Raw genomic sequence first — 47,462 nt, 5'->3', positions numbered from 1 at the left:
GGGGAAACCCTCAACTCGCTTTCGGCTGGTATTCGCTCTGCCCCTTCAGTAGTGCGAATACGACCCGAGCAAGTTTACGGGCCAGAATCACCAGTGCCTGAGTGGTGCTGAACCCTTTAGCTCGTTGCTCTTCATAAAAACCTTTCCAGGTTGCTGTTCGGCTGGCCGACATGGCTGCATTGTGCAAAAGTCGGCGCGCCTCCGGATCACCTCGTTTTGTCAGACTGCGGCGACCGTCCTTCTGTCCCGACTGTGAAACCCGTAAATCCATCCCCAAAAAAGCGATGAATGCGTCAGCGTTTTTAAACTCGCCCCGTTGAAACGCCGCGATCAGGCGAGCTCCAGTCAAAAAGCCTATGCCTTCAACTTTCATGCAGCGCCTTAGATGGGCAAGTAAACCGGCCTCTTTAAGGAGGTCGTTGATCATCTTCTCGACCAGCACTTCAAGCCTCTGCATTGAGGCTATTTGCTCGGCAAAAGCGGTTTTGAGCAGCGGCTCATTTGCCCAGCTCTGTACCAGGCCAACTCGTGCCTGAACCAGCGCGGCGCGCCGGCGGAAAAGGCTCAAGAGCTGACGATACAGCGGCGATGGTGGAGTCCATGGGTGAAGCTCTTCATATTCGTTTTTCAGATAACGGGCGAGCAGCTTTGCATCCAGCGCGTCGGTTTTGGCGCGAACCTTCACACCTTTGCGGTAGTGGCTTAGTTCATAGCCACCGACCATGTAAATCGTGCAGCCGGCATCATGGGCCAGATCGGCGAATTCCAAGTGATAGATATTGGTCGACTCAATTGCTACGTCGACCGGTGCCGGCAAGGCTTTCAGCCATTTCTTGATGGCTGGCTTGTTATTGGGAAGCGTCTCCAGCAGATCCAGTTCGGTCTGGTAGATCACCAGTTCATCTTTGGCGACATCCACGCCCACGATTGGCTTGGAAACAGAAACCGACATTGCCATTGAACACCCCCCGAGATATGGTTTTGAGCACTTGAAGGGCTCACCCAGAGGCGCAGGCTTGTTCCTATCGTCGGTCTAGCCAGATGCATTCTTTATCGGCGCTTGGGTGAAAGGAGGAGGGGCGAAATCTCCCACGGATCTGTACTGCGCCAACAGTCAGAATCGAGCCTTGTCCCTCCTCCTCCCTTCAAGTACCAGCATACAAGCGTGGCTTGCCCGCGATGCAGGTGCCTCGGTCTAACCTGTGAACACTTCTGTGTCTCACTGTATCTCCCCCACGATTTCACCCCTTCGCTTACAAACTCCCTCCTTGCGCGACACAGTAGCGATACACCGCGCCCGCTAAATGGCCACACCCGAGCAAGGCATCGCCTGCTTCGGACATCGCCGCACTTGCGTGGCGTCCTTTATCGAACGGTTGTGTCGTGCAACCCAGGAGATTTGTAATGTCCCGTACCACTACTCTCAGCAAAAACACCGTTGGCCTGCTCGGCGCTGTCCTGGCCGGCGGCCTGATGTTGTCCGGTTCCGTATTTGCCGCACAGCCACTGACCCAGGGCTACATGGTCGCCTCCGCCGAAACTTCGGTAAAAACCCCAGAAGGCAAATGTGGCGAAGGCAAGTGCGGCGATGCCTCGATGGCCAAGACCGACACTGATGGCGATGGTCAGGTGTCCCGTGCGGAGTTCCTGACAGTGGCGCCCAAGGCAGACTTCGACAAGATCGACACCAACCACGATGGTCAAATCTCGGAGCAAGAGGCTTTCGATAACGTGAAAGCCAACTACGAAGCCAATGGCAAACAAATGCCAAAAGGCTTGTTCGAGCACCTGAAAGACAACAGCTGAGTCTGCGAAGACTTAGCCCTGAAGAGCCAAGCCCTGCTTTTCCACCGATGAGCAGGGCTTTTTTTGTCTGGCGGATTTACCGAAAGCACCGGCCCTGCCCTGCGCTTCGGTTGCACTGGAAGCAATCTGCATTTGTTCGAGGCAAAAAAAATCCCCGTATCTTTCGATACGAGGATTTTTAATATGGTCGGGGTAAGGGGATTCGAACTCCTGACATCCTGCTCCCAAAGCAGGCGCGCTACCGGACTGCGCTATACCCCGGTAAAAAAAAGGCACCTTTGAAAGGCGCCTTCTGCGAACAGAGCTTTTGGCGTCTGATCTTAAGATTCGATCCCAGCGTTAACTGGTTTCAAAAATGGTGGGTCGTGTGGGATTCGAACCTACGACCAATTGGTTAAAAGCCAACTGCTCTACCAACTGAGCTAACGACCCAAAAATGGTCGGGGTAAGGGGATTCGAACTCCTGACATCCTGCTCCCAAAGCAGGCGCGCTACCGGACTGCGCTATACCCCGGTTTGAAATTGGCTCCGTGACCAGGACTCGAACCTGGGACCCAATGATTAACAGTCATTTGCTCTACCGACTGAGCTATCACGGAACTACATATTTCAATTTACAACTGTGAAGCTTGCTTCACCTCTTCGACCCGTTCGCATCGCTGCGTTCGTGTGTCTGAGGCGCGCTATTCTACAATCTTAAGCACCTCTGTCAACCCCCTAAATTGCTTTCAAGTTAATGATTTGCAACTTATTTCAGATTCCTGCTTGGGGAGCAGAAACCCTTTCGGGGTGACTTACTGCGGGGCGCACTTTACAAGCATTTTCCTTTGAGTTCAACAGCCTATCGAAAAAAAGGCCTCGCAATGCGAGGCCTCTTTCATTTTGTTGCCACCGAGGATCAGGCAAAGACGATTTCGTCGTGCTCCACCACACCTTTGGCGGTCTCTCCGGGCATGAAACGACCCGATAGAATCAGCTGTGCCAGCGGGTTCTCGATCCAGCGCTGGATCGCCCGTTTGAGCGGCCGTGCGCCATAGACCGGGTCGTAACCGACGGCGATCAGCTTATCCATCGCTTCCGGACTCAGCTCAAGCTTCAGCTCGCGCTCGGTCAGACGGCTACGCAGGCGACCCAACTGGATCTCGGTAATGCCCGCGATCTGATCCCGAGCCAGCGGCTCGAAGATCACCACTTCGTCGACCCGGTTGATGAACTCCGGCCGGAAGTGCGTGGAAATCGCATCCATCACCGCTGCACGCTGCGCTTCGCGATCGCCTATCAGTTCCTGGATCTGTACCGAGCCCAGGTTGGAGGTCATGACGATCACGGTATTTTTGAAATCCACCGTGCGGCCATGGCTGTCGGTCAAACGGCCATCTTCGAGCACTTGCAGCAAGATGTTGAACACATCCGGGTGGGCCTTCTCGACCTCATCCAGGAGGATCACCGAGTAAGGCTTGCGACGCACCGCCTCGGTCAGGTAACCGCCCTCCTCATAGCCCACGTAGCCTGGTGGCGCGCCGATCAGACGAGCCACGGAATGTTTCTCCATGAACTCAGACATGTCGATCCGTACCATCGCCTCTTCAGTATCAAAGAGGAACTCGGCTAACGCCTTGCACAACTCGGTTTTACCGACACCGGTCGGGCCGAGGAACATGAACGAACCGCTCGGGCGATTCGGATCGGACAACCCCGCACGGGAACGCCGCACTGCGTTGGAGACGGCGATCACTGCTTCGTCCTGACCGATCACACGTTGGTGCAACAGGCTTTCCATCTTCATCAGTTTTTCGCGCTCGCCCTCGAGCATTTTCGCCACTGGGATGCCGGTCCACTTCGACACGACTTCAGCGATCTCTTCTTCAGTCACCTTGCTGCGCAACAACTGGTTTTCGCTTTTGCCGTGCTGGTCGACCATTTGCAGGCTGCGCTCCAGGTCCGGGATCACCCCGTATTGCAGCTCGGCCATGCGGTTCAGGTCGCCTTTACGGCGTGCGGCTTCCAGTTCCTGACGGGACTGTTCGATTTTCTGCTGGATTTGCGCCGAACCCTGGACCTCGGCTTTTTCCGAGTTCCAGATTTCTTCGAGGTCCGAATACTCACGCTCGTGACGGGCGATTTCTTCCTGCAGCTTTTCCAGACGTTTCTTCGCCGCGTCGTCGCTTTCTTTCTTCAGCGCCTGGGACTCCACCTTCAGCTGAATCAGGCGACGTTCCAGACGGTCCAGCACTTCCGGCTTGGAGTCGATTTCCATGCGGATGCGGCTGGCGGCTTCGTCGATCAGGTCGATCGCCTTGTCCGGCAACTGGCGGTCAGTGATGTAGCGATGACTGAGCTTGGCCGCGGCGATGATTGCACCGTCAGTGATTGCCACCTTGTGGTGAACTTCGTAGCGCTCTTTCAGACCACGCAGGATGGCGATGGTGTCTTCTTCGCTCGGCTCGTCCACCAAGACCTTCTGGAAACGCCGCTCGAGGGCCGCGTCCTTCTCTATATATTGGCGATACTCGTTGAGCGTGGTCGCACCGACGCAATGCAGCTCACCGCGAGCCAATGCCGGTTTGAGCATGTTGCCCGCATCCATCGAGCCTTCGCCCTTGCCCGCGCCGACCATGGTGTGCAATTCGTCGATGAACAGAATGATCTGCCCTTCCTGCTTCGACAGTTCGTTGAGCAGGGACTTGAGGCGTTCTTCGAACTCGCCGCGGTATTTGGCACCGGCAATCAATGCCCCCATGTCCAGGGACAAAAGGCGCCTACCTTTGAGACCGTCCGGCACCTCACCGTTGATGATGCGCTGAGCCAGGCCTTCGGCGATGGCGGTTTTACCCACGCCAGGTTCACCGATCAGCACCGGGTTGTTCTTGGTGCGGCGTTGCAGAACCTGAATGGTGCGGCGAATTTCATCGTCACGGCCGATCACCGGATCGAGCTTGCCCTCTTCGGCGCGCTTGGTCAGGTCGATGGTGTATTTATCCAGCGCCTGGCGTGATTCTTCCTGGTTGGCGTCATTGACCGCCTCACCGCCGCGCAGATTGTTGATCGCGTTTTCCAGCGCCTTTTTGCTCACTCCCTGGCCGAGCAGCAATTTGCCGAGCTTGCTGTTCTCGTCCATCGCGGCGAGTAGCACCAGTTCGCTGGAGATGAATTGGTCACCCTTCTGCTGGGCCAGGCGATCGGCCTGGTTGAGCAGGCGTGCCAGATCCTGCGACATGTTCACGTCGCCGGTCGGGTTCTGGATTTTCGGCAGCTGATCGAGCGCTTTGGTCAGTTCTTTACGCAGGCTGTTGACGTCGAAACCCACCTGCATCAGCAGGGGTTTGATCGAACCACCCTGCTGTTCAAGCATGGCCTGCATCAAATGCGCCGGTTCAATGGCCGGATGATCGAGGCCGACAGCCAGGGACTGGGCGTCGGACAAGGCTAACTGTAGCTTGCTGGTTAAACGGTCTATACGCATGGGTTCACCTTCCTTTTGAGCAGGCCGGACCTATAAACATCCCGAATAAAGAAACCTGCCAGATACCGCTATAGATGTGGTCGATTCTGGGAGATTCAAGCGTCGTGGAGTTGATGCAGATCAGAGAAGTCTAGCGTTCGAGCCAGATCAGAGAGGCAAACCGGCCGGTGCGAGGACTGCGGCGGTAAGAAAAGAAACGTGGATCGGTCACTGTGCAGAAACCACCGCCATAAACAGCGGTGACACCGCGAGCGGCCAGACGCAAACGCGCCAGCTCATAGATATCAGCCATGAATTTGCCAGCATTGTGGCTCGGCACAAAGGCGTTAGCGGTTTCAGGCAATTGCTGGACGAAGGTTTCGCGCACTTCCGGGCCGACTTCAAAGGCTTGAGGGCCAATGGCCGGGCCAAGCCAGACCAGTACGTCTTCGGGCGGTACAGCCAGACTGTCGAGGGTTGCTTCCAGCACACCCGCCGCCAGCCCGCGCCAACCGGCATGAGCGGCAGCGACGCGGGTGCCGGCACGGTCGCAAAACAGCGCAGGAAGGCAGTCGGCGGTCATCGCTGTGCAAGCGATACCGGGTGTTGCCGTCCAGCTGGCGTCGGCAGTGGCTACCAGGCTTGGGTCCGCTTGGGCCACGACAATGCCGTGAACCTGTTGCAACCAGGCCGGTTGAATCGAGAAACGATCGGTGAGGCGACGGCGGTTTTCGGCGACAGCTTCAGGGCTGTCGTCGACATGATCGCCCAGGTTGAGGCTGTCGAACGGCGCCAGACTGACGCCGCCCGCACGGGTGGTAACGCAGGCTTTGACGCTGGCCGGCGCGGGCCAGTCAGGCGTCAACCAGGTCATCCGATGAACGCCTCGCGGTCTTGCTTGAGCAGCGACAGCAACCAGACGAAGTCATCCGGCAGTGGCGACTCCCAGCTCATTCGTTTACCGGTGGTCGGATGATCCAGCTCCAGGAACCGCGCATGCAGCGCCTGACGCGGGAAATTCTTCAGGGATTCGACCATGGTCACGCTGGCGGCCGGTGGAATACGGAAACGACCGCCGTAGGCAGGATCTCCGACCAACGGGTAGTTGATGTGCGCCATGTGCACGCGAATCTGGTGCGTACGACCGGTTTCCAGCTTCACTCGCACATGAGTGTGGGAGCGGAAACGCTCGAGCACGCGGTAGTGACTGACGGCTTGCTTGCCACCTTCCATCACCGCCATGCGCTGGCGCTGCTGGCCGTGACGACCGATCGGTGCATTGATCTTGCCGCCGGCCGTCACCACACCGATTACGATGCACTCGTAGATCCGGCTGACGCTGCGGCTCTGCAATTGAGTGACCAGCTGTGTCTGCGCCTGAATGGTCTTGGCCACCACCATCAGACCGGTGGTGTCCTTGTCCAGGCGATGCACGATACCGGCGCGGGGCACATTGATGATGTCCGGCACGTGGTGCAGCAAGGCGTTGAGCAAGGTGCCGTCGGCGTGACCAGCGGCCGGATGCACCACCAGGCCCGCAGGCTTGTTGATCACCAGGATGTCGTCGTCTTCATAGACGATGTCCAGCTCAATGTCTTGAGCGATCCATTCGCCCTGAGCTTCCTGCTCGGCAGTCAGTTCAAGAATGGCGCCACCGTGAACGATGTCTCGCGGGCGGATAACCGCCCCATCCACAGTCAGGCGGCCGTCTTTGATCCAGGCGGAAAGGCGCGAGCGCGAGTGCTCAGCGAATAATTGTGCGGCGACTTGATCGAGGCGTTGGCCGCCCAATTCGGACGGCACCTCTGCGCGAAGTTCAATTTTATCGGACATGCTCAGACTAGGCGTCGGCACAGCCTTTGGTTTCGGCTGCGCGCTTGTGGTTAAATACGGCGTCTTTTGCCCCGAGGCTTTTCAACGGGGCACTCATCATAACAGGACGGCCCCGCCCAAGACAGCGGCCGTCATAGGGACGCAAGCCGCCATGCAAGTGAAACACCTGCTGCTGATCGCCATCCTCGCATTGACCGCTGCTTGCTCATCGAAGGAAGTCGTAGACGAAAACCTGAGCGAAGTCGAGCTGTACCAGCAGGCTCAGCACGATCTGGACAACAATAGCTACACCGCCGCCACAGCCAAGCTGAAGGCCCTGGAGTCGCGTTATCCGTTCGGTCGCTATGCCGATCAGGCTCAACTCGAGCTCATCTACGCCAACTACAAGAACTCCGAGCCTGAGGCTGCGAAGTCCGCCGCCGAGCGATTCATTCGTCTGCACCCGCAGCACCCGAACGTCGATTACGCCTACTACCTCAAGGGTCTGACCTCTTTTGACCAGGACGTCGGCCTGCTGGCGCGCTTCCTGCCACTGGACATGACCAAGCGTGACCCGGGCGCTGCCCGCGACTCCTACAACGAGTTCGCCCAGCTGACCAGCCGCTACCCGAACAGCCGCTACGCGCCGGACGCCAAGCAGCGCATGATTTACCTGCGCAACCTGCTGGCGGCCTATGAAATCCACGTTGCCGACTACTACCTGACCCGTCAGGCCTACGTTGCCGCCGCCAACCGTGGCCGTTATGTAGTGGAAAACTTCCAGGAAACCCCATCGGTCGGCGACGGCCTGGCGGTGATGACCGAAGCCTACCAGCGTCTGCACCTGGACGAACTGGCTGCGACCAGCCTCGAAACCCTGAAACTCAACTACCCGAACCACCCGAGCCTGGTGGACGGTCAGTTCGTGCCATCGGTAGCCGAAGCCGACAATCGTTCGTGGCTGAGCAAGGCCACCCTGGGCCTGATCGAATCCCGTCCGCCACTGCCGCCGGGCGAAACCCGCGCCAACCAGGACGTGCAGAAGCAGTTCCAGGATGCCAAGGACGCGATTCCGAACGAGCTCAAGCCTAAAGATGAAAACGGCGATGTGATCGAAGAACCGGAACCCGAGTCCAGCAACACCGACCGTTCCTGGTTCAGTCACATGACCTTCGGTCTGTTCGACTGACGCGGGGATGTTGTACCGGGAAGGCGCCTTTCGAGGCGCCTTTTTTATTGCCGGACTTTAGGGTGAGTGTATTGCGCTGTGCGCTTGACCCGTCCTTGGCTAAACTGCCAATTCATTAATCAAAAAGCAGCTCACCATGCTTCGTCTATTGTTCTGGATCGCCCTGATTGCCGCTGCCGTATGGTTCTGGCGCAAGTTCAAGGGCCCGACGTCGGTCGCCAATATGCCGCGCGAGCAAGATGCTCCGCCCATGGTTCGCTGTGCTCATTGCGGCGTACACCTGCCCCGCGACCGCGCGTTGAAACTCGAACAACAGTGGTATTGCAGCCAGGCTCACCTTGAGCAAGGCCCGGGCCCCAGTGATCGCTGAGACGCCCAGCCCAAGCAACAAACAGGCCCAGCGACTGCTGCGCCTCTATCACCTCTACCGCTTAAGCGTCGGCATCACCCTGGTGCTGTTGATCTCCAGCAACATGGACAACCAGTTGCTGAAGTTCGCCAATGACGACCTGCTGCGCAACGGCAGCTGGTTGTACCTGGTGCTGAATATCCTGCTGGTGGTCTTTCTGGGGAACACCCAGCGCCCCGCGCAGCTGTTCGGCCTGGCGCTGGTCGATGTCCTGCTGCTGTGCGGCTTGTTCTATGCCGCAGGCGGCATGGCCAGCGCCATCGGCAATTTGCTGATCGTCTCAGTGGCCATCAGCAATACCTTGCTGCGCGGGCGTATCGGTCTGCTGATCGCAGCGGTCGGTGCCCTTGGCATCGTGGGTTTTAGCTTCATCCTGAGCTTCAACCACCCCGCCAGCCCCAGTGATTACCTGCAAATCGGCACCCTCGGCGCCCTGTGTTTTGCCGCGGCGCTGCTGGTGCAGGGCTTGACCCGACGACTGGAGGTCAGTGAAACCCTGGCCGAACAGCGGGCCAGTGAAGTGCTCGGTCTCGAAGCCCTCAACGCACTGATCCTGCAACGCATGCGCACGGGCATTCTGGTGCTCGACAACCAGCGGCGGGTGCAACTGGCCAATCACAGCGCCTTGACCTTGCTGGGGCAGGAAAAACTGGACGGCCAGTTGATCGACGATTACTCGATGCCGTTGGTCGAGCGGCTCCAACTGTGGCTCAACAATCCAACATTGCGCCCGCAAAGCCTGCAGATCGCCAGCAACGGCCTCGAGCTGCAACCAAGCTTCATTGCCCTGGACCAAAGCCCGCACCACCAGACGCTGGTTTTTCTCGAAGACCTCGCCCAAATCGCCCAACAGGCCCAACAACTGAAACTCGCCGCCCTAGGTCGCCTGACCGCCGGGATTGCCCATGAGATCCGCAATCCACTGGGCGCCATTAGTCATGCCGCGCAGTTACTGCAGGAATCCGAGGAACTGAACGGTGCGGACCGGCGTCTGACGCAGATTATTCAAAACCACTCTCAGCGCATGAATCGGGTAATCGAAAACGTCCTGCAACTATCCCGTCGTCAGCAAACCGTGCCGCAACGGCTCGATTTGAAGCCGTGGCTGGAGCATTTCGTCGCCGAAACCCGCGAGGGCTCGAAAGAACATCAGCAGATTCACCTGCGCATCGGCTTGGGAAACTTCAAAACCCTGATGGATCCGAATCAGCTGACCCAGATTCTCGATAACCTGTTGCGCAATGCCTGGCGCCATAGCGCCCTCAAGCATGATCAGGCACAGGCCTGGCTTGAGTTGTTTATCGACCCGGACAGCCAGTTGCCGACCCTTGAAGTGCTCGATGATGGCCCCGGCGTCGAGCCGGAGCAGCGCACGCACTTGTTCGAACCGTTCTTCACCACCAGCAGCCAGGGTACTGGCCTGGGGCTTTATCTGTCCCGTGAGCTGTGCGAAAGCAATCAAGCCCGCCTAGACTTCAAATCACGCCAAGGCGGCGGCTGCTTTCGCATCACCTTTGCTCACGGACGGAAACAAAGTTGAACACGAGCCCACGGCAAAAAATCCTCATCGTCGACGACGAGCCGGATATCCGCGAACTCCTGGAAATCACCCTGGGACGGATGAAACTCGACACCTTCAGCGCACGCAACCTCGCAGAAGCGCAGGCGCTGCTGGCACAGGATACGTTCGACCTGTGCCTGACTGACATGCGCCTGCCTGACGGCACCGGACTGGCGCTGGTACAACACATCCAGCAGCGCTATGCGCAAGTGCCGGTGGCGATGATCACCGCCTACGGCAGCCTGGAGACCGCTATAAATGCCCTCAAGGCCGGCGCCTTCGACTTTCTGACCAAACCGGTCGACCTCACCCGCCTGCGTGAGCTGGTCATCAGCGCCCTGAGCTTGCCAGCGCCAGGCGGCGCCAGCAGCGCCATCGACCGTCGGCTGCTGGGCGACTCGCTGCCAATGCGCAACCTGCGCAAACAAATCGACAAACTGGCCCGCAGCCAAGCCCCGGTCTACATCAGTGGCGAGTCCGGTAGCGGCAAGGAACTGGTCGCTCGACTTATCCACGACCAAGGCCCGCGCGCCAGCCGACCGTTCGTCCCGGTGAACTGTGGGGCAATCCCGTCGGAATTGATGGAAAGCGAGTTTTTCGGCCATCGCAAAGGCAGTTTCAGCGGCGCCATCGAAGACAAGCCTGGGCTGTTCCAGGCTGCCCATGGCGGTACTTTGTTCCTCGACGAAGTGGCTGACCTACCGCTGGCAATGCAGGTCAAACTGCTGCGGGCCATACAGGAGAAAGCCGTTCGCAGCATCGGTGGCCAGCAGGAAACCGTGGTCGATGTGCGCATCCTCTGCGCCACTCACAAAGACCTCGATGCCGAAGTCGCCGCCGAACGCTTTCGCCAGGACCTGTACTACCGCCTGAACGTGATCGAGCTGCGAGTACCGTCCTTGCGCGAACGCCGCGACGACATTGAGCTTCTGGCCAACAATATGCTCAAGCGACTGGCGGCCAGCACTGGCCAGCCCCCCGCAAAACTCCACCCACAAGCCCTCGAAGCGCTGAAAAACTATCGCTTTCCTGGAAACGTGCGGGAATTGGAGAACATGCTCGAACGGGCTCACACCTTGTGCGAGAACAAACAGATCGAAGCCAGCGACCTGCGCCTGGCGGAAGGCAACTGCAATCCGGACGGCGGCGTGCCAGACCTGACACAGATCGACAATCTGGAAGCCTATCTGGAAAACGTCGAACGCAAACTCATCCTCCAGGCCCTGGAAGAAACCCGCTGGAACCGCACGGCGGCGGCCCAGCGATTGAATCTGTCATTTCGGTCGATGCGTTACAGGCTGAAGAAATTGGGGCTGGATTGAACCGTTAACAGCTCTTCTGTCAGATTCGTCCGGCTGGCACATACGGCGCAGGGTCAATAATCGGCGCCCGCCCCAGCATCACATCGGCAAACAACTGACACGACGCCGGCGCCAGCACCAGCCCGTTACGGTAATGCCCGCAGTTGAGCCAGAGCCCGTCATATCCCGGCACCCGACCGATATAAGGAATTCCTTCAGGCGACCCCGGCCGCAACCCCGCCCAATGCCCCACCACCTCGGCATCCGCCAATGCCGGAATCAACTCCACCGCCGATGCCTTCAGGCTTTCCAGCGCCGTGTCGGTTGGCGTCTTGTCGAAGCCCTCATGCTCCAGCGTACTGCCGACCAGGATGTGCCCATCGCGCCGGGGAATGGCATAACGCCCCTTGGCCAGGACCATGCTCGGAAGGAAGTCCGCTGCGCACTTGTAGAGAATCATCTGTCCCTTGACCGGTTCGACCGGCAGCTCCAGGCCCAGCTTTTTCAGCAAGTCACCGCTCCAGGCCCCCGCTGTCAAAACCACCTCATCACCCCGAATGGCCCCCATCGAGGTCTGTACCCCGACCACCACAGAACCCTCCCGGATAAATTCGCTGACCTCGCATTGTTCATGGATCGTCACGTTCGGCAACGCCAGCAAGGCGGCCTTGAGGGACTTCACCAGCCGTGGATTACGCACATTGGCCACATCGGCCATGTAGATCGCCCGCGAAAAACCGGCGCCCAATACCGGCACTGCATCGTGGGCCGCAGAGATATCCACAGCCCGCAGCGGACGGTTCTCCCGTTCGGCCCAGGCGAGTGCTTCGGCCTCGTCATCCAGGTCCAGCCAATACAACCCGGTGGTGTGCACTTCAGGATCGACACCGGTGGCAGCGAACAAACGCTGGGCCAGCTGTGGATAAAAATCCTGGGACCAATGAGCCAGTGCAGTGACCGCAGGGCTGTAGCGCCATGGGTAGAGCGGTGAAACGATCCCGCCACCGGCCCAGGAAGATTCCTGACCGACGTTCGAGCGGTCCAGCAGCACCACGCTCTGCACTTCGGACGCGAGATTGAACGCCGTCAGCAGGCCAATCACCCCGCCACCGACAATCACCACTTGCTGTTGACTGCTCATGTTCTGATCCAACCGTTCAATAGACAGAGAGCGCAAAAGGCGCCCGAAAAAGGAACTCAGCGACCCCAGCAATCCTTGGTGGCCAGGCCGGACGCGGCATTGACCATACTCCTGACACCGGTATTGGTGAGAGTGAAATCACCGCACTTGTCGCTGGCCATGGTCGAACCGGCCTTGCGTGTTGCCGTCAGCAGGAAGGTCTGATCGGTCAGGGTCGGGGTGATGGTGTAGAAATCATTGCCAGCGCTGAGGCCAGTGGCATTGGTGTAGACATTATTCTTCGAATAGAAACGCTCGAGGATCTGCGCCTGCTCGGAAAGCAACCCGGCGACTTCAGTACGGCGGCCCTTTTTTACGTACTCGGTGAGGCTCGGATAGCCAATGGTGATGACGATCCCAATGATCGCAATCACGATCATGATTTCGATCAGGGTAAAACCTCGGTTGGATCTGCGCATGCCTCACTCTCACTTACTGTATTTGTCGCCACATGATGCGACGGCCGCTGCCGCCACCGGATTTTTCCACCAGAGTGGTCACGCCACCACCGGAGTCGTTCACAATCTTGCGGGTTGCGTCATTGACGACCGCGTTCAGGGTCGGGATACCACCGGTGAAGATCACCCCGCTGGAAATCGTGTCGTTGCCGTCGACCACCCCGTCGGCATTGGTGTCGAGTACCGCGTAATTGAGCATCTTACCGCTGAACGCATCGAGTTCGACCAGTTTGCCGGTACCGAAGCTGGCACAGGGGTCCACGGTATCCACGCTGAGCGTGGTAAATACAATTCGCCCTGATACCAGACTGGCCTGATAGATCACCCGCTCCCCCGTCAGCACGTTGTTGTATACCAGGGGCAGGTACCAGCCTTTCTTGGCCGGGTAGGTCACCTCGTTCTGGCTGGTGGTGATGAATTGCCCGCTACTGCCCGAAAACACGCCGGTCACCGCCTGCGCCTGCAAACTGGAAACGGTGATTTGTCCTGCGCCCCCCTCGGCATCCCATACCGCGTAGAACGCCTGTAGATCCTTATTGGTCTTGTCGGCAACCTCATTGAATTTGCCGGTGCCGAAAAACACCTCCTTGCCGCCCAACACGTGATCCGCCAGCAACGGTTGCGCGGTAATCGGCTGGGTCGCGCCACCTGCAGTGGTGAACAACGGCTTGCCGGAAAACGCCACGCCCCAGGTGTCAGGGGTGGTGCCACTCAAATCGAACTTCCACAACCGCCCTTTCAGATCGCCCCCGTAGGCAGCCTGCACCACATTCTGCGAGTTGACCCTGAGCTTCACCGACGAAAGGCCGTTGGTGGTTTCGGTACTGTCGACCACGATTTTCTTGATCAGCGAGCCGTCGCGAATATCCACCACATACAACGCTGCCACCCCGGAGTTGCTGCCATAGCCGTTGGAGATAAACGCGGCCCAGCGACCATCGGCCAAGCGTGCCACTTCGGGGCGCGCATAGGCATAACCCAGATCATTGAAAACGTTCGCTGTATTGGCCGTGGCCGGCGCACTGACTTCCCACAGTGCTTTAGTTTCATTACCAGCCGATGCGTCGAACAATTGCAGCGCATAGAAGGTTTTGCCGCCCGCCCCCGTTCCGCCAATCGCCAGGGTTTTCCAGGCGCTGTTGAGCTGAGCATCGAACACGCCGACCTGGCCATCGACCAGAAACTTGTGGCTCACACCGTTGATGTAAGCGGGATCGGCGATGTCGTTCAGCGATGGCAGCACGCTGGAGGGCATGTAGGCATAACGCCTGACACCGTTGGCCGAGTTGATGATGTTTACAAAACCGTCGTTGGCATTCACCACCAGGCTGGCATTCATGTTGGCGGCTTTGGTGGTCAGGTAAGTGCTGTAGCTGGTGTCTGCCACCAGATCGGACGCGGTTTTGTCCGTGGGTGAGGCCAGCACGAGTGGCGAATTGATGATGTCGCCGAGCAATACACTGCGAACTTTCAGCCCGGTTTTGTTGATGCCCTTGCTCCACTCCACCAGATCGTTGCCGTTGATGCCAGTAGGCAGCCCCTGGTTGAGGGCGGTCTGCTGCGCCGCAGAGAAATTGCTGTAAGCCAGGGTGACCGCCGCGTTGGTTTGCGTGTTCCAGGACTGGTAGGTCGGCGCAGTAGCGCCTGGCACGATGGTGGTGTCGGTCGTCCACAGCACAGCGGCGGTGTTAACCGCGCCCGCCGACGTGAAACCAAAGGACTTGATCGTACCCCGCCAGTCCTTGGGATCGTAGCTGGTCTGGAAATAGCTCGAGTCGCTGGTCAGGGTCGTGCCGCTGGCCACGCCACTGCCACCTGAGCCGGCCTTGGAAGTGATGTCGCTCAGGGCGGCAGACAGTGCATTGTTAAGTCCCGCACTGTCGTTCGCCTGGTAATACTTGCCCTGCCCATAGGTCGCGGCATCCGCCAACATCTGGTTTGCAGCGGTGAAACCCACGGTATAGGTGTTCATGTTCTGCTTGGGAAAATCCAGGGCGTTCCAGCTTTTACCCGCGGCATCGGTTCCCGTGGAACGCATGTCGATATCGAAGGCGAACTTGGCAATGTCATCCAGGTACAGGGTGTCGCCCTCATCGTCGCCTGAAGGGTCAGCACCATCGTTACTGCTGATCCCGTCCCAGTTTGGTAACCGGCTGCCTCCCAGTGGGTCGTCGGTCGGAAAGGTTCGGTCGTAGGTCGGCAGACCATCGGTGATCACCACCCCGTAGTTTTTCTGGCAACGGTACTGAATCGGACTGGTATAGGTGTCGGGCGTCGAGTTGTTGTACGGCGCCATGCCACGGAAATAACGAGTGATCTCGTAATAGGCTTCCGCCAGCGGCGTATTGGCTTGCGCGCTCAGCTCGTCGATCCCGGCGATCAGTGAGGTGTAATTGGTATCGGCCTGAGCCTGGGTCACAGTGCCGCTGACCGCCGATAAATCGCTGATCGAGCGGGCGATGTAACCGCCGTCATTCTTATGGTTACCGACCGCCAGGTTGAACGTCGACAGGCCGATGCGTAGCGAACGGTTATTGGCCACCAACGTCTTGGAAACGTTGCGCGCCACGTTCATCCGGTAATCGTTGGGGATCGAGCCGTCGGTGAAGTCCCGGTCAGTGTTGTTGGCCAGGCTAATCAGGTAGGACAAATAATTCGCCGTATACCGCGTGTCCTCGCTTCCCACCGGATCGGGAAGCTTCAGGCAAAGCGAATCCAGACCGAGAAGGCTGTTTTTATAAAAACCGTACCATCCGGCCTTCGAGCATGTTCCATGATTCAAACTCGACAAGGCGATATTGTTATCGGTCATGTCCAGGTCGCGGCCTTTGTTGCACGAACCATTGGAGAGGCAAATCGTCACCGGGGTGCGTACGACCGTCGGGTCGAAGCCGGCTGCCCAGAAAATGTTGTTCATACTCCCCGAGTCATCGAGCAGCAGCATCACATTGGGAGGCACGGCGGCGGCGCTCAACAGCGGAGAATCCGAGGGCGTGAAGGCGTAGGTCGGCGCGGCCAAGTAAAGGCTCAAGGCCGCGCCGCAGAGCAGCTGCAGTAACCAACGGCGCCAGCCTGTGCGGGTCTCAGTACTTCGCATAAATACTCTCCACCACACTGCGCGAACTGCCCGCGATACCCACGGCGGTCACCCGGTAAAGTGTTGCCGATGTGTTACTCGGCACGTTCACGGCCGTCAGGGTGGTACCGATGTTCTGCACTCCGTAAAAGCCGTTGCCGACGGCGATCCAGCTCACCCCCGAGGTGGAGTTGAACCCGGCGGCGGTAATGACCGACGCCTCGGCCGGTGGTGCGCACTGGCTGGTGCCACTGCAGACCGGCAATGAGTAGGAGTTCAGTTGCACCGCGCTTTCACCAACCCGCAACGCCGCTTCCGCGCCCTGGAACGACTGGTTGCGCAGGATCACGCTGCTGGTCATTTTCTCCTGCAACGTGGCGCTCTGCATCGACGAGAGACCGATCAATGTCAGCACCAGGAGAAACACCAGGCTGACCAGCAGCGCCATGCCGCGCTGGGCGTGAGATGTCATGGGCGCACGACTCATCGGCCCTCCCCTCATTGCAACCGGTTGCGCAAGGCGGCAACTACGTTGAAGGTTTGATTGCGGACCCGGTTGTTCGGGTCGGTGAGGGTCAGCGTCAGCCGCACACTGCGGATTCGCGCCGGATCGGACGGATTACTGCTGTAACTGGAGGCGGCTGTATCCGTGGCTGAACTGGCGATGCCGAAGCTCACGCCAAAGGCACTGACGTTGTTTACCAGCACCGCCTGAGTCGGCGTGCCAGTGCCGGAGCCCATCAGCAGTTGGTTGTTGCTGAAGCTGTAGACCAGCCGCCGGATCGGAAACGCCAACTGCCCCGATGCCGGCGTGCGTAAACCGGTGTAGGCCGTCGCAGTATTTCGGCAGTCGGAAACCACCGTCCAAGTCGGCACTCCGCCACTGCCGCCGACATCTGCGGTGACCAGAGTTAATTTGAGATTGGCATTGTCCCAACTGATCGGCGTGAGCAGGCTGGCATTGAAATCCCCCGCCGAGCTGGCGTCGGTAATCGTACCCAGGCAACCGAACATGCCGACCATGCGAATTTCCTGAATCATCTTGCTCAGGACGAACCGCGCATCTTCCTGCATCCCGGCGGCGGTGTTCTGGCTGACGTAGGTGTTTTTGGCGGCGATGAAAATCTGCGCCACGCCCAGGACCACGATCAGGCTCAACGCCAGGGCGATCAGCAATTCGATCAGGCCGAAACCTCTGCTGTTTCTGTTCATGGTGTCGTCACCGGATCAACGGTGGCACGGCTGGTGAGGACGAAACTGCGGCGCGAATCGGCGACATTGGCAGCCCGGGAGTCGTCCCAGGTAATGGTGATGGTGTACACCCGCTGGTAGCGGACAATGCTGCCGGTGGCCGTGGCGCCGCCGAAATTGACGATATTGGTGGTGAAGTCGTAGAGGTCCTGATCCCGGGCCACGCTCAGGTTGCCCGAGGTCGGTGGCGTGACGGTGTAATCGGCGCCGGAGTTGGCGCGAATGCGGTCCATCATGTCGTAGGCGATAAAACTCGCCTGGCTGGTCATCCGTGAGCTGTCGGTGTACTTCAGCGCATTGAGCTGAATCGCCGCCGCGCCCAACAGACCCACAGCCAGCACCAACAACGCGACCAGTACCTCGATCAGCGTCATGCCCTCCTGTGCACGCTTGCTCCAACCCCTCATCCGCAACTTCCACCCAATAGAATTCGTCCGTTCAAACACACATTCAGCGTCCTGCTTTGCGCCCCCAGCACATAACTGATCACCACCGCCGTGGACGGCGCTGCCAAGCCGCCGAGATTGTTGAAATCAATCGCGGTCACTCCTGAGGTTAGCGTCAGAGTTGCTCCGCTGCTCATCGCTGGAACAACCCGCAATACATTGGCCGGATTGCCAGTACTGTCATAAACGCTCAGCTCACCGGTCCAGACACTGCCGCCGGCCGTCGGGCGAACCCGAGTGGTGAGGCCCCGATCAATCGCCTCAAGCCGTGCGTAATTGAGTGCCCGTTGCAAATCGCCGACCTCGGTGTCGGCCTTGTTGCTTTGCACCGAGCGGGTGAACGCCGGAACGGCCAGTGTAATCAGGATCAGAAACACCGCGAGCGTGACCAGCAGCTCGATCAGCGTGAAACCTTTTGTACGATGATCCATCAGTGCCCTCCGTTGCCGTCGGCTATACCTGCTTCTACACGCTAGAACATTCGACCGACAGATGTACGGTTGTTTTGCCATTACTCGCGCAAGGATCGCGCGGGCCGCAGCACTCCATGGAGGGAGATGACATGCATCAGCAAGGTTTCAGCCTGATCGGACTGCTCATGGGACTGACGATTGTCGGGATTGTTCTGCACTTGGTCAGTCCGGCGTTCGCTGCACTGACAGAATCGAATCATCGGGAGCAGGCGGCCGAGTCGCTGATCAGCGGGATCCGGCAGGCCAGAACCCTGGCCATAACCCGCAACCAGAGCGTGGTCATTCATGGCATCAACGGCGATTGGAGCCAGGGTTGGCGGATCATTCTGGACATCAGCGGCAAAGGGCCAGAGGACAGCAGCAATCCGCTACTGGTCGAGCGCGCAGGTGATGCGCGAACGCCGATTGTCGGCAATTGGTGGGTCAGGCGTTTCGTGCGGTTCAGCAGTCTGGGCCAACCGCTGATGCCCGGGCGGGCATTTCAGGCAGGGACGCTACATATTTGCTCGGCTCGCGAGCCGGTCAGCCAGCTCCAGGTGGTGCTGGCGGCGAGCGGTCGAGTGCGCCTGGCCAACCGTAAGGCTGAGCAGGCGCTGTGTCGAAAGGCGGAAAGTATTACAGCAGCGAACGCACGCGCAGCTCTTTAGGCATGGAGAAGGTGATGTTCTCCTCGCGACCGGCCAGTTCATCGGCACCGGTGGCACCCCAGGCCTGCAATTGCTGGATCACGCCACGTACCAGCACTTCCGGAGCGGAGGCACCGGCCGTGATGCCAATACGCTCGACACCGTCGAACCAGCTCTTTTGCAAGTCTTCGGCACCGTCGATCAGATAGGCCGGGGTTGCCATGCGTTCGGCCAGTTCACGCAGACGATTGGAGTTGGAGCTGTTCGGGCTGCCGACCACCAGCACCACGTCGCACTCGTCCGCCAGTTGCTTGACAGCGTCCTGACGGTTTTGCGTGGCGTAGCAGATGTCGTCCTTGCGCGGACCACCGATCGCCGGAAAACGCGTACGCAGGGCGTCGATCACGCGACTGGTGTCGTCCATGGACAGGGTGGTCTGGGTAACGAAAGCCAGTTTTTCAGGGTTGTTCACCTGCAACTCGGCGACATCTTTCTCGTCTTCGACCAGATAGATCGCGCCACCATTGCTGCCATCGTACTGGCCCATGGTGCCTTCGACTTCCGGATGGCCGGCATGACCGATAAGGATGCATTCACGGCCGTCACGGCTGTAACGCGCGACTTCGATGTGCACCTTGGTCACCAGCGGGCAGGTCGCGTCGAACACCTTCAGGCCACGACCTGTGGCTTCGGTACGCACGGCCTGGGAAACGCCGTGAGCGCTGAAGATCACGATCACGTCGTCCGGCACCTGATCCAGTTCCTCGACGAAGATCGCCCCACGGGCACGCAGGTCTTCGACGACGAATTTGTTGTGGACCACTTCGTGGCGCACATAGATCGGCGGCCCGAAGACTTCCAGGGCGCGGTTGACGATTTCGATCGCCCGGTCCACACCGGCGCAGAAGCCACGGGGGTTGGCGAGTTTGATTTGCATGCTGTGCCTCGTGTCTTGCGCGCAAGAAGTTAGATCATTGTAGGAGCAGAGCTTGCTCGCGAAAGTGTGTCAGTCAACATTGATGCTGAATGTGATGACGCCTTCGCGAGCAAGCTCTGCTCCTACAGGTGACCGTATTCGGTCAGTTACAACGCTTTGACGTTGATGATCTCGACGTCAAAGGTCAAGGTCTTACCGGCGAGCGGGTGGTTGAAGTCGATGGTCACTTGCGCGTCATCGAATTCCTTCACCACGCCCGGCAGCTCGGTATTGGCGGCATCGTTGAAAATCACCAGCAGTCCTGGCGACAGTTCCATGTCCTGGAACTGCGAGCGAGGGATGACCTGCACGTTTTGCGGGTTAGGCTGGCCAAAAGCGTTTTCCGGCTCGATGGACAGGCTGCGTTTGTCGCCGGCCTTGAAGCCGAACAGCGCGGCCTCGAAGCCTGGCAACAGGTTGCCGTCGCCGACCTTGAAGGTCGCCGGGGCTTTGTCGAAAGTGCTGTCGACGGTGTCGCCGTTCTCCAGGCGCAATGCAAAGTGCAAGGTGACTTCCGTGTTCTGGCCGATGCGTTGTTCAGCCAATACCTGTTCAGTCATGAACGGTTTCTCCGGTCTTCTTACTTTTGAACATATCCAGCGCGAGCATTACGGCACCGACAGAAATGGCGCTGTCAGCAAAGTTGAACGCCGGGAAATACCAGCGGTTCTGCCAGTGCACCAGAATGAAATCGATCACATGGCCCAAGGCAATGCGGTCGTACAGATTGCCCAGCGCGCCACCCAGCACCAGGGCCAGCGCAATCGCCAGCCAGGTGTCGTTGCGCCCCAGGCGCTTGAGCCAGATCACCAGCACCGCACTGACCACCACCGCGATCAACGCAAACAACCAGCGCTGCCAGCCGGAGCTGTCAGCCAGGAAGCTGAACGCCGCCCCGGTGTTGTAGGCCAGGGTCCAGCTGAACAAATCGGGGATCACCACGATTTGCTGGTACATCTCGAGCTTGCCTTCGAAGTAGAACTTGCTGGCCTGGTCAATGACCAGGACCAGCAAACTCAACCAGAGCCAGCTCAGCCGTCCGAAACGGCCAGCCGCATTAGGCATAGTGACGAACCTCGCCCGCGCCGCTGATGTTGTCGACGCAACGACCGCAGATTTCCGGATGTTCCGGGTTCACGCCGACGTCTTCACGGCAGTGCCAGCAACGGGCGCACTTGGCGTGAGCCGACTTGACGATCTTGAGCTTCAGGCCGCTGACTTCGGTGACCACGGCATCGGCCGGTGCCTGCACCAATGGCGCAACACTGGCGGTCGAAGTAATCAGCACGAAACGCAGCTCGTTGCTCAGCTTGGCCAGGTCGGCGCTCAGCGCGTCTTCGGCGAACAGCGTCACTTCGGCTTGCAGGTTGCCACCGACGGCCTTGGCTGCACGCTGGATTTCCATTTCCTTGTTGACCGCCACCTTGACCGCCATGATCCGGTCCCAGTAAGCGCGATCCAGCTCGAAGCCTTCCGGCAGTTCGCTCAGGCCTTCGTACCAAGTGTTGAGCATCACAGACTCGTTACGCTCGCCCGGCAGGTATTGCCACAGCTCGTCGGCGGTGAACGCCAGGATCGGCGCGATCCAGCGCACCAGCGCTTCGCTGATGTGGAACAGCGCGGTCTGGCACGAACGACGGGCCTTGCTGTCGGCGCCAGTGGTGTACTGGCGGTCCTTGATGATGTCCAGGTAGAAACCGCCCAACTCCTGCACGCAGAAGTTGTGGATCTTGGAGTAAACGTTCCAGAAACGGTATTCGCCGTAGTGTTCCTGCAGCTCGCGTTGCAGCAACAGCGTGCGATCCACGGCCCAACGGTCCAGGGCGAGCATTTCTTCGGCCGGCAGGAGGTCGGTGGCCGGGTTGAAACCGGTCAGGTTGGAAAGCAGGAAGCGCGCGGTGTTACGGATGCGCCGGTAGGCGTCCGCACTGCGTTGCAGGATCTGCTCGGAAACCGCCATCTCACCCGAGTAGTCGGTAGACGCTACCCACAGACGCATGATGTCGGCGCCCAGGGTGTCGTTGACCTTCTGCGGCGCGATCACGTTGCCCAGGGACTTGGACATTTTGCGACCGGATTCGTCGACGGTGAAACCGTGGGTCAGCAGTTCGCGGTACGGTGCGTGGTCGTCGATGGCGCAACCGGTCAGCAACGACGAGTGGAACCAGCCGCGGTGCTGGTCCGAACCTTCCAGGTACAGGTCGGCGCGTGGGCCGGTCTCGTGACCCATCGGGTGCGAACCGCGCAGGACGTGCCAGTGCGTGGTGCCCGAGTCGAACCAGACGTCCAGGGTGTCGCTGATCTTGTCGTACAGCGGCGCTTCGTCACCGAGCAACTCGGCGGCGTCCATCTTGAACCAGGCTTCGATGCCTTCGACTTCGACGCGCTGGGCGACGATTTCCATCAGTTCGACGGTGCGTGGGTGCAGTTCGCCGCTTTCCTTGTTCAGGAAGAACGGGATCGGCACGCCCCAGTTGCGCTGACGGGAGATGCACCAGTCCGGACGGTTGGCGATCATCGAGTGCAGGCGCGCCTGGCCCCAGGCCGGGACGAATTTGGTGTCTTCGATGGCTTTGATCGCGCGTTTGCGCAGGGTGTCGCCCGCTGCTGGCTCTTTGTCCATGCCGATGAACCACTGCGCGGTGGCGCGATAGATCAGCGGGGTCTTGTGACGCCAGCAATGCATGTAGCTGTGTTCGATGGTGGTGGTGTGCAGCAGCGCGCCGACTTCGGTCAGTTTATCGACGATGGCCGGATTGGCCTTCCAGATGAACTGGCCGCCGAAGAACTCCAGCGATGGCACATACACGCCATTGCTTTGCACCGGATTGATGATGTCATCGTTGACCATGCCGTACTTCTTGCAGGTCACGAAGTCGTCCACGCCGTAGGCTGGCGAGGAGTGAACCACGCCGGTGCCCGCGCCCAGCTCAACGTAGTCGGCCAGGTAAACCGGCGACAGGCGATCGTAGAACGGGTGACGGAAGTTGATCAGTTCCAGCGCTTTACCGGTGGTGGTGGCGATCACCGAACCTTCCAGGCTGTAGCGGGCCAGGCAGGACTCGACCAATTCTTCAGCCAGTACCAGCAGCTTGTCGCCGACGTCGACCAGGGCGTAGTTGAACTCCGGGTGAACGTTCAGCGCCTGGTTGGCCGGGATAGTCCACGGAGTGGTGGTCCAGATCACGATCGAAGCAGGTTTGCCCAACGACGGCAGACCGAACGCGGCAGCCAGCTTGGCTTCGTCGGCGATCGGGAAGGCCACGTCGATGGTCGCGGACTTTTTGTTCTCGTACTCGACTTCCGCTTCAGCCAGGGCCGAACCGCAGTCAAAGCACCAGTTCACAGGCTTCAGGCCCTTGAACACGAAGCCACCCTTGACGATTTCCGCCAGGGCGCGGATTTCACCGGCCTCGTTTTTGAAGTCCATGGTCTTGTACGGGTTGGCGAAGTCGCCCAACACGCCCAAACGGATGAATTCGGACTTCTGGCCTTCGATCTGCTCGGTGGCGTAGGCACGGCACAGTTCGCGGGTCTTGTCGGCGCCCAGGTTCTTGCCATGGGTCACTTCGACTTTGTGCTCGATCGGCAGACCGTGGCAGTCCCAGCCCGGAACGTAAGGTGCGTCGAAACCCGACAGGGTTTTCGAGCGGATGATCATGTCCTTGAGAATCTTGTTCAGCGCATGACCGATGTGAATCGTGCCGTTGGCGTACGGAGGACCGTCATGCAGTACGAACTTCGGACGATCCTTGCCAATCTCGCGCAACTTACCGTACAGGCCAATGCTGTCCCAGCGCTGCAGAATCTGCGGTTCGCGCTGAGGCAGGCCGGCCTTCATTGGGAAGGCGGTGTCCGGAAGGTTTAGCGTGGCTTTATAGTCGGTCATTTAAGGCTCTTCATTAGCGATTGGCGCTAGGTGCGACAGGGCACGGGCGGCGGCGATATCCGCATTGATCGCCGTCTTAAGCGCCTCCAGAGAGGCGAAACGCTGCTCTTCACGCAGCTTGTGGTGGAAAACCACCGTCAAACGCCGGTCATACAGATCGCCGGCAAAATCTAAAAGGTGCACTTCGAGGTGGGCTTTGCCATCCCCTTCGACCGTTGGCCGCACACCAATATTGGCGACGCCTGGCCAGGTCTTGCCATCGATGTCGACGCTGACCAGGTAAACCCCGCTCAACGGCACACGACGACGCTTGAGTTGCACGTTGGCCGTGGGCGTACCCAACTGGCGCGCCAGCTTCTGGCCATGCAGGACCCGACCGGCAATCCGGTACGGGCGACCGAGCAGTTGTTCGGCCAAGGCGAAATCGGCAGCGGCCAGGGCATTGCGGACCTGAGTGCTGCTGACACGAATGCCGTCCAGCTCGACGGTCTGCGCCGCTTCGACGGTAAAGCCCTGAAGGACGCCGGCCTGTTGCAAGTAGTCGAAATCCCCCAGCCGGTCGCAGCCAAACCGGAAATCGTCACCAACTTCCAGATGCTGCACGCCGAGGCCGTCCACCAGAATGGTATCGACGAACTCCCTGGCGCTGAGTTTGCTCAGGCGATGGTTGAAAGCCAGGCACAACACCCGATCGACACCTTCTTCGGCCAGCAGCTGCAGTTTGTCCCGCAGGCGGGCCAGACGGGCCGGGGCGGTGTCCGGAGCGAAGAACTCCCGCGGCTGCGGCTCGAAAATCACCACGCAGCTGGGCACGCCCAACTCGAGCGCACGCTCTCGCAGCCGGACCAGGATAGCCTGGTGGCCACGGTGAACACCGTCAAAGTTGCCAATAGTGGCGACACAGCCCCGATGCTGGGGGCGCAGGTTGTGGAGGCCTCGAACCAGCTGCATAACGCGCTTCTTGCTCATAAAGTGGTCGATTATAACCACACCCGGCGGCCGACGACAGGCAACACCGTAACCCAAAGTAATCGAGCCGACAAAACTGCCGGTTCGCCCATGATTATCGAGATAACGTCTTCAGCTCAAGGCCTTGCGATTGAAGTCGCGCAAACGGAAGCCCATCAACAGCAACATGCCGAAATACGCCACGACGCCTGCGATCACCAATGCCCCCAGACGCAGCAGCCGCTCAAGCATAGGCCCCTGCCCCCAGGCCGGCATAAAGTGCATCGCACCCAGCAATACTGCAGACATCACCGCTACCGCCACCAGCAATTTGAGCCCGAACTTCGCCCAGCCCGGTTGCGGCTGATACATCTGCTGCTTGCGCAGTTGATAAAACAGCAAACCGGCGTTGATGCAGGCACCCGCGCTGATGGCCAGGGCCAGGCCGGCATGCGCCAGCGGACCGATCAGCACCAGGTTGAACAGCTGAGTGACGATCAGGGTGAAAATCGCGATTTTCACTGGAGTGCGGATGTTTTGTTGCGCATAGAAACCCGGCGCCAGCACTTTAATCACGATAATCCCCAGCAAGCCGACGGAATACGCGATCAACGCGCGTTGAGTCATGGCCGCATCGAAAGCGCTGAACTGGCCATACTGGAACAGCGAAGCCGTCAGTGGTTCAGACAGAATCCCCAGCGCCAGGGAACATGGCAACACCAGCATGAAGCACAGGCGCAGCCCCCAATCGAGGATTCGCGAGTATTCGTGGCGATCCTGGCTGGCATAGGTCTTGGCCAGGGTCGGCAACAAAATCGTGCCCAGCGCCACACCCAGCACGCCGGATGGCAATTCCATCAGGCGGTCGGCGTAATACATCCAGGACACGGAGCCGGCCACCAGAAACGAGGCAAAAATAGTATTGATGATCAGCGAAATCTGACTCACCGAAACGCCGATGATCGCGGGCAGCATCTGTTTCATGACCCGCCAGACACCGCTATCGCGCAGGTTCAAACGCGGCAGTACCAGCATGCCGATTTTTTTCAGATGCGGCAGTTGATAAAGCAGCTGCGCCAGCCCACCCACCAGAACGGCCCAGCCCAGCGCCATCACCGGCGGATCGAAATACGGCGTCAGGAACACCGCAAAGATGATCATGCTGACATTGAGCAGGGTCGGCACAAAGGCTGGCACCGAGAAGCGGTTCCAGGTATTGAGGATCGCCCCGGCCAGCGATGACAGGGAGATCAGCAATATATAAGGGAAAGTGACCCGCAGCAGATCGGTCGTCAGCTGGAATTTTTCCGGAGAATCGACGAAACCCGGTGCCGTGGCCCAGATAACCCAGGGGGCGGCGAGCATGCCCAACGCAGTGACCAGCGCCAGTACCAGTGTCAGCAGGCCTGAGACGTAGGCAATGAAGGTCCGCGTCGCCTCCTCGCCCTTCTGGCTTTTGTATTCGGCAAGAATCGGCACAAAGGCCTGGGAAAACGCCCCTTCGGCGAAGATCCGCCGCAGCAGATTGGGCAGCTTGAAGGCGATAAAGAAGGCGTCGGTCGCCATTCCGGCACCAAATGCACGGGCGATTAGAGTGTCACGAACAAACCCCAACACCCGGGAAAGCATCGTGATAGAGCTGACAGCGGCCAACGATTTGAGCAGATTCATTGAAAGAGTTTGTGCCTGTCGATAAACAGCAGGCGAACAACGCGCCCACTTATGCGATACTCCGCGCCGCAACAGCACAGAGCCAAAGCTCGCGAGTTTACAGGTCGCGCGCCGGAAAGAAATATCCAGCGCACCGTCCCCTTGAAAACGTAGCGAGCGAAGGCAAGACAAGGCGAAAGCAGGCGAGAAAGCGGAGTTGACTTTAGTCAATGAGCATTTCGAGTCTGCTTTCAACGCTGTATTGCCGAGCGCAGTAGTTTTCATGGGGTCGGAACCGGCCACTTAGCGGAACGTCTCTCCCGCCCTTGACAAGCCATCAACTCATCGGCATGATTCGCGGCCTATTTTGTTTGCTATTTCCTAAAAAGTCTTTCGAGGAGCTCGACGGTGGCCAACACACCTTCCGCCAAAAAACGTGCAAAACAGGCTGAGAAGCGTCGCAGCCACAACGCCAGCCTGCGTTCCATGGTTCGTACCTACATCAAGAATGTAGTTAAAGCCATCGACGCAAAAGACGCTGCTAAAGCTCAAGCTGCTTACGTTCTGGCCGTGCCAGTTATCGACCGTATGGCCGATAAAGGCATCATCCACAAGAACAAAGCTGCTCGCCATAAGAGCCGTCTGAATGGCCACGTCAAGGCCCTGAACGTTGCCGCTGCTGCCTAAGCGACGCGCTCGTTAAAAAACCGACCTCAGGGTCGGTTTTTTATTGCCTGCGATTTATTAAATACAATGCAAAAAAAATGTGGGGGCAAGCAGGCTCGCCCCCACACTTGGACCTTCGCTATCTTACTGAGCGTGCGTCCACGGCAGAATCGGAATCGCCGTCACCGCATTCTGCGGACTGCCCTCGATCAAGCGATCGCTGTAGACAAGATACACCAGCGTGTTGCGCTTCTTGTCGAGGAATCGCACCACCTGCATGGTCTTGAACACCAGCGAAGTGCGCTCTTTGAACACCTCCTCGCCATCCTTGAGCTCACCCTTGAAGTTGATCGGCCCGACCTGACGGCATGCAATAGACGCTTCAGCGCGATCCTCCGCCAACCCCAGACCACCCTTCACGCCGCCGGTCTTGGCGCGCGACAGGTAACAGGTCACGCCCTCCACTTTCGGATCATCAAACGCCTCGACAACAATACGGTCGTTCGGGCCGACAAATTTGAACACCGTCGACACCTGGCCGATTTCCTCGGCCGAGGCCAGCAATGGCATCGCCAACAATAAGCCCAATAATCCTTTTGCCACACGCATTCAGGTATTCCTTCAGACCAGAATCAGGTTATCGCGGTGAACCAGCTCCGGCTCCGCCATGTAACCCAACAGACCGATAATCGCCTCAGACGACTGACCGATGATTTTTTGTGCCTCCAGAGCACTGTAGTTAGCCAGGCCACGGGCGATTTCACGACCGTCCGGCGCCACACAGACCACCATTTCACCACGACGGAAGCTGCCCTGGACCAGCTTTACACCTACCGGCAGCAAACTTTTGTTGCCCTGAGACAGAGCGGTCACCGCACCCGCATCCAGCACCAGCGTGCCGCGAGTCTGCAGATGCCCGGCCAGCCACTGTTTGCGGGCCGCCAGCATGCCGCGCTCAGGCGACAGCAAAGTGCCGATGCGCTCGCCAGCCTTGAGGCGATCCAGCACTCGCTCAATACGCCCGCCAACGATGATGGTGTGCGCACCGGAGCGCGCCGCCAGACGCGCAGCGCGCAGCTTGGTCTGCATGCCGCCACGCCCCAACGCACCGCCAGTGCCACCGGCTACCGCATCGAGCGCCGGATCGTCGGCCCGCGCCTCATAAATCAGCTTGGCGTCGGGATTGCTGCGCGGATCAGCATCGAACATGCCATCGCGATCAGTGAGGATCACCAGCAAATCGGCTTCGACCAGATTCGCCACCAGCGCCGCCAACGTGTCGTTGTCGCCGAAACGGATTTCGTCAGTGACCACGGTGTCGTTTTCGTTGATCACCGGAATCACTTTCAACTCGACCAGCGCACGCAGGGTGCTACGAGCATTCAGGTAGCGCTTGCGGTCGGACAAATCGTCGTGAGTCAGGAGAATCTGTGCGGTATGCCGACCATGTTCGGCGAAGCTCGACTCCCAGGCCTGCACCAACCCCATCTGACCGATGGCGGCAGCCGCCTGCAACTCGTGCATCGCACTGGGTCGTGAGGTCCAGCCCAGACGGCTCATGCCCGCTGCCACCGCCCCGGAGGACACCAGCACCAGCTCAACGCCCGCCTCATGCAGGGCAACCATCTGCTCGACCCAGACACCCATTGCTGCGCGATCCAGGCCCTTGCCGTCCGCCGTCAGCAAAGCGCTGCCGATCTTCACGACCCAACGCTGCGCACCTGTCACCTTGCTCCGCATCATCTTCAACCTTAGCTTGAGGGCAGCGCGACCTGGCACTGCCCGTGACGTTATTCGTGGTTCTTCGTGACCAACAGTCGATTTCCAGATACTAAAACGCCGCTCCAGTGAGCGGCGCTTAAGTTTATCGCAACGAATCAGTCACGCACGTAAATGATTTCCGGACCGTCTTCGTCATCCACATCTTCTTCATCCCAATCGTCGTCACCGATGTCATGGACCGACTTCACGCCGCTGCGGCGCAGAGCACGCTGATCGTCCAGCGCCTGCAACTGGGCGCGAGCTTCATCTTCGATGCGCTGATCGAGTTCAGCCAGCTCTTCCTTGTAGGCCGGGTCGTTAGCCAGGCGATCGGCGCGATCTTCCAGGTAACGCATGATGTCGTGACACAGGCGCTCGGTGCCTTGCTTGGCGATCGCCGAGATCACATAGACCGGACCGGTCCACTCCAGACGATCAACGATCTCCTTGACGCGAGCATCGTGCTCTTCCTCAAGGATCTGGTCGCACTTGTTCAGCACCAGCCAGCGATCACGCTCAGCCAGGGACGGGCTGAACTTGGTCAGCTCGCTGACGATCACTTCAGCGGCATCCGGCGCACTGGTGTCATCCAGCGGCGCCATGTCGACGAGGTGTAGCAGCAGACGCGTACGCGACAAGTGCTTGAGGAAGCGAATCCCCAGGCCTGCGCCGTCGGAAGCACCTTCGATCAGGCCCGGAATATCCGCGACCACGAAGCTCTTCCAGCGATCGACACTGACCACACCCAGGTTCGGCACCAACGTGGTGAACGGGTAGTCGGCGACTTTCGGCTTGGCAGCCGACACCGAGCGAATGAAGGTACTTTTGCCGGCGTTCGGCAAACCGAGCAGACCGACGTCCGCCAACACCTTCATTTCCAGTTTCAGGTCGCGCTGCTCACCCGGCTTGCCCGGCGTAGTCTGGCGCGGCGCACGGTTGGTACTGGATTTGAAACGAGTGTTACCCAGACCGTGCCAACCGCCCTGAACCACCATCAGCTTCTGGCCGGCCTTGGTCAGGTCGCCGATGACTTCCTGGGTGGCAGAGTCGATCACTGTGGTACCGACCGGCACCCGCAGGATCAGATCCTCACCTTTTTTGCCGGTGCAGTCGGTGCTGCCACCGTTGGAACCGCGCTCGGCATCGAAGTGCCGGGTGTAACGGTAGTCGACCAGGGTGTTCAGGTTTTCGTCGGCCATCATGTAGATGGAACCGCCATCACCACCGTCGCCGCCGTTCGGGCCGCCGTTTTCAATGAATTTTTCTCGACGGAAACTCATGCAACCGTTGCCACCGTCGCCGGCCTTTACTCGAATCGATACTTCATCAACAAACTTCATAACAAAACGCCTCTCGCCATACGGACGAGCCGAAAAACAACCAAGACATAAGACTCTTGCAAAAATGAGCGCAGCGACCTCAATCAACGACCGCCAATACAGCGCTGGAGCCCATCACAAACAGCTTTGCAAGAGACTCACCCCACAAACGAAAAAGCCCCGTCGCAAGACAGGGCTTTTCCAGCGATCGCGCAATTAAGCTGCGACGACGCTCACGTAACGACGACCGAAGGCGCCTTTTACTTCAAACTTGATCACGCCTTCGATTTTCGCGAAGAGGGTGTGATCTTTACCCATGCCAACGCCGTAGCCAGCGTGGAATTGGGTGCCGCGCTGACGCACGATGATGTTACCGGCCTTGATGACCTGGCCGCCATACATCTTCACGCCAAGGCGTTTGGCTTCTGAGTCGCGACCGTTACGGGTACTACCACCAGCTTTTTTGTGTGCCATGAGTTCAATTCTCCTAGTGAGGAATTAGGCTGATTAAGCCTGAATACCGGTGATTTTGATCTCGGTGTACCACTGGCGGTGGCCCATACGCTTCATGTGGTGCTTACGGCGACGGAACTTGATGATGCGGACTTTATCGTGACGACCTTGGGAGATCACTTCAGCCACAACGGTAGCGCCAGGAACAACTGGAGCGCCGATATTCACGTCGTCGCCATTGGCAACCAACAGAACGCGATCAAAAGTTACGGATTCGCCGGTAGCGATTTCCAGTTTTTCGATCTTCAGGTATTCACCTGGAGCAACTTTGTACTGCTTGCCACCAGTAACGATTACTGCATAAGACATGGTATTTCTCCGATAATCCTGCTCACCCAGCTCTTTATAAGAAGAGGTATTGGCTGGCATGGCTGCATAAGGCTGGAAGGCCAGTTTGCAATTGCGTAAGGCAGGTGCTGCCCAGGAAGTTCAGGGTGCGCGATTGTACGCAAGCTACTCTGGCGTTGCAAGTGGCCGTCCATCGCGCCTTGACAGGCCCGGACGTGGGTCCTAGCATGCCGCGCAACCCTTCTGGAGCAACTGTCGCTGATGCAACCCCAAGCTTTCTACCGCGCGGTGGCGGACGATTTTAACGCCGTCGACGGCATCATCAAGAAGCAGCTGACTTCCCGAGTGCCGCTGGTATCGAAAATCGGCGACTACATTACCTCGGCTGGCGGTAAACGCCTGCGTCCCTTGCTCGTGCTGCTGTGCGGCAAGGCACTGGGCCGCGAAGGCGATGACCTGCGCCTGCTGGCCGCGACCATCGAGTTCCTGCACACCGCCACTCTGCTGCACGACGACGTCGTCGACATGTCCGGCATGCGCCGTGGTCGTTCGACCGCCAATGCCATGTGGGGCAACGCGCCGAGCGTGCTGGTGGGCGACTTCCTGTATTCGCGTTCTTTCGAAATGATGGTCGAACTGGGCTCCATGCCGGTAATGAAGATCCTTTCGCAAGCCACGCGCATCATCGCTGAAGGCGAGGTGCTACAGCTGTCGAAGGTCCGCGACGCCAGCACCACCGAAGAAACCTACATGGAAGTCATTCGCGGCAAAACCGCGATGCTCTTCGAGGCTTCGACCCACAGCGCCGCAGCCCTGGCCGGCGCCTCGCTGGAACAGAGCGAAGCGCTGCGCACCTTTGGCGATCACCTGGGCGTGGCCTTCCAACTGGTTGATGACCTGCTGGACTACCGTGGCGATGCCGAGACCCTGGGCAAGAACGTCGGTGACGATCTGGCCGAGGGCAAGCCGACGCTGCCGCTGATCTACACCATGCGCGAAGGCACTCCGGAGCAGGCCGCACTGGTTCGTCAGGCGATCCAGAAAGGTGGCATCGAAGACCTGGAAAGCATTCGCGAAGCGGTCGAAGCTTCCGGCTCGCTGGATTACACCGCGCAACTGGCCCGCGACTACGTGGCCCGTGCGATCAAGTGCCTCGACGCCCTGCCCGCCAGCGAATACCGCGATGCGCTGGTGGAATTGAGTGAGTTTGCGGTCGCTCGCACGCACTGATATTCACAGCAAAATCAAAAGATCGCAGCCTTCGGCAGCTCCACATGGGTACACCAAGGAGCTGCCGAAGGCCGCGATCTTTTGCTGTTCGCTCCCTCCTGCGATAAATCCCTATATAATGTGCGCTTTCTTTTTAGCCATCCTGGATCCAAGGAGCTTTAGTGAGCACGTTGCCACCCTGCCCGAAATGCAATTCCGAATACACCTACGAAGACGGCGCACAGCTGATCTGCCCGGAGTGCGCCCATGAGTGGTCCGCCAACGGCGAAGCCGAAGTAGCGTCCGACGATACCGTGAAAAAGGACTCGGTCGGCAACGTCCTGCAGGACGGCGATACCATCACCGTGATCAAGGACCTCAAGGTCAAAGGCACTTCCCTGGTGGTCAAGGTCGGCACCAAGGTCAAGAACATCCGCCTGTGCGATGGCGACCACGACATCGACTGCAAGATCGACGGCATCGGCCCGATGAAACTCAAATCCGAGTTCGTCAGAAAAGTCTGAGCCCGCTGTATTCCATCCCGCGCCCTGCGTGGGATGGTGCTTTGCCCTTCCCCGCCTCACCCAGCACTCCTCGCAATAGCCAAACGCCAGCCGCTTTGACCTTACGCAATCCTTACCCGATAAAAAACGCAAACCGCCAATAGGCCCTTGCTATTTAATGAATAGGAATTATTCTCATTGAACCCAATCAATGGAGATGAGCCCCATGACTTATTTGATCGATGCCTGGCTGGACCGCCCACATCCCTACCTCAGAATCCTGCATCGGGAAACCGGGGAAGTCTGTGCGGTGCTTGAAGAAGAAGCCTTGAACGAGCTGCAGGATCAGGGTGATCTGGACGTCAACGGCCTGAGTTCCAGCGAGCCGGTGGTGCTCAAGGAACTGGTGCGCAATCTGTTTCTGTTTTGCTATGCCCGGGCGTTGCGCCCGAGTCATGATCTGAATACTAAGTTCGAGGTATGAAGATCATTTGTAAAAATGCCGGAGCTGGCCCTGCAGGAGCGGGCCAGCTCCAACACCGGGATTACAGAACGTCGAGCAGTTCGACGTCGAATACCAGTACGCTGTGCGGCGGAATGCTGCCAACGCCTTGAGCGCCGTAAGCCAGTTCGCTCGGCACGTACAGACGCCATTTGCTGCCCGCGTTCATCAGTTGCAGGGCTTCGGTCCAGCCAGCGATAACGCCGCCTACCGGGAATTCTGCAGGCTGGCCGCGCTCGTAGGAGCTGTCGAATACAGTGCCGTCGATCAGAGTGCCGTGGTAGTGCGTGCGCACTTGATCTTCACGGGTTGGCTTGGCGCCTTCACCTTGAGTCAGCACTTCAAATTGCAGGCCCGAAGCCAGAGTAGTGATGCCTTCACGCTTGGCGTTTTCAGCCAGGAAAGCCAGGCCTTCGCCAGCAGCAGCTTCAGCCTTGGCAGCCGCTTCAGCTTGCATGATCTCGCGGATCACTTTGAAGCTGGCGGACATTTCTTCCTGACCCACACGGCTTGGCTTGCCGGCGAACGCGTCGGTCAGACCCGCCAGGATTGCGTCCAGGCTCACGCCCGGTGGCGGATTGTCACGCAGCTGGTCGCCCAACTGACGGCCAATGCCGTAGCTGACGCGGGTTTCATCGGTGGACAGATTTACTTCGGACATGACACTGCTCCGCTGTGCGGACGGCCCTGGAACTTGCCGTGCGTGCACAGCGCATCCCGGAGCGCCCGGAATCAAAAGGGCGAGCAGACTAGCACAGATGCCGCCACGTTGATGAGCGGCGTCAGCCCTGTTACGCAGAACGGAAGGCGCTCGGTAATTTCGGACTTTCCTCGGCGCTGGTACCGCACATTTCATCATGGGCCGAGGTATATACAACGTTGAATGGCTTGGGACAGGCGTGAAGCACTTCACGCGCATGCTCGACCGAGCGCAGCTGCAATGTCTCGCCATGAGCATCGAGCACTGGATGCGCCGCACCATGCATCCGAGCCTCCAGCACGTAGAACACGCCTTCCATCGAGATCAGGTTCAACTCATCGATCTTTCCGGCGATGGCATACGCATTCAACTCTTGCAGGTTCATGAGCGCACCTCACGCAGTGGAGAGCCAGGGTTCTTACAGGGATATGCCTCGACGCGCCAAAGTACAAGCCACAAACGACACCGCCCGTCTGTTTCGCAACAGACGGGCGGTGCGGTGGACCGAGTAAGGGCGGATCAGTGCTTGGTCAGCTTGTCCAGATAACCCATGGCAAACGCCGACACCACGAAGGTCATGTGGATGATCACGTACCACTGCAAATGCTCCGGATCGACGTTCTTGGCGTCCATGAAAATCCGCAGCAAGTGGATCGACGAAATTGCCACGATGGAAGCCGCGACCTTCATCTTCAACGAAGACGAATCCATGGTGCCCAACCAGTTGAGCTTCTCCTTGCTGTCGTCGATATCCAGTTCGGAAACGAAGTTCTCGTAACCGGAGATCATCACCATTACCAGCAAGCCGCCTACCAGCGCCATGTCGATCAGCGACAACAACACCAGAATCAGATCCGACTCGGCCATCGAGAACACGTTAGGGATGACGTGGATGACTTCCTGGAAGAATTTCAGTGCCAACGCCAGCAAGCCCAGCGACAAACCGAAATAGATCGGCGCCAGCAACCAGCGGGAGGCGTACATTGTATTTTCGATAAAGCGTTCCATTGAATCTCACACAAGGGGCTGGAAATGGCGGCGAGTATAACAGCCGCCTGTTACACCCAGAAACCGCCGGAAAATCCGCAACCTGCGTGTGTGTGACAAAGTTTTTCTGCTAGTGTCCAGATCAATGACAGGTCAGCGACATCGGACAGGAAAACTGGAAATGGATGTGCGATTGCCTTTAACGAGTGCCGGACTTTGCCTCGCATTGCTGCTCGGTGGTTGTTCACCCAGCGATGAGAAACGCCAGGTCAGCCTCGAAGAAAAGACCGCGCAGTTCGAAAAGTCTCTGGAGGCGATCAAGGATCCGAAACTCAAGGACGTCGTGACCGAACTCGGCGGTTCACTGCTGCTGCTCGAGCGTGCGCAACTCAAGCTCGACAGTAAACCGGTGGTCACCGAATACGGCGAAGATGCCCTCGCCGTATTCAAGCACTACCCCACGCCCCAGGCGCTGGTCGACACTTACATCAACGGGCTGTTCGTGCTGCACAAGGAGTCCAGCTCGGATTACCTGACCGATCTGCAACCGGTATTCCCCCTCCACTTCAACACCCCTGGCGCATTCCTTTTCCCTCATGACCTGGAATGGCAATCGGTGACCCTCAGCAACAAGCGCGTCATCGCGTTTCAGCCGGAATGGTCGGAAACCGATCCAGGAATCCAGCTGAGCCCGTCGAGCTCCAACCTGACCAACCCCGATGATTTGACGGTGACCTACCCCTTCATCGAAGGCCTGGGTGTGGACAAGAAGAACCTGCCACAACCGGTGAGTTTGCAAGGCAAGGTGGAGGTCATCGCCCCACGCCGAATCTACAGCTTCGACCTGACAAAAAAGGACGTCGGCCAGACGCGCACCAATGACAACCTCAGTGTCACGCTGCTGAAGCTTGAAAAAAACCATGCCGAAATCGAATTCAGTAACAGCGCACCACCGGCCCCCGAGGTTCGCGATACACCGCCCAACCCGCTGATCGTTCAGGCCAGGGACACCACCGGACAATTCCTCTCGCGCTCGGGCGCGATCCATGAAACCGCCGCGCAAATTGCGTTCTATCAAAAACAACTGGCGCAAATGCAACAGCAGAAAGCCTGGAGCGAAGCGTTCGAAAAACAGCTCGAGGACAACCAGCGTGCCTTTGAAAAACAACAAACCCGACAGTACGCCAAGGTGTACTTCAACGGACCGATCGACACACTCGAAGTCAGCTTGCTGGACTTCTCGGCGGTCACGGTGACCCGCAAGAACCTGGACCTGCCAGTACGCCGCTTCGACCCGCACACGACGGAAAAAACCATCCAGCCACTGACCTTGCCCGTGGTGGTATACGACGACCAGGCTGCGACCTGGCTCAAGGGTGCGACGCTGGACGAGAACCAACTGAAAAAAAGCATCAGTATCAGCCAGTCGATCGAAGACCCGAGCGCCGCGCGCATCGATTTCGATCACCCCAGAAGTTTCAATGATGAACTGCTCGGCACCTCGTTCAATCCCGGCGAAAGTCCCGTGACGTTCTTTACCCAAGACAGCAATGGCCGGCGCGACGGGCCGATCGAGCTGCCACCGGAGGCGTATCAGGTCGACCCGCTACGCGGCAGCATCACCTACGATCTGAATCTGTTTGCAGAAACTCCGGCCTACGCAGTGGGCTCCATGCCGCTGTTCCTGGCGACTGTCGACAAGCAAACCTACGACGCCCACCAACTGCCCAAGGGCCTGGCGCTCAAAGGGAATGAGTTGGTGGTTGATCTGAAGCTGTTCCCCGACCAGGACTGGCGCTTTTTCGCCAAGGACGACAGTGGCAACTATCTGAAGGAGATTCTTTCGGTCAGTCACGACGCGAACGCGCAAGGTCCGGGGTTATTCGCAGTGCATTACTTCTACGGCCAGCCCACACGTCTGGAAACTTATCAGCGAACCAACCTCACCACCGTGCAATACGGTTTCGAGGTCAAACTCGACAAGACCGAGCCAGGTAACCTGGATCAATAGCCTGGATCAGCCTTCAGGTCGAAACCCGGGACCGGCAAGGTTGTGGAAACGGCCACCGTTGATCTCTCGCAACTGGGCTTGCAGGTGCAGGCACCAGATTTGCGGGTCATCGGCCAGCTCGTAGCCATGCAGAGTCAGACTTTCGACGATGGTGTCGAGGATCGATTCAGCCACGACCGGCCCACGGAACGGGCCTTGAGCCTTGATGGCTGAAGGTTGCTCGCCGGCCATTCCGGCGGCAAAAAGCAAGGTCCACATGCCCGTATCTCCCGCCAGCGGGCGGATAGCACATTCGATACGGGTCACAAGGCCCAGGCATTGACGGGTGAGGCAGAGGTTGCGCGACATGGCGGCGACCCTCGGTAGATCCGGTATTCAGCCTCCACGGGAAGGCTGTCTCGATCCAGTGATAACTGTCGATATCCTTGAGCAGAGAATAGAAGAAAAGTTCAGCTCGCACGCGGCCCGCAGCCAGAAGGCGCCGAGTGGTCGCCGTGCAAATATTGACGCCAGAGATGTGGCGAGGGGGCTTGCCCCGTTGGGCTGCGAAGCGGCCCCGAAATTTATCAGACAGACCTCATCGCCGATGTGACGACTGCTACGCAGCCGAACGGGGCGGTGCGGCGGTCCGACAAGCTCCCTCGCCACAGGGAGCCTCCTCAGTTTCGAGATTGACTCAGGCCGGTTTGACTTCCAGCAATGCTTCCTGCGCCAACTCCTTTTCGGCCTCCTTGAGGTCTTCGTCGCTGACCATTTCCGCGATCACCCGCAAGCGTTCCACCACCCGCGCGTTGACGCTGCCCTCGGGAAACTCGCCATTCTCATCCGGCGTACCGGCCGGCTCGCCGACCAGCAGGCTCAGGGCTTCGTCGGCCTGGCGCACCGCGTAGACATGGAACTGCCCCGCGCGCACCGCCGCCAGCACCTTCTCGTCAAGCATCAGCGTGGCGACGTTAGCCTGAGGAATGATCGCTCCCTGCTCGCCCGTCAGGCCGCGAGCCTCGCAGAGCCGGAAGAAGCCTTCGATCTTCTCGTTGACCCCGCCTACCGCCTGCACTTCACCGAATTGGTTGATCGAACCGGTAATCGCAAAGCACTGCTTGAGTGGAGTTTTCGACAAGGCCGAGATCAGCGTACAGGCCTCGCCCAACGATGCGCTGTCGCCGTCGACGTAACCGTAGGACTGCTCCAGGGCGATGCTTGCGGAAATCGCCAACGGGAATTCCTGGGCGTAACGGCTGCCCAGGTACCCGGTGAGGATCATCACGCCTTTGGAGTGAATCGGCTGGCCGAGGTTGACCTCGCGCTCGATGTCGACGATGCCGCTGCCGCCCGGATACACCGTGGCGGAAATCCGCGCCGGTATCCCGAAGGCCGAATCGCCGACTTCCAGTACCGTCAGCCCGTTGCACTTGCCGACCGCCGCGCCATCGGTGTCGATCAGAATGATCCCGGCCAGCATGTCATCGAGAATCCGCGCCGAAACGCGCCCGGTACGGGTGGCCTTGGCCTTGAGCGCACGCTCGATGTGCCCGGCGTCAGTCATGTCATCACCCGCCAGGTCGCGAATGAAATCCGCCTCGCTGACCAGTTGGAACAGATCGCCGATCCGTGCCGACAAACGTCCCTGGTGCTCGGCCAGACGTGCGCTGTAAGTCGCCAGACGCGCCACCGCATCGGCGGTCAGCGGCGCCATGCCTTCTTCCGAGGTACGGGTTTTGAGCAACTGGGCGAACTGCTCCAGGCTTTCGTCAACCATCGGAATGTCTTCATCGAAATCCACCAGGACGCGGAACATCTCCTGGAAGTCCGGATCGAGGTCTTGCAGCGTGTAGTAGAGCTGCCGGGCGCCGATGATCACGACTTTGACCTGCAACGGAATGTGTTGCGGCGTCAGCGTCACGGTGGCCAGACGGCCCAGCTCACCCAGTGGCGATTCCATTTTCAGCTTGCGCGATTGCAAGGCACGCTTGAGCGCATCCCAGACGAATGGCTCGCTGAGCATTTTTTCCGCTTCGAGGATCAGGAAACCGCCGTTGGCCCGGTGCAAAGCACCCGGTCGCAACTGGCGATAGGTGGTGTAGAGCGCGCCCTGATCGGTGCTGTATTCGATACGGCCAAACAGGTTGTCGTAGGTCGGGTGCGGCTCGAACACCACCGGCGCACCGCCGCTGTGCGGATGCCCGACCACCAGGCTCGGGGCGTATTGCTCTTCAAGCAATTTGCGGGCGATGGCGTCGGTCTTGCTGTCGTCCACCAGTTGCTCGACCACCGTTTTAAGCAGGTACACCTGCATCGCTTGCAAGTAACCACAAACCCCTGCGTTTTCCGCATACTTTTCCGACAGCGGCGCCAGTAAGGGCTGCAAGGCCAGGGTGATGGTTTCTTCGTTGAGCTGGCGCAGCTGATTACTCGACTCGCGCTTCCATTGCGGCAGGCTGGCGAGTTCTTCGTTCAACCGCTCTTCGAGCCCGGAAATGTCATCATGAAAGCGCTCGCGCTCGGCTTCCGGCAACTGGGCGAATTCCGCCTCATCCAGGGCCTTGCCTTCGCTCATCGGGGTGAAGGCAATGTTGCTGCTGTCGCGGTAGAGCGCGACGTCTTTCTCCAGCGCCAGACGCTCGATCACATCCAGCGCGCGGTCATAACGCTGGTTGAAGGCGCGATCGATGGCGCTTTTCTTCTGCTGGTAGGACGGGTGCTCGAACACCGCCGGAAAGGTCGCCAGCAGGTTGTCGATCAAGCCATTGATGTCACCGATAAAGGCGCCAGCGGTACCCGACGGCAACTCCAGGGCGCGAGGCTCGCGCGGCTCATCGAAATTATTGACGTAGACCCAGTCCGCCGGGGTCTGCATGCGCTTTCCTTCGGCCTTGAGATAGCGCTTGACGAACGAAAACCGGCCAGTGCCGGGCTCGCCCATGACAAATACGTTGTAACCGGGGCGTGGCATGGCCACACCGAACTGCAAGGCTTCGACCGCACGTTCCTGGCCAAGCACACCGCGGAAAGGCTCCAGATCATTGGTGGTAGAGAAGCTGAACTGTTCAGCGGAAAACGGACGGGTCAGCGCTTCAGGCGCTAGACGCAAGCTGGCAGCAACAGGATCAGGCATCGGGCTTCCTTACATCAGGCGGGGCAGATAACGGCATTCTGGCGCTGCCCGTACCCACTGGCAAGGCGCACCTCAAGCCAAAGCTTAGACAAGCCCCCATCCTCGGGCCGCGCGGGTCAAAATCAAGGTTTTCAGGGAATGTTTCGCAAAAAATCACGGAACCCCTGGAACCTGCCTAAACTCCAAACTGCGCGGCTGGAACGAATAACCGGCCCACTGGCACCATTAGGGGCCAGCACCCTGTCCATTGGTATGCACACAAAGAGAACATAGCTATGAAACGGATTCTTCTTGGTACTCTCTTCACCGTTGTATCCATCAACGCCATGGCTCAGGCGCCAGGCGGTCCGGACTGCGGTTGGGGCAACATGCTGTTCGAAGGTCAGCGTGGCACCCCGGCACACTTCCTGGCATCCACCACCAACGGCACCTCCGGTAATGCAACTTTCGGCATGACCTCCGGCACCAACGGTTGCTCGACCAATGCGGCGCTGACCTATGGCGGCAAATCCTGGATTGCCATGAATGGCATGATGAACGAGCTGTCCGAAGACATGGCTAAAGGTCAGGGCGAAGCGCTGACCACTTACGCCGTGGTACTGGGCGTGGCGCCGGAAGACCGTGCGCACTTCGCCGCCGTGACTCATCAACACTTCCAGCAAATTTTCAGCAAGGCTGACGTGACCGCTGAAGACGTGCATACCAATACCCTGGCCGTATTGAAGAACGATCCTCGTCTGGCCAAGTACGCCACTCAAGCTTAAGCTCGACCCGTCCCGCTCTCTTTGGGGAGCGGGTTTTATTTTTGACCCCGGCCCTTTTGGCCTGCCCCTTTGGGTCTTTGTTACTTTCGACTTAAGTTGCTCACTATGCTCAAACGCCTTGCCTGGCTGGCGCTCTGTGTCTGCGCCCCGCTGTCCGCCGCGCCCCACATCGACAATCAACGTTTGCAGCAACTGGCCAACGACCCCTTCTGGATTTCCCTGGGTCATTACGAAACCGCCAAGCTCGGTGGCTGGCGCAGCTATGTCAGCGACAAGAAATTCTTTCTCGCCTCCGATGGCAACGAACACCCCGACCGCGAACTGGCGGCGACCGTACAGGCGCTGTATGCCCCGGCCAGTGCCGGCGAGCAGCATGCGCAATGCGTCTATCCGGCCCGTACTCGCTGGCTCAAGGCGCAACTTGACCTGACGGATCTGCCGTCGCTGGACTGTGCTGAATTCAAGCAATGGTTCAAGGACGTTTCGCCCCACAGTGCGGTGATGATTTTCCCGGCCGCCTACCTGAACAGCCCGTCGTCGATGTTCGGCCATACCTTGCTGCGCATCGATCAGGCCGATGTGCAGCGCGACAAGACCTCGCTGCTCAGTTACGCGATCAACTTCGGCGCCTACATCGAAGGGTCGGACAACAGCATTTTGTATGCGTGGAAAGGCCTGATGGGTGGTTATCCAGGGCTGTTTGCACTGGTGCCCTATCAGGAAAAACTCTCGGAATACCGTAGCCTCGAAAACCGCGACCTGTGGGAATACCGCCTGAACCTGACCCAGCAGGAAACCGAGCGCATGGTCGAGCATGTCTGGGAGCTCAAGCAGATCCAGTTCGACTACTTCTTCTTCGATGAAAACTGCTCCTATCGCCTGCTTGAGCTGCTGCAGGTGGCGCGGCCGGGCCTGAAGCTGACCGATCAGTTCCCGTTGACCGCCATTCCCACCGACACCGTCAAAGCGGTGAAACAGGCCGGGCTGGTGGAGTCGATCGAATATCGCCCGTCCCGCGAGCGTGAACTGCTGAGCCGCGCGCAGCCGTTGACCGATGAAGAGCAGCAGTGGGTGCTGAAAATCAGCGCCGATCAGAAGCAATTGCAGGAACCGGCGTTCAAGGCGCAACCGCGCGAGCGTCAGGCGTTGATCATCGACGCGGCCTATCGTCTGGAGCGTTATCGCGCCAACGGCCAGGAACGTGACCCGCAACGAGCTCAGCGCAGTTTCGAATTACTGCGCGCGATCAATCAGAACCCGCCTCCTGAACTGGACATTGCGCGACCTGGCTTGCCCGAGGATGGCCACGAGTCCCGCACCTGGCAGGCCGGCATCGGCACCCGGGGTGACCAAGCCTTCGGCGAATATGGCCTGCGCATGGCCTACCACGACCTTAACGACAACGCCGAAAGCTTTCCCCTTGGCGCGCAGATCGAAATCCTGCAGATGAAGCTGCGCCAATACGAAGGCAATCACTGGCAGCTGCAGCAACTGGACCTGGCGACCATCCGCTCCCTGACCCCGCGCAACGCGCTGTTGCAGCCGCTGTCGTGGCAAGTCACCGGCGGCCTGGAGCGTGTGCCGGGCAAGCACGATGACGAAACCCTGGTCAGTCATGTCAACGGTGGTGGTGGCGGGACCTGGCAACTGAGCGACGACATGCTCGGGTTCGCCTTGGGCACCGTGCGCGTGGAGCACAACAACGACTTCGCAGGCTTCATTGCCCCGGCAGCGGGCTTCAACAGCGGTCTGCTGTGGAAAAACCCGCTGGGGAATTTCAGCCTGGAAGCCAAGGGCGATTACTTCACCAACGGCGAAGTGCGCCGGAACATGAGCCTGAATCAGCAGTGGGAGTTGTCGCGCAACCTCGGGCTGCGCCTGAGTGCCCAGCGCGAATTCAGCCACCTGGCGTCACCCGATAACGAAGTGATGCTTGAAGTGAAGTGGTATCACTATTGATCTTTTGACCTTTCTTTCACTCCCATCCGACAAATCCGCTTCTAGACTTCCCCTATAGGCCGTTGAACGGCCCTGGAGTCCGAGATGTGGCGTTGCGTGGGAGTATTGGGGTTATTGGTCCTGATCACAGGGTGTCAGTCGACCCACGAGGACCTGATCGCCAAGGGTTATCCGCCAGCGTTCGCCGATGGCTTCGATGACGGTTGCAGCAGTGGCCGGCAAGCCGCCGGGGCAATCACCGGTGAGTTTCGCAAAAATGTCCCACGCTACCTCAAGGACAAGCAATACGCCGAAGGCTGGACCGATGGCTTCCGTCAGTGCCAGGCCATGCGCGAAAACGAGGATCGAAACGAGTACAGGGAACGCCATTGGGACGAGCGCGAACGGGCCTGGCAACAGCAGAAAGACCGGGACGCCGCGCGAGCCTATCGCTCGCAATAAGTCGTTTACAGACATTCGTCGAAACTTAAAGCACGCGACCATGGCCCAAACCCTATAACGGGAGAACAACATGAGTCGCGCCTTCGTCAATGAAGATAACGCTGCCGCGCAAGCCGACCTGCCAGTCGAACGACAGGTCAGCGCGCAGCCCAATTACGTCACACCCGCCGGGCTCGCGCAGCTTCAGGCGAAAGTCGCCGCGCTGCAAAGCCTGCTCGACGAGGAAAGCGCCAAAGGTGACCTGGCCGACAAGCAGCGCCAGGCTGACCTCGATCGCGACTGGCGCTACTTCAAGCAGCGCCTGCAAAGTGCGCAGGTGGTTGCACCAGCCTCCTCCACCGACAAAGTGCAGATTGGCAATTGGGTAACTTTTGCCGACGAACACGATCACGAGCAGCGCGTGCAATTGGTTGGAGAAGACCAGGCGGATGCCGCCCATGGGTTGATCAATTGGAGTTCGCCACTGGGACGGGCGTTGCTGGGTGCGCACGTGGGCGATGAAGTGTCGTGGAAACGCCCGGCGGGGGATTTGGTGATTGAGGTGCTGGCTATAGAGATCGGGTGAGTTCGATGACGCCTTCGCTGTAGGAGCGAGGCTTGCCCGCGAAGGCCTCGCCGCGGTGCCACTGAAAAAACCCATAAAAAAAACGGAGCCCCGAACGAAGGCTCCGTTTTTTTATGCAACCAACCTGAAATCAGGCCAGTTTCTTGTGCCGTACCCGGTGCGGCTGGGAGGCCGCTTCGCCGAGGCGTTTCTTGCGATCGGCTTCGTACTCGGTGTAGTTGCCTTCGAAGAACACCGCTTGCGAGTCGTCTTCGTACGCCAGGATGTGAGTCGCGACGCGGTCAAGGAACCACCGATCGTGAGAGATCACAATGGCGGCGCCCGGGAAGTCCAGCAAGGCTTCTTCCAGGGAACGCAGGGTTTCAACGTCGAGGTCGTTGGACGGTTCGTCGAGCAGCAGGACGTTGCCGCCCTCTTTCAGGGTCAGAGCCAGGTGCAAGCGACCACGCTCACCACCGGACAGGTCCTTGACGAACTTCTGCTGATCGCCACCCTTGAAGTTGAAACGACCGACGTAGGTACGCGACGGGATCTCGTAGTTGCCGATGCGAATCTGGTCGGAACCGTCGGAGATCTGCTGGAACACAGTCTTGCTGCCATCCAGGTCTTCACGGCTCTGGTCGACGCACGCCAGTTGCACGGTTTCGCCGACTTCGATGCTGCCCGAATCCGGCGTTTCCTTGCCCATCAACATGCGGAACAGGGTCGATTTACCGGCACCGTTACCGCCGATCACGCCAACGATGGCGCCTTTAGGCATGGAGAACGACAGGTTGTCGATCAGCACGCGATCGCCGTAGCCCTTGGTGACGTTCTTGAACTCGATGACCTTGTCGCCCAGGCGTGGACCGGCCGGGATGTAGATCTCGTTGGTTTCGCTGCGCTTCTGGAATTCCTGTGACTGCATTTCTTCGAAGCGTTGCAGACGAGCCTTGGACTTGGACTGGCGGGCCTTGGCGCCTTTGCGCACCCACTCCAGTTCTTCCTTCATGGCCTTTTCGTGAGCCGATTGCTGCTTGGATTCGGCCGCCAGACGATCGGACTTGGCTTCGAGCCAACCCGAATAGTTGCCTTCGTACGGGATACCGGCGCCGCGGTCGAGTTCGAGGATCCAGCCGGCAACGTTGTCCAGGAAGTAACGGTCGTGCGTGATCGCAACCACGGTGCCCGGGAAATCGTGCAGGAAGTGCTCCAGCCAGGCGACGGAGTCGGCGTCCAGGTGGTTGGTTGGTTCGTCGAGCAGCAGCATGTCCGGGGCGGACAGCAGCAGGCGGCACAGGGCCACACGACGCTTTTCACCACCGGAAAGATGTTCAACCCTGGCATCCCAGGCCGGCAGACGCAGCGCATCGGCAGCGACTTCCAGTTGGCGATCCAGGTTGTGGCCATCGCTGGCCTGCAGGATGGCTTCAAGTTTGGCTTGCTCTGCAGCCAGCTTGTCGAAGTCGGCATCCGGATCGGCGTAGGCCGCGTAGACCTCGTCCAGACGCGCCTGGGCGTCCTTGATCACGCTGACCGCTTCCTCGACCACTTCACGCACGGTCTTGGTCGGGTCCAGGATCGGTTCTTGCGGCAGGTAGCCGATGTTCAGGTCCGGCATCGGACGGGCTTCACCGTCGAACTCGGTGTCGACGCCTGCCATGATTTTCAGCAGCGTGGACTTACCCGAACCGTTGAGACCGAGGACGCCGATTTTGGCGCCGGGGAAGAACGACAGCGAAATGTTTTTCAGGATTTCCCGCTTCGGCGGAACAACTTTGCCCAGCCGATGCATGGTGAAGACGTATTGAGCCATGGAGAACCTAGGGTCAGTGACTGATGAATGATTGGAGCGCAGGCGATGCCCGGCCAGGCCATGCGCGTCGTTCGTTTGATGGGTATCAAGGCGTGCGCGCTGAAAAAAACCTGAGTCTAGGAGCTGGAACGCTCCCGCGTAACCGGCAAAGCTACCTCATTGACAGAAGGCAGTCCAGCCGAGCGGGGCTGGCACTTCGCCACAACTCAAGGCATGCTAGCCGCCCTTCGGGCGTCCGGCTTATAGTGCACGCCGCGCCAGTCCAGCCAAACCGCAGGATTACAGTTTGTCTAATGTCACTCCGCCACCGTCCGCGAGCGTGCTCAACCCTGGGCTCGGCTCGCCCCTGCGCGGAAGCTTGAAGGGCGCGCTGGCGACTCTCGTGCTGTTGCTGCTCGCATTGCTGTTCTGGCAGTTGCTGGATCAACTGCGCGAAACCCAGAAAAACCAGCGCCAGTACACCATCGACTACACCGCCGACCTGGCTTCGCAAGTCAGCCTCAACATGGCGCTCAACGCCCAGATCGCCCTTAATCTGCTACCGATCGTCGAACAACCGCAAAGCGCCGACGAACAGCAGGCATTGCTGCGCAAACTGCAACAGTCGCTGCCCGACCTGCGCAGCCTGGCGCTGCTCAGCCCCTCCGGGAAAATCCTGAGTGACAGCGCCGTCGACAGCCAGGACGCCAACTACCTGAGCGAACTGGTCCAGCGCAGCCGCGCCCAGGCCCACTATTTCAGCAATGCCGATGACGGCTCGGTGGTGCACCTGCTCCTGCACCAGGCCAGCGGCAGCACGCGCGGCTACTGGGCCCTGCGCCTGACACCGACATTTTTTTCTTCATTGACCAAACAGGGCGACGCCGGCCTTCGCCCCCTGTGGCTGGTGGAAAACCGCATCAATCATCAGATCATCAGTCGCGATGACGCCCTGCCTTCAGCCAAACCCGCGGCGCTGACACCCGACGAACTGACCAACAGCGTATTGATCGTCCCCCTGAGCAGCAGCGACTGGCAACTGCGCGGGCTGTTTGACCGGCAACGGGTGATCGAACAAATGCTGCCGGCGTTCATCGGCAAATGCCTTCTGGGCCTGGCGTTCTCGCTGTTACCGTTCATCGCTTTGCTGAACATTCGTCGCCGCCAACGCCAACTGCATGAAGGCCGCCGACGCTATCAGGACATCTTCGAAGGCACCGGCGTTGCCCTGTGCGTGCTGGACTTGTCCGGACTCAAAAGTTTTTTCGACAAGGCGCAACTCACCAACAGCGAGCAGCTGAGAACCTGGCTCGAGATACCGGAGCAACGCCAGCAATTGTTGCAGGAACTGCGCATCACCGAAGTCAACCAGGTCGCCCTGCAACTGCTCAACGTCAATTCCTGCGATCAGGCCTGGAAACTGCTGATCAACGGCTGCCCACTGGACTGCACGGCCATCGGCAATCAAGTGCTCGAAGCGGTGCTCCACCAGCAGAAACAACTTGAGCTGGAAATCAAGCTTCAGGACGCCAATGGCCGCGACCAGCACTTGTGGCTGGTGCTGCGCCTGCCGGAAGATCAGCCCGACTATAGAGCGGTGATCCTGAGCATCAGCGACATCACCAGCCGCAAACTCATCGAGCTTTCGCTGCTGGAGCGCGAAGGATTCTGGTCCGATGTGGTGCGTACCGTGCCGGATCACCTGTATGTGCAAGACGTGATCAGCCAGCGGATGATCTTCAGCAACCATCACCTTGGGCAGACGCTGGGTTACAACCGCACCGAGCTGCACCAGATGGGCGAGTACTTCTGGGAAATCCTCCTGCACCCGGAAGATGCCGACTACTACCACCGCTCTCGCCAGTCTCAGCGTCAGGCGGGTTACACCCAAT

Annotated in this window: 44 protein-coding genes and 4 tRNA genes (1 of these 48 only partly in view); 16 read left to right on the top strand and 32 right to left on the bottom strand. The window is 59.1% G+C overall.

Features of this window, described 5'->3' with window-relative positions:
• Positions 1 to 10: 10 nt before the first annotated feature.
• Positions 11 to 958 carry a transposase gene (locus JUI81_RS20015; RefSeq protein WP_204124871.1) on the bottom strand — a complete coding sequence of 316 codons (948 nt, stop codon included), beginning with the start codon at positions 956 to 958 and terminating at the stop codon, positions 11 to 13.
• 446 nt (positions 959 to 1,404) lie between these two features.
• On the opposite strand from JUI81_RS20015, the gene JUI81_RS20010 reads away from it, so the two are divergent.
• Positions 1,405 to 1,806, top strand: coding sequence for an EF-hand domain-containing protein (locus JUI81_RS20010; protein WP_204124870.1), 402 nt, complete (start codon positions 1,405 to 1,407; stop codon positions 1,804 to 1,806).
• Positions 1,807 to 1,990: 184 nt separating this feature from the next.
• Here the strand turns inward: JUI81_RS20010 and JUI81_RS20005 are convergent.
• The 7 genes from JUI81_RS20005 to rluD all read right to left on the bottom strand — a co-directional run bounded on the left by JUI81_RS20005 (position 1,991) and on the right by rluD (position 7,081).
• A tRNA-Pro gene (locus JUI81_RS20005) sits at positions 1,991 to 2,067 on the bottom strand.
• A 95-nt stretch (positions 2,068 to 2,162) separates the two neighbouring features.
• A tRNA-Lys gene (locus JUI81_RS20000) sits at positions 2,163 to 2,238 on the bottom strand.
• 5 nt (positions 2,239 to 2,243) lie between these two features.
• Positions 2,244 to 2,320, bottom strand: a tRNA-Pro gene (locus JUI81_RS19995).
• A gap of 9 nt (positions 2,321 to 2,329) precedes the next feature.
• Positions 2,330 to 2,405, bottom strand: a tRNA-Asn gene (locus JUI81_RS19990).
• A gap of 299 nt (positions 2,406 to 2,704) precedes the next feature.
• On the bottom strand, positions 2,705 to 5,269 hold the full coding sequence (gene clpB / locus JUI81_RS19985; protein ID WP_019581252.1) for an ATP-dependent chaperone ClpB: 2,565 nt from the start codon (positions 5,267 to 5,269) through the stop codon (positions 2,705 to 2,707).
• 130 nt (positions 5,270 to 5,399) lie between these two features.
• Entirely contained in the window at positions 5,400 to 6,122 is a 723-nt protein-coding gene (gene pgeF / locus JUI81_RS19980; protein ID WP_204124869.1) for a peptidoglycan editing factor PgeF, read from the bottom strand.
• A complete protein-coding gene (gene rluD / locus JUI81_RS19975; protein ID WP_007901932.1) occupies positions 6,119 to 7,081 on the bottom strand; it encodes a 23S rRNA pseudouridine(1911/1915/1917) synthase RluD in 963 nt (320 codons plus the stop codon). Before rluD ends, pgeF begins: the two co-directional genes overlap by 4 nt.
• 151 nt (positions 7,082 to 7,232) lie before the next feature.
• On the opposite strand from rluD, the gene JUI81_RS19970 reads away from it, so the two are divergent.
• The 4 genes from JUI81_RS19970 to JUI81_RS19955 all read left to right on the top strand — a co-directional run bounded on the left by JUI81_RS19970 (position 7,233) and on the right by JUI81_RS19955 (position 11,541).
• Positions 7,233 to 8,249, top strand: a complete 1,017-nt coding sequence (locus JUI81_RS19970; protein ID WP_018925899.1) for an outer membrane protein assembly factor BamD — start codon at positions 7,233 to 7,235, stop codon at positions 8,247 to 8,249.
• A 136-nt stretch (positions 8,250 to 8,385) separates the two neighbouring features.
• A complete protein-coding gene (locus tag JUI81_RS19965) occupies positions 8,386 to 8,619 on the top strand; it encodes a PP0621 family protein (protein ID WP_019581254.1) in 234 nt (77 codons plus the stop codon).
• The gene (locus JUI81_RS19960) at positions 8,609 to 10,198 is read left to right on the top strand and encodes a PAS domain-containing sensor histidine kinase (RefSeq protein ID WP_096479530.1); all 1,590 of its coding nucleotides are present in this window, start codon (positions 8,609 to 8,611) and stop codon (positions 10,196 to 10,198) included. Before JUI81_RS19965 ends, JUI81_RS19960 begins: the two co-directional genes overlap by 11 nt.
• A complete protein-coding gene (locus JUI81_RS19955) occupies positions 10,195 to 11,541 on the top strand; it encodes a sigma-54 dependent transcriptional regulator (protein WP_019581256.1) in 1,347 nt (448 codons plus the stop codon). The genes JUI81_RS19960 and JUI81_RS19955 overlap by 4 nt, the downstream gene beginning before the upstream one ends.
• 19 nt (positions 11,542 to 11,560) lie before the next feature.
• On the opposite strand, the gene thiO is transcribed toward JUI81_RS19955, so the two are convergent.
• Genes thiO through JUI81_RS19920 form a run of 7 tightly spaced genes read right to left on the bottom strand, consistent with a single transcriptional unit; the run spans position 11,561 to position 18,362 of the window.
• Complete coding sequence (gene thiO / locus JUI81_RS19950; RefSeq protein ID WP_204124868.1) at positions 11,561 to 12,661, bottom strand: glycine oxidase ThiO; 1,101 nt, start codon at positions 12,659 to 12,661, stop codon at positions 11,561 to 11,563.
• Between the two features lie 56 nt (positions 12,662 to 12,717).
• Positions 12,718 to 13,119 carry a type IV pilin protein gene (locus JUI81_RS19945; protein ID WP_019581258.1) on the bottom strand — a complete coding sequence of 134 codons (402 nt, stop codon included), beginning with the start codon at positions 13,117 to 13,119 and terminating at the stop codon, positions 12,718 to 12,720.
• Positions 13,120 to 13,132: 13 nt separating this feature from the next.
• Positions 13,133 to 16,255, bottom strand: a complete 3,123-nt coding sequence (locus JUI81_RS19940) for a pilus assembly protein (protein ID WP_204124867.1) — start codon at positions 16,253 to 16,255, stop codon at positions 13,133 to 13,135.
• The gene (locus tag JUI81_RS19935) at positions 16,242 to 16,721 is read right to left on the bottom strand and encodes a PilX N-terminal domain-containing pilus assembly protein (RefSeq protein WP_019581260.1); all 480 of its coding nucleotides are present in this window, start codon (positions 16,719 to 16,721) and stop codon (positions 16,242 to 16,244) included. The genes JUI81_RS19940 and JUI81_RS19935 overlap by 14 nt, the downstream gene beginning before the upstream one ends.
• 11 nt (positions 16,722 to 16,732) lie before the next feature.
• Positions 16,733 to 17,446: a PilW family protein gene (locus tag JUI81_RS19930; RefSeq protein ID WP_019581261.1), complete on the bottom strand. Its 714-nt coding sequence runs from the start codon at positions 17,444 to 17,446 to the stop codon at positions 16,733 to 16,735.
• Positions 17,443 to 17,892 carry a type IV pilus modification protein PilV gene (gene pilV / locus JUI81_RS19925; protein WP_019581262.1) on the bottom strand — a complete coding sequence of 150 codons (450 nt, stop codon included), beginning with the start codon at positions 17,890 to 17,892 and terminating at the stop codon, positions 17,443 to 17,445. Before pilV ends, JUI81_RS19930 begins: the two co-directional genes overlap by 4 nt.
• On the bottom strand, positions 17,889 to 18,362 hold the full coding sequence (locus JUI81_RS19920; protein ID WP_019581263.1) for a GspH/FimT family pseudopilin: 474 nt from the start codon (positions 18,360 to 18,362) through the stop codon (positions 17,889 to 17,891). Before JUI81_RS19920 ends, pilV begins: the two co-directional genes overlap by 4 nt.
• Before the next feature lie 131 nt (positions 18,363 to 18,493).
• Between JUI81_RS19920 and JUI81_RS19915 the strand changes: the two genes are divergently transcribed.
• Entirely contained in the window at positions 18,494 to 19,051 is a 558-nt protein-coding gene (locus JUI81_RS19915; RefSeq protein ID WP_019581264.1) for a GspH/FimT family protein, read from the top strand.
• On the opposite strand, the gene ispH is transcribed toward JUI81_RS19915, so the two are convergent.
• The 6 genes from ispH to murJ all read right to left on the bottom strand — a co-directional run bounded on the left by ispH (position 19,020) and on the right by murJ (position 26,514).
• The gene (gene ispH, locus JUI81_RS19910; RefSeq protein ID WP_018925888.1) at positions 19,020 to 19,967 is read right to left on the bottom strand and encodes a 4-hydroxy-3-methylbut-2-enyl diphosphate reductase; all 948 of its coding nucleotides are present in this window, start codon (positions 19,965 to 19,967) and stop codon (positions 19,020 to 19,022) included. The two genes, JUI81_RS19915 and ispH, sit on opposite strands and share 32 nt — an antisense overlap.
• Before the next feature lie 146 nt (positions 19,968 to 20,113).
• Positions 20,114 to 20,551 carry an FKBP-type peptidyl-prolyl cis-trans isomerase gene (gene fkpB / locus JUI81_RS19905; protein ID WP_172901223.1) on the bottom strand — a complete coding sequence of 146 codons (438 nt, stop codon included), beginning with the start codon at positions 20,549 to 20,551 and terminating at the stop codon, positions 20,114 to 20,116.
• A 7-nt stretch (positions 20,552 to 20,558) separates the two neighbouring features.
• On the bottom strand, positions 20,559 to 21,071 hold the full coding sequence (gene lspA / locus JUI81_RS19900; protein WP_019581266.1) for a signal peptidase II: 513 nt from the start codon (positions 21,069 to 21,071) through the stop codon (positions 20,559 to 20,561).
• Complete coding sequence (ileS, locus tag JUI81_RS19895) at positions 21,064 to 23,895, bottom strand: isoleucine--tRNA ligase (protein WP_204124866.1); 2,832 nt, start codon at positions 23,893 to 23,895, stop codon at positions 21,064 to 21,066. The genes lspA and ileS overlap by 8 nt, the downstream gene beginning before the upstream one ends.
• Positions 23,896 to 24,846, bottom strand: a complete 951-nt coding sequence (gene ribF, locus JUI81_RS19890) for a bifunctional riboflavin kinase/FAD synthetase (protein ID WP_018925885.1) — start codon at positions 24,844 to 24,846, stop codon at positions 23,896 to 23,898.
• Between the two features lie 129 nt (positions 24,847 to 24,975).
• A complete protein-coding gene (gene murJ / locus JUI81_RS19885) occupies positions 24,976 to 26,514 on the bottom strand; it encodes a murein biosynthesis integral membrane protein MurJ (RefSeq protein WP_028938881.1) in 1,539 nt (512 codons plus the stop codon).
• A 387-nt stretch (positions 26,515 to 26,901) separates the two neighbouring features.
• Between murJ and rpsT the strand changes: the two genes are divergently transcribed.
• Positions 26,902 to 27,180 (top strand): 30S ribosomal protein S20, encoded by a 279-nt coding sequence (rpsT, locus tag JUI81_RS19880; RefSeq protein WP_007901883.1) that lies wholly within the window; start codon positions 26,902 to 26,904, stop codon positions 27,178 to 27,180.
• A 123-nt stretch (positions 27,181 to 27,303) separates the two neighbouring features.
• On the opposite strand, the gene JUI81_RS19875 is transcribed toward rpsT, so the two are convergent.
• The 5 genes from JUI81_RS19875 to rplU form a co-directional block, all read right to left on the bottom strand.
• Positions 27,304 to 27,768, bottom strand: coding sequence for a CreA family protein (locus JUI81_RS19875; RefSeq protein ID WP_007938427.1), 465 nt, complete (start codon positions 27,766 to 27,768; stop codon positions 27,304 to 27,306).
• Between the two features lie 12 nt (positions 27,769 to 27,780).
• Entirely contained in the window at positions 27,781 to 28,899 is a 1,119-nt protein-coding gene (proB, locus tag JUI81_RS19870; RefSeq protein ID WP_028938880.1) for a glutamate 5-kinase, read from the bottom strand.
• Positions 28,900 to 29,036: 137 nt separating this feature from the next.
• Positions 29,037 to 30,260: an Obg family GTPase CgtA gene (gene cgtA, locus JUI81_RS19865; RefSeq protein ID WP_018925882.1), complete on the bottom strand. Its 1,224-nt coding sequence runs from the start codon at positions 30,258 to 30,260 to the stop codon at positions 29,037 to 29,039.
• A 195-nt stretch (positions 30,261 to 30,455) separates the two neighbouring features.
• A complete protein-coding gene (gene rpmA, locus JUI81_RS19860; protein ID WP_003228360.1) occupies positions 30,456 to 30,713 on the bottom strand; it encodes a 50S ribosomal protein L27 in 258 nt (85 codons plus the stop codon).
• Between the two features lie 33 nt (positions 30,714 to 30,746).
• On the bottom strand, positions 30,747 to 31,061 hold the full coding sequence (gene rplU, locus JUI81_RS19855; RefSeq protein WP_007901869.1) for a 50S ribosomal protein L21: 315 nt from the start codon (positions 31,059 to 31,061) through the stop codon (positions 30,747 to 30,749).
• A 240-nt stretch (positions 31,062 to 31,301) separates the two neighbouring features.
• Here rplU and JUI81_RS19850 point away from each other — a divergent pair, with 240 nt between their 5' ends.
• The 3 genes from JUI81_RS19850 to JUI81_RS19840 all read left to right on the top strand — a co-directional run bounded on the left by JUI81_RS19850 (position 31,302) and on the right by JUI81_RS19840 (position 33,236).
• Positions 31,302 to 32,270 (top strand): polyprenyl synthetase family protein, encoded by a 969-nt coding sequence (locus JUI81_RS19850; protein ID WP_019581270.1) that lies wholly within the window; start codon positions 31,302 to 31,304, stop codon positions 32,268 to 32,270.
• Positions 32,271 to 32,431: 161 nt separating this feature from the next.
• Positions 32,432 to 32,773, top strand: a complete 342-nt coding sequence (locus tag JUI81_RS19845; RefSeq protein ID WP_007938431.1) for a zinc ribbon domain-containing protein YjdM — start codon at positions 32,432 to 32,434, stop codon at positions 32,771 to 32,773.
• A gap of 205 nt (positions 32,774 to 32,978) precedes the next feature.
• Entirely contained in the window at positions 32,979 to 33,236 is a 258-nt protein-coding gene (locus JUI81_RS19840) for a hypothetical protein (RefSeq protein ID WP_018925879.1), read from the top strand.
• 61 nt (positions 33,237 to 33,297) lie between these two features.
• Here the strand turns inward: JUI81_RS19840 and JUI81_RS19835 are convergent, their stop codons facing one another.
• The 3 genes from JUI81_RS19835 to JUI81_RS19825 form a co-directional block, all read right to left on the bottom strand.
• Positions 33,298 to 33,915: an FKBP-type peptidyl-prolyl cis-trans isomerase gene (locus tag JUI81_RS19835; RefSeq protein ID WP_007938433.1), complete on the bottom strand. Its 618-nt coding sequence runs from the start codon at positions 33,913 to 33,915 to the stop codon at positions 33,298 to 33,300.
• A gap of 130 nt (positions 33,916 to 34,045) precedes the next feature.
• Positions 34,046 to 34,339, bottom strand: coding sequence for a DUF6482 family protein (locus tag JUI81_RS19830; RefSeq protein ID WP_019581271.1), 294 nt, complete (start codon positions 34,337 to 34,339; stop codon positions 34,046 to 34,048).
• Between the two features lie 134 nt (positions 34,340 to 34,473).
• On the bottom strand, positions 34,474 to 34,962 hold the full coding sequence (locus JUI81_RS19825) for a TIGR00645 family protein (protein ID WP_007938436.1): 489 nt from the start codon (positions 34,960 to 34,962) through the stop codon (positions 34,474 to 34,476).
• A gap of 160 nt (positions 34,963 to 35,122) precedes the next feature.
• Here JUI81_RS19825 and JUI81_RS19820 point away from each other — a divergent pair, with 160 nt between their 5' ends.
• The gene (locus JUI81_RS19820) at positions 35,123 to 36,952 is read left to right on the top strand and encodes a hypothetical protein (protein ID WP_204124865.1); all 1,830 of its coding nucleotides are present in this window, start codon (positions 35,123 to 35,125) and stop codon (positions 36,950 to 36,952) included.
• A 6-nt stretch (positions 36,953 to 36,958) separates the two neighbouring features.
• Here JUI81_RS19820 and JUI81_RS19815 read toward each other — a convergent pair whose 3' ends face one another.
• Together JUI81_RS19815 and JUI81_RS19810 are read right to left on the bottom strand one after the other, a co-directional pair.
• Complete coding sequence (locus JUI81_RS19815) at positions 36,959 to 37,300, bottom strand: hypothetical protein (protein WP_019581273.1); 342 nt, start codon at positions 37,298 to 37,300, stop codon at positions 36,959 to 36,961.
• Between the two features lie 328 nt (positions 37,301 to 37,628).
• On the bottom strand, positions 37,629 to 40,067 hold the full coding sequence (locus JUI81_RS19810; RefSeq protein WP_019581274.1) for a Lon protease family protein: 2,439 nt from the start codon (positions 40,065 to 40,067) through the stop codon (positions 37,629 to 37,631).
• Positions 40,068 to 40,342: 275 nt separating this feature from the next.
• Between JUI81_RS19810 and JUI81_RS19805 the strand changes: the two genes are divergently transcribed.
• From JUI81_RS19805 to JUI81_RS19790, 4 genes are all read left to right on the top strand, one after another.
• The gene (locus tag JUI81_RS19805) at positions 40,343 to 40,831 is read left to right on the top strand and encodes a DUF3015 domain-containing protein (RefSeq protein ID WP_018925873.1); all 489 of its coding nucleotides are present in this window, start codon (positions 40,343 to 40,345) and stop codon (positions 40,829 to 40,831) included.
• Between the two features lie 105 nt (positions 40,832 to 40,936).
• On the top strand, positions 40,937 to 42,790 hold the full coding sequence (locus tag JUI81_RS19800) for a DUF4105 domain-containing protein (protein WP_204124864.1): 1,854 nt from the start codon (positions 40,937 to 40,939) through the stop codon (positions 42,788 to 42,790).
• An 84-nt stretch (positions 42,791 to 42,874) separates the two neighbouring features.
• Positions 42,875 to 43,231 (top strand): hypothetical protein, encoded by a 357-nt coding sequence (locus JUI81_RS19795; RefSeq protein ID WP_007938453.1) that lies wholly within the window; start codon positions 42,875 to 42,877, stop codon positions 43,229 to 43,231.
• 70 nt (positions 43,232 to 43,301) lie between these two features.
• Positions 43,302 to 43,796, top strand: coding sequence for a GreA/GreB family elongation factor (locus JUI81_RS19790; protein WP_019581276.1), 495 nt, complete (start codon positions 43,302 to 43,304; stop codon positions 43,794 to 43,796).
• 130 nt (positions 43,797 to 43,926) lie between these two features.
• On the opposite strand, the gene ettA is transcribed toward JUI81_RS19790, so the two are convergent.
• Positions 43,927 to 45,591: an energy-dependent translational throttle protein EttA gene (ettA, locus tag JUI81_RS19785; protein WP_018925869.1), complete on the bottom strand. Its 1,665-nt coding sequence runs from the start codon at positions 45,589 to 45,591 to the stop codon at positions 43,927 to 43,929.
• Between the two features lie 286 nt (positions 45,592 to 45,877).
• On the opposite strand from ettA, the gene JUI81_RS19780 reads away from it, so the two are divergent.
• Positions 45,878 to 47,462, top strand: the beginning of a protein-coding gene (locus JUI81_RS19780) for a bifunctional diguanylate cyclase/phosphodiesterase (RefSeq protein ID WP_028938877.1). Its footprint extends 2,264 nt past the window's final position; only the first 1,585 of its 3,849 coding nucleotides appear in the window; its start codon is at positions 45,878 to 45,880; its stop codon lies off the right edge, out of view.

It is taken from the genome of Pseudomonas sp. 008 (genome assembly GCF_016861935.1).
Lineage (GTDB): Bacteria > Pseudomonadota > Gammaproteobacteria > Pseudomonadales > Pseudomonadaceae > Aquipseudomonas.
The sequence above is the reverse complement of the archived record's forward strand: the minus strand, read 5'-3'. Positions and strand labels throughout refer to the sequence as shown.

Coding starts and splice junctions, on each gene's coding strand:
- JUI81_RS20015 (WP_204124871.1), bottom strand. CDS start 958: ATGGCAATGTCGGTTTCTGTTTCCAAGCCAATCGTGGGCGTGGATGTC.
- JUI81_RS20010 (WP_204124870.1), top strand. CDS start 1,405: ATGTCCCGTACCACTACTCTCAGCAAAAACACCGTTGGCCTGCTCGGC.
- clpB (WP_019581252.1), bottom strand. CDS start 5,269: ATGCGTATAGACCGTTTAACCAGCAAGCTACAGTTAGCCTTGTCCGAC.
- pgeF (WP_204124869.1), bottom strand. CDS start 6,122: ATGACCTGGTTGACGCCTGACTGGCCCGCGCCGGCCAGCGTCAAAGCC.
- rluD (WP_007901932.1), bottom strand. CDS start 7,081: ATGTCCGATAAAATTGAACTTCGCGCAGAGGTGCCGTCCGAATTGGGC.
- JUI81_RS19970 (WP_018925899.1), top strand. CDS start 7,233: ATGCAAGTGAAACACCTGCTGCTGATCGCCATCCTCGCATTGACCGCT.
- JUI81_RS19965 (WP_019581254.1), top strand. CDS start 8,386: ATGCTTCGTCTATTGTTCTGGATCGCCCTGATTGCCGCTGCCGTATGG.
- thiO (WP_204124868.1), bottom strand. CDS start 12,661: ATGAGCAGTCAACAGCAAGTGGTGATTGTCGGTGGCGGGGTGATTGGC.
- JUI81_RS19945 (WP_019581258.1), bottom strand. CDS start 13,119: ATGCGCAGATCCAACCGAGGTTTTACCCTGATCGAAATCATGATCGTG.
- JUI81_RS19940 (WP_204124867.1), bottom strand. CDS start 16,255: ATGCGAAGTACTGAGACCCGCACAGGCTGGCGCCGTTGGTTACTGCAG.
- JUI81_RS19935 (WP_019581260.1), bottom strand. CDS start 16,721: ATGAGTCGTGCGCCCATGACATCTCACGCCCAGCGCGGCATGGCGCTG.
- JUI81_RS19930 (WP_019581261.1), bottom strand. CDS start 17,446: ATGAACAGAAACAGCAGAGGTTTCGGCCTGATCGAATTGCTGATCGCC.
- pilV (WP_019581262.1), bottom strand. CDS start 17,892: ATGAGGGGTTGGAGCAAGCGTGCACAGGAGGGCATGACGCTGATCGAG.
- JUI81_RS19920 (WP_019581263.1), bottom strand. CDS start 18,362: ATGGATCATCGTACAAAAGGTTTCACGCTGATCGAGCTGCTGGTCACG.
- JUI81_RS19915 (WP_019581264.1), top strand. CDS start 18,494: ATGCATCAGCAAGGTTTCAGCCTGATCGGACTGCTCATGGGACTGACG.
- ispH (WP_018925888.1), bottom strand. CDS start 19,967: ATGCAAATCAAACTCGCCAACCCCCGTGGCTTCTGCGCCGGTGTGGAC.
- lspA (WP_019581266.1), bottom strand. CDS start 21,071: ATGCCTAATGCGGCTGGCCGTTTCGGACGGCTGAGCTGGCTCTGGTTG.
- ileS (WP_204124866.1), bottom strand. CDS start 23,895: ATGACCGACTATAAAGCCACGCTAAACCTTCCGGACACCGCCTTCCCA.
- ribF (WP_018925885.1), bottom strand. CDS start 24,846: ATGCAGCTGGTTCGAGGCCTCCACAACCTGCGCCCCCAGCATCGGGGC.
- murJ (WP_028938881.1), bottom strand. CDS start 26,514: ATGAATCTGCTCAAATCGTTGGCCGCTGTCAGCTCTATCACGATGCTT.
- JUI81_RS19875 (WP_007938427.1), bottom strand. CDS start 27,768: ATGCGTGTGGCAAAAGGATTATTGGGCTTATTGTTGGCGATGCCATTG.
- proB (WP_028938880.1), bottom strand. CDS start 28,899: ATGCGGAGCAAGGTGACAGGTGCGCAGCGTTGGGTCGTGAAGATCGGC.
- cgtA (WP_018925882.1), bottom strand. CDS start 30,260: ATGAAGTTTGTTGATGAAGTATCGATTCGAGTAAAGGCCGGCGACGGT.
- rpmA (WP_003228360.1), bottom strand. CDS start 30,713: ATGGCACACAAAAAAGCTGGTGGTAGTACCCGTAACGGTCGCGACTCA.
- rplU (WP_007901869.1), bottom strand. CDS start 31,061: ATGTCTTATGCAGTAATCGTTACTGGTGGCAAGCAGTACAAAGTTGCT.
- JUI81_RS19850 (WP_019581270.1), top strand. CDS start 31,302: ATGCAACCCCAAGCTTTCTACCGCGCGGTGGCGGACGATTTTAACGCC.
- JUI81_RS19840 (WP_018925879.1), top strand. CDS start 32,979: ATGACTTATTTGATCGATGCCTGGCTGGACCGCCCACATCCCTACCTC.
- JUI81_RS19835 (WP_007938433.1), bottom strand. CDS start 33,915: ATGTCCGAAGTAAATCTGTCCACCGATGAAACCCGCGTCAGCTACGGC.
- JUI81_RS19830 (WP_019581271.1), bottom strand. CDS start 34,339: ATGAACCTGCAAGAGTTGAATGCGTATGCCATCGCCGGAAAGATCGAT.
- JUI81_RS19825 (WP_007938436.1), bottom strand. CDS start 34,962: ATGGAACGCTTTATCGAAAATACAATGTACGCCTCCCGCTGGTTGCTG.
- JUI81_RS19820 (WP_204124865.1), top strand. CDS start 35,123: ATGGATGTGCGATTGCCTTTAACGAGTGCCGGACTTTGCCTCGCATTG.
- JUI81_RS19815 (WP_019581273.1), bottom strand. CDS start 37,300: ATGTCGCGCAACCTCTGCCTCACCCGTCAATGCCTGGGCCTTGTGACC.
- JUI81_RS19810 (WP_019581274.1), bottom strand. CDS start 40,067: ATGCCTGATCCTGTTGCTGCCAGCTTGCGTCTAGCGCCTGAAGCGCTG.
- JUI81_RS19805 (WP_018925873.1), top strand. CDS start 40,343: ATGAAACGGATTCTTCTTGGTACTCTCTTCACCGTTGTATCCATCAAC.
- JUI81_RS19800 (WP_204124864.1), top strand. CDS start 40,937: ATGCTCAAACGCCTTGCCTGGCTGGCGCTCTGTGTCTGCGCCCCGCTG.
- JUI81_RS19795 (WP_007938453.1), top strand. CDS start 42,875: ATGTGGCGTTGCGTGGGAGTATTGGGGTTATTGGTCCTGATCACAGGG.
- JUI81_RS19790 (WP_019581276.1), top strand. CDS start 43,302: ATGAGTCGCGCCTTCGTCAATGAAGATAACGCTGCCGCGCAAGCCGAC.
- ettA (WP_018925869.1), bottom strand. CDS start 45,591: ATGGCTCAATACGTCTTCACCATGCATCGGCTGGGCAAAGTTGTTCCG.